Genomic DNA, 57,671 nt, shown 5'->3' with positions numbered 1-57,671 from the left:
AGGAGATCCGGATATGGTCATTCGAGCCGAAGCCGGAGCCTGGAACCACGGCAACCAATGCTTTTTCCAACAACGCAGCAGACCATTCGTCAGGGTTTGCATACTTGCCGGAATGGTTCAATGCCTCGCGGATGTTGATAAAAGCGTAAAACGCCCCCGCCGGCATTTGGCAATGGAATCCGGGGATCGCATTCACGCGACGCACCACATAATCGCGGCGCTCTTTGAATGCCCGCTTCATTTCCGCCACCGGTTCATGTGTGCCTTGGAGTGCGGCAATAGCTGCATATTGCGCGATGGATGTCGGGTTGGAGGTGCTATGATCAGACAGGCCTGACATCGCTTTGATCAGCTCTGCCGGTCCCGCCGCATAGCCAATCCGCCAGCCGGTCATCGAATACGTTTTTGACACCCCATTGATGATCACGGTTCGTTGATACAGCTCATCGCTCAAACTAGCTATGCTCACATGCTTTTCATCGCCGTAGATCAAATGCTCATAAATTTCGTCCGACACCACGAGGATATCATGTTTTACGCACACTTCCCCGATTGCGCGCAATTCCTCTGCGGTGTACAACATGCCGGTTGGATTGGACGGGCTGTTGAGCAACAACGCCTTGGTTCGATCAGAGACAGCCGCTTCCAATTGAGCAGGAGTGATTTTGAACTGATTTTCTTCTTTGCCTTCTACAACCACCGGCACCCCTCCGGCCAGCTTCACCTGTTCAAGGTAGCTCACCCAGTATGGAGCAGGAATGATCACTTCATCCCCTTCATCCAACAAAGCTTGGAACAAGTTGTACAAGGCATGCTTCGCACCGACCGTCACGATGATTTGATTCGGCTCATAGGTCAGACCATTATCTCGTTTAAATTTCTCGATAATCGCCTGTTTCAGCTCAACCACACCACTGGAAGGCGTGTATTTCGTCAACCCTTTGTGCATCGCTTCCTCGGCCGCTTGCAGGATATGTACGGGTGTGTTGAAGTCAGGCTCACCCGCACCCAAGCCGATCACATCATGGCCAGCTTGTTTCAATGCTTTGGCTTTGGCAGTGATGGCGAGTGTTGGGGATGGGGCCAATTGTTGGACGCGTTTGGATAATTTCAACGTGAGAACCTCCCTCTTCAAAACAAGATCCCATCCACATCATCTTATCATGGTTGAACAGGCTTAGACCAGTTCTTTTGTCTCGCGGGCGATCATCAGTTCTTCGTTGGTCGGAATCACCAACACTTCCACTTTGGAAGCCGGTGTGCTGATGCGGCGTTCCTCTTTTTTGCGGATCGCGTTTTCTTCTTTGTCGATCTCAATACCGAAGAAGCTCAGCCCTTCACATACCCGTTCGCGAATCAATGAGGCGTTTTCCCCTACACCTGCGGTGAAAAGCAACACATCCAATCCATCCATCGCAGCCACATAAGAGCCGATCACTTTTTTGATCTTATAGATGTACATATCAATCGCCAGCTTGGCTTGGCTGTTGCCATCAAACATCGCTTCCGTCACTTCGCGCATGTCCGAAGAGATGCCTGACACGCCCAACAGGCCGCTGTGCTTGTTCATCATCGAACTTACTTCACCGATGGTCAATTCTTCTTTAGCGATCACAAACGGTACAATGGCTGGGTCGATATCCCCCGAGCGCGTGCCCATCATCAAGCCTTCAAGCGGGGTCATGCCCATGCTGGTATCCACTGATTTCCCGCCCTGAACGGCAGTGATGCTCGCACCGTTACCGATGTGGCAAGAAATGATTTTAAGATCGGCCAGCGGCTTGCCAAGGAATTCCGCCGCCCGTTGCGACACGTATTTGTGCGAAGTGCCATGGAAACCGTACCGACGCACTTTGTATTTTTGATATAGAATCCGAGGCAAAGCATACATATAGGCATAATCAGGCATCGTCTGATGGAATGCCGTATCAAATACCGCCACATGGGTAGCGTGAGGCAGTTGCGCTTGAGCCGCGTCGATTCCCAATAAGTTGGGGGGATTGTGGAGTGGAGCCAGATCAATCGTCTGGCGGATCGCTTGCCGCACTTGGCTGTCGATTACGACGGAACTAGAAAAGAACTCCCCACCGTGCACGACGCGATGGCCCACGGCTGCCACTTCATCCGCACTTTGAATGACGCCTTCTTCTTTGTCCATCAACAAGTCCAACACTTTTTTCATGCCCACGCGATGGTCGAGGATCTCGCTGATTAGCACCTTTTCTTCCGCACCAGGAACTTCATGTTTGATCATCGCTGATTCAGTACCAATCTTCTCAACCAATCCCGTCGCCAATACGGACTCATCAGTCATATCAAACAATTGGTATTTAATCGAGGAACTTCCGCAGTTGATCACCAATATCTTCATGCCTGGCCCTCCTTCATGATCCGTTCGCCGTCTTCGCTGTATTGGAAGAATCCTTCACCTGTTTTCACGCCCAAATGGCCAGCGCGCACCATTTTTTTCAACAGCGGAGCCGGGCGATATTTGGTGTCGCCAAATTCACGGTATAGGCGTTCCAGCGCCGCCAGCACAGAATCCAATCCGAAGCGATCCACCATCTCCAACGGGCCGTACTGGAATTGGTACGCTTTCATCGCCCGGTCGATATCGTAGGCGCTAGCCACCCCTTCCATCAATGTGTACACTGCCTCATTGATCAACAGACAGATCAAGCGGGTCGTCACAAAACCGGGTGATTCATACACCTCGATCCCGGTCATTTCCATTTGCGCCAACAAGTCGACCACCGTTTGTACCGTCTCTTGCGAAGTTTTCAATCCCCGCACAACTTCCACCAACGGGGTCTTTGGCACGGGATGCACAAAATGCAGACCGATCACTTTATCTGGCCGTTCCGTCGCAGCAGCGATCTCGGTCAAACTAAGAGTCGACGTGTTGCTGGCCAGGATCACTTCTGGTCGACACAACCGGTCGCACAGAGCAAACAATTCCAATTTGGCGTCGAGGTCTTCCACCACCGATTCAATTACGAAATCAACCTGTTTGAGGGCCTCCGTATCTGCCGTTGCGTGAATCCGGGACAGCGTCATCTTTTTCTCGGCTGGCGTAATGCCCCATTTTGCCAATTTTTTATCCAAACTCATTTCAATATGATGATAAGCGTCTTTCGCCAGTTCATCATTTCTCTCAATCACCGTTGTTTCAATTCCCTTGGATGCCAAGAGCTCGGCGATGCCTTGTCCCATGGTTCCGCCGCCGATCACGGCGATGTGCTGAATATTTGCCACGAGTTCTTGCTCCTTTCGCTTAAATAACCTTGTCTATTGTAGCAGGTTCTCGCCGTCATATCGTTAACAATTTCCGAAAAACTATCTAAAAAAGTACTTTTTCCTGTTATATGTATATAATTACATCCCTTCTCTCTATCTCTCCCTCTAGGTTGCTCCATCCTTATCCAAAATATATGCCCCTGCGGAAAGGATTCATGGACAATGCAAAAAAGCCTTGATAACGATTTATCAAGACACCTCGTAAACAAAGGTATGCGCCGGCCGCCTGTGATCGCTCCGCTGGGGGTGTGTTTGATCAGCCCTGAATTTTTCAGGCACACTAAAATGTGATAGGATACTGCAATGGACATGATTATAGCAGAAACGGGGTAAGGAAGCAAAGATGAATCCATACAAACAAACAATCGACGGGATCGGCACCACTTACTGGGCCGGAGTTGTTCTCCTGTCCATCCTGTATGTCGTGCTGTCCATGTTATCCAATCTCAGTTCACTCCGAATCATCAAGGTGTTCACGTTATCGATGGATGCTGGCTCGCTATTCTATCCTTTGACTTTTGTACTGCGGGACATGCTCCATCAAAAAACAAATCTCACGCTGACCAACCGCGTGGTAGTGTATGCCGGATTAAGCAACTTTCTGATGTTCAGCATCATCTATGTCGTGTCGGTGTTGCCCGCTGATCCTGCTGTAGGTCCGCAAACGGCATTTGGCCAAGTATTGCTCCCCTCCATCCGGATCATCTTGGGGTCGGTCATCGCCGGGGTCACCGCCGAATTGTTGGATGGATTGATCTATCAAGCGGTGCAACGGCGGTTTGGAGAAAAACGGCGGTACTTGCGCGTCGTGCTGTCCAATGCCGTCTCTATTCCATTTGACACGGCCATCATGAGCACCATCGCATTTTATGGACTCATCGACAACGCAACACTCATCAGCGTTACATGGTCCAACATTTTGCTCAAATATGCCTTTTCGTTCATCCTATTGCCTCTCTTTTACCTGCGCATCGCGAAACGCCAGCTGGACGGATCGCACTAAAAAAGCGTCCGCTTAACTCATGCGGACGCTTTTTCACGTAACAACTGTCTAAATTCATCCCCGTTCAACACTTCTTTGCGCATCAGAATCGCGGTGCACTCCTCAAACAACGGCAGGTATGAAGCCAATTGCTGTTCCGTACGGGTTTGCAATTCATTCAAAATCTTGGTGGTCGTCTCGTGCAACTCACTTTTTGCAATCAATTCGGCATCGATAATGCCGCGCTCAGATAGGCCACTTTGCACCAAACCCCGAGCATACCGATTCGCCTGCTCATAATCGTTTTGCGCTCCGGTACTCTTCGAGCCGAGCACCAATTGTTCTGCGGCGGCACCCGCCAGACAAACCCGAATCCGGCCTTCCAGCTGTTCTTTGGTGTAAAGATAGCGATCCTGCCCCGGATGCTGCCGCACATAGCCGAGCGCCTGCCCGCGCGGAGACAGGGCAACAGAGGAGACAGAGCCCGGTTGCACCAGCTCTGCCATGATCGCATGGCCCAACTCGTGAATCGCCACCCGCAATTTTTCGTCGTGGGCGGCTTTTCGATCCGTCTTCTCCCCCATCATCACTTTATCGATAGCCGCCTGAAAATGCGCCGGCTCCAGCTGCTCACTTCCTTGGCGCAGCGCGTAAATGGCCGCTTCATTGGTCAAGCTTTCCAACTGCGCGCCGGAAAAACCAAAGGTGTCCTGTGCCACTTTGTCCAACGAGACATCCGGTGACAATGGTTTGTTTCGCGCATGTAGGGTAAGGATTTGCAAGCGAGCTTGTTTGTCCGGCAAATCCACCAGGATATGGCGGTCAAACCGGCCCGGGCGGAGCAAAGCGGGGTCAAGCATTTCCTTGCGGTTGGTCGCGGCCATGATCAGCATGCGCACATCCCCATCCACATAAATGCCGTCCATCTCTGTCAACAATTGGTTCAAAGTCTGGTCATATTCACGTTGTTGGCCGCCTTCCCGCTTACCGCCGATCACATCGATTTCGTCAATGAAAACAATGGCGCTTTTCTTGCGATTTTTTTTAGCCGCTTTACGGGCATCCTGAAACAAGCGGCGAATCCGCTGCGCCCCGACGCCAACATACTTCTCCACGAACTCACTGCCTGACGCGCTGACGAACACCGAATCCGTGTAATGCGCTGCTGCTTTGGCCATCAGCGTTTTCCCCGTTCCGGGCGGCCCAGCCAACAAAATCCCCTTGATCGGCCGGATGCCGTATGCCTCCATCCGCTCGTGATGCAACAAGAAATCAAGGGCTTCTTTCAATTCCGTTTTGGCGTGTTCCTGACCGCCGATTTCCTCAAAGCGGGTAGTGGGAATCGTGGAACTTCCCTTGTTGTTAGCCGCTTTCTTTGCACCAAACGAGCCCTGCGATATTCGTCCGCCCTGCAAGGACGTCACCAGCCAAACCATGGCCAACAACACCACAAGTGGAAACGGATTTACCCCTAGAAAAATGAGAAAAAGGGCTACTGCCAAGCCAACACCTGTCATCAGATACAGGAACATCCCGATTCACCTCCCCTTTCTTTACGATGGCAACGCTTCCGCCCGATCAGTTTGCAACGGCACCACTTGCCTCCAAGTTCGATCGGCCTGTTGCAACTCCACATAGACAAAGCGTTCATCGATCCGCACTTTATAAGTCAACCTATGCTGTCGCGCCACCTGCTTGACGGCGTCCGGAATTAAGGTGTAGCGCTTGGTCACCACTGCTTCGCGCAAGGCGAATTGTAAGTCGGACCATGCTTGTTCCAATTCCGGATAGCGCGGATTGTCCAACACCACGGTCAGCTTACGATGACCTGCTGTCTGTTCCAATTTGTCCAACAAACGAGGATAACGTTGAATAAAGTCATACGTAGGATTTATATACAAATGAAGCCGGACTTCCGTCGGCATCACGTTGATCTTTGCCGGATGCAGGCCTGACTGCTGGTCGAGAGTCTGGTGAATGGGTTTTGTCACAAACCACCATTGACTGGCGAGAAAACCACCCATCAAGACCACCAGCGTGACCAACAAGCTGCCTACCAGCACTTTGGCTTGTCTCATTGGCCCGCCCCCTATACTATTTGTATAATAATTCTTCCCTGAAAAGTATATCATAATCTGATATATCGAACCGAGCGCCAAAGGTTGGAAATAAAAAAACAGCGCTTCCCAGCACTGCTTACATCAATTGATATGTTAGCTGTTGCACTTGGCCTCGGTCGGGTTCACGAATAATCAAGGTGACCCGCGTCAAGCGTCGAGAGTCTTGGACAGCTAGTTTGTAGGTAACAGCCATATTTACTGGCAACCGCACTGACTCATTGCTAAATAAGGCCTGCTTCAATTTGTCCAACAGCTTCCCATTGTCAATATCCACCTCGATCACGTCAACACGCCGGCCATCCACCCATTCCACAGGTCCTTTCCGAAATTTCCCGGCCACGCTCAAGACGAAGGACAGATGGTCGCGGGGTGACACCAGACCTGCTTGTTTGACAGTCATTAATTCCGTCCCGCTGTCATGGTAAGCATAAATATGCTCGCTGTTGCGTCGCATCACCAATTTCTGTGATGCCGCATCCTTCAAGCTCCAGTTATCCGCCACTTGCTTCCCAGTAAAGCGACGTTTGCCAGACATGATCTCCAGTTGAAACGGATATTCTTTTTTTTTCAACCACCCTTGAATCACCTGTCTAGCCGTCTGCGCCAACTTCTCCTGCGCCAACGCCTCCTTTTCTTTAACTGTGGGCTGATCGGCGACGAAGTCCGTTTGACAACCCATCAGCATCAAGGCGCAAACCAGACATCCGGCCATTTTTCTCATTTTGCCCTCCCCCTTCTCTTCTAATACCTACGAAAAAAACTGTGCGTTTAGACTACGCACGTTGGCCAAACCCTTGGTGAACATGCATGAGAAAAGCGCTTTATCAGCTTAACGCTGACAAAGCGCTTTTCGTACCTGTTTCGCTTATACGTTGGAAGCAGAGCCAACATCTTGGTCGAAGGGGCAAAATGTGTTAGTCATATTGCCCTCCGCTACGGTGATACTAACATCAACAAGGGAGGTGATTCCTTTGCCGCATCCTTCCCTTTATCCCGAGTGGATGCCCGAGTTGTTACAAACCCACTTGTCCCAAGAAGAACTGGAGAAAATCTCATCTTTTCTCCACACAGAAACCTGGATATCCCCTTCAGCGCACCGACGCTTATGGAATGACCCCGTTCCTGATATCCCTCTTCGTTTTCATCTAGATATTGACATTAAAGAATAACCTGTTGTTAGTATGACATAGACATTCCTGCCTATACCTTCCGCCTCATTCTATTCACTGCCAATTGATGGCAGTGCTTTTTTTTATTGCAACAGTGCTTGGAAAGCGCGTGTTGCTTCATGACGGATTTTCTCTTCATCCAGTGTCAGCAGCTCGCGGTTGACCATCAGCGGCTGACCATTTACATACATGTCCACCACATCACCACGAGACGCGGAATATACGACGTGGGACACCACGTCATGTAACGGTTGCATATGGGCACCGGTCAAGTCCAAAGTGATGAAGTCGGCTTTTTTGCCTACTTCCAACGTGCCGATTTCGTGATCGAGGAATAAGCATTCCGCCCCATAGATGGTCCCCATTTTTAACGCCGTCAGCGCCGGTACCGCTTCTGGATCAAGTTGGGCACCCTTGTGGATCAACGCGGCAAGCTGGATTTCCTCGATGAGATCCAAATTGTTGTTGCTGGCAGCCCCGTCAGTAGCCAATCCTGGGCGCATGCCTTTTCGCAACATGCTCGTCACCGGGGCAATTCCGCTACCCAATTTGAGATTGCTACCCGGGTTGTGAGCCACCTTTACGTCATGTTGCGCCAATATATCAATTTCTTCCTCTGTCACATGCACCGCATGAGCAACCAGCGCAGGCAGATCAAAGAAGCCGAGCCGACGCAAATGCTCAACGGGCCGAACCCCATAATCCCGCACATTTTGCTCCACTTCTTTCACCGTTTCAGACATATGCGTATGAAGGGGCAACTTCAATTCCCCCGCTTTTTCCACAAACCGCTTGATATACTCCGGTGGGCACGTGTAGGGCGCATGAGGTGCCAACATGGTGGTGATCCGGCCATCGGCTTGACCATGCCATTCAGTGGCGAAACGAACCGCCTCTTCAAACTTTTTATTTTGCATTTCCTCACTGCACAATCCAATCACCCCGCGAGTCAAGCGGGCGCGCATGCCAGATTCTTCTACCACGCGGGCGACAGCGTCCATATGATCGTACATATCCATGAAACAGGTGGTTCCGGATCGGATCATTTCCACCGCCGCCAACGCTGTTCCAGCCTGCACTTGGACATGGGTAAATTTCGCTTCCAATGGCCACATGTGCTCTTCCAACCACGTTTGCAACGGCAAATCATCGGCATACCCACGCAACAAAGTCATGGCCGCATGACCGTGTGTGTTGACCAAGCCAGGCAGGATGGCCTTGCCGCTACAATCGATGATCTCATCAAACTGTTCTTGTACTTGCGGCTCCGGGACTTCCCCTACATATGTAATCTTGTCATCCTCCACGCCCAAAGCGCCCTGCTTCAGCACTTCGGCACCATCTTTCATGGTCGCGACGGTCGCGTTGATAAATAACCGCTTCACTGACATCCCCTCGCTTTGCATTGATTTGTCTTTCTTACTGTACACGAAGAGAAAAGAATTTCATAGCCTGTGCCGATCAATAAATTGCAGGATGTCATCCAACCGCACCTTTTTCCGCAAAGCCTCCGCAAACAGATCCCCTTTCTGTTCCAGCCGGTCAAAAATGTTGGCGCAAGTGAATTGCTTAGGGGATAACGCGGGAGTCAATTCCTCCCATGAAAGTGGCGTGGAGACGGTCGCTTCCGGCACTGCCCGGATTGAATATGGCGCGATTAAGGTTTTATTGCGCCAATGCTGGAGATAGTCAAAGTAGATTTTATCCCCACGCTTGTTGACCGAGCGCTCCACAGTGATCAAAGCGGGTTGCCGCTCGGCGAAATAATGGGCGATGAATTTTCCGACTCTGCGTGTCTCATCATATGTGTATCGCGGCTCTAACGGCAGGTAGATCTGCAATCCGCTGGCCCCTGATGTCTTTACAATTCCGTCCAATCCCAATTGCAGAAGCAACTCCCGGATCATCAGCGCCGCTTCCACCACGCGTGGAAAACCGGGGACGCTAGGGTCCAAATCAAACACCAGCTCCGTCGGTTTCATTGGGTCATGAACCGTATTGAACGACACATGTAATTCCACGCACGCCAAATTGGCCAACCAAACCAAGGTGGGTGCATTATTGAGCATAACATATTCGATATCCCCATCGCTGACCGTTTCTATCCAATCCGGCCGATGGGGAGGGGCGTTTTTCTGATAAAACGACTTCCCCTTCACCCCATCTGGAAAACGGATCGTGGTTAACGCCCTGTTCCGGCAATAAGGGAGTAAATACGGGGCCAGCCGGTAATACGCCAGAATGAATTCCCACTTGCTCAACTGAGGAAACAATCGTTTATCGAGATTGGATATCTTTAATTCCTTTCCATCCACATGAACCATCCGATGCTCCACCCTTCTCCCTCCTCTGTGCCGGACTGGGACGTGTCTGGCAAATCAAGCATCACCTACTAGATGACGGAAAACCGCGGCATGAAAGCGGATCGGCATCGACGACCCCCTGAATGCTCGGCTGTCGCAAAGAATGCCCATCCACCCATTCCAGATAATTGACTTTAACTGTGAGCAAAGGAGTGACCCAAATTGCGCCGCTGATTCGCTCCGGCCGATTGTAAAAAGGCATCTCAGTTTGAACCAACGGGGTGACGCGTTTGGTGATATCCCGCCAATCCGCCTGGGTCAATTTCCCCGTGCCGGCATGCCCGATGTAGTGAAGACGGTCCCAATTATCGTACAACCCCAGTAAAAGCGAGTTGACCACCTTTCCCCTGAACGTCACCCCTCCTACCACGGCGATCAGGTCATGCGTCACTTTTTGTTTGCGCCAGCGCCCATCTTTTCCACCAATGACATAAGCACTGGTCAAATCTTTCACGACAATGCCTTCCAACCCTTGCTGGCGCACAGCCTCATACAGGCCATCAACATCGGTGAAGTTGGGCACCAACCGCACATGGTCCACCGGCCGGATGATTTGGTTTAACTGCGCTTGTCGTTCAGCCAATGGACAATCGGTCATCCATTCGCCATTCAGATAAAGCAAATCAAAAACCATATACGTGATCGGCACCCGCTTCATCGCTTGTGGCACTTTGTTCATTTGGCGTAAGCCATCCCGTTTCATCACTTCGTAAAACGAGGGCTTCCCTTCCCGCCAGGCGATGACCTCCCCATCCAAAATGACAGACGAAGCCGTGCAATAGTCACTGACCTGCGCCAATTCAGGATAGTGATGGGTTCGCTCATTCTTTTTCCGATTGAACAATTTCACCTGACCATTTTCAACATACGTCAACACCCGCACCCCGTCCCATTTGACTTGAGCAATCCAGCGCTCTCCTGAAGGTGGCGCATCCGTCACGACGGGTTCAAAAGGGATGATTGGTTTCAATTCCACGGAACTCGTTCCTTTTTTCGCAAATATATCTCTTAGAATGAAGAAGAGACGATGCGGCTATACATAGAAGCATCCATCATCGCTTGACATGACAAAATCACCATAGTAGTATTTAACCATACTAGCGTTATTCAAAAACACTACTATTATCCACCAACATCACTGATGAAAGGAGGAATTCATCTGATTCAGCGTTTAAAAGAGCTTGGCCTGTCTGAACTCGAAGCGCGTTGTTACCTCACACTCCATGAGGAGCCTCATTTATCCGGGTACGAAGTGGCCAAACGCGTTTCCACCTCGCGCACCAATGTTTATGCTGCTTTACGTTCACTCACCGACAAAGGCATTTGCCGAATCATCGAGGGCGATCCGGTTCATTATGACGCTGTACCCATCGATCAGTTGATTCGCTATATGCGGGTCAAGTTTGAACAAACCGCAAAAGGACTGGTGAATGAACTGAAATCCCCTCCTCGTTCCAAACCCTCTTTTTATAATTGGCAAGGAAACAAACATTTAGACACCGCGATACGCAGAATGATCTCCAATGCTAAAAAGAATATCCTTGTCGACATTTGGGCAGAAGATGTGCATTGGGTGGAAGAAGCATTGCTTGACGCTGAAGAGCGGGGCATTACCGTTGTCCTGATTGTTCTGGGAGAATGCCAAACTTCCCTGAAAAATGTGTTCATCCATAAAGCTGATGATTTGGAACAGGCTTGGCCAAAAATGGGGACAAGGAAATTTTCCATCCTGATCGACGGGCAAGCCGCCTTGCTGGGTGGGTTTGGCGGAGATGTAAAGTTGACCGCATTGGAAACGGACCATCCGGCTATCACGGAATTGCTTAAAAACGCATTCTACCATGATGTCGTTATGATGCGCATTGAGGAAGATTTCGGCGATGAGCTGGCAAGCCGATATGGCGAAAATTACGAGAAGATTATTGACTATTACATTCGGGAAAAGGGATGGGATTTTTAGCGTCGTCGAAGTTGGGAGTTCGGTCATATATTTAAATCCAAATGGGATCAGGAGGCTTTCAACATGCACGATTTAACATAAATCCGAGAGCTGTTTGCCAAGGAAGATGAGGTACTTAAGTCAATTCCGTACGGATTGGCGGAACGGGGAATGCCACAAATATCCATCCCACCCGAAGTGGGCAGAACATTGTATCTTCTGGCTAAAATCAGCGGAGCCACCAGAATTTTGGAACTGGGAACCCTAGGCGGATACAGTACCATTTGTTTGGCACGGGCCTTGCCATCTACCGGGAAGTGCTTCACCATTGAATTAAACGCTGAACACGCCCGCTTTGCTAATAACCTGGACGAGCAAGTGACGGTTATCGTGGGCGATGCTTCAAAGCAGTTGGAAATTCTAGCTCAGTCGGGGGAACGCTTTGATTTCTTCTTTATCGACGCAGACAAGCCCAACTTCGACCATTATCTGGAGAAAGCGATTTCCTTGGCTGCGCCAAATGCGGTAATTGCCATGGATAACTTGCTTTATTTCGGCGACAGCGTCTTGGATGAAACCAATGATAACCCCATATTGGCCAAGCTTCGTCAAGTTAATCAAACCTTGGCACAAGATCCTCGCATTGAGTCCATGCTGTTGCCGATCGGCGACGAATTGGGGATTGCCAAAGTGAAAAGTGTCTGACGTAAGTTAAGAAATCACTCTTTTTGTGCGCCAATGAGCCTGCTCTCAAATGAGTAGGCTCTTTTTAGCATAATAATACTCTCGCCCCCACCTCTAAATCTTGGGATATTAAAAATATAATTAAATTTATTAACAAACTACAGATTAACCCCGCGCCAATCACACCTATAAATCCCAGCAATAAACTAGAAACAATAATAACAAGATAACAAAAAAATGATAAAAAATTATAAATCTAAGCATATAATTGAAGGCTTTAATTTCGTGTTATATAATTCAAAACGTATCAAATGAGATTCTTTTCTTACCATTCCAAACCATTTCACAGGGGGGTGGTCTTGTGACCAAAAAGCTTCGCATATTGCCTATCGTCATGCTCGTTGTCCTGTTATTTGCTAGTATGGGCACCGTTTATGCCGACGGAACCAGTCCTGCCAAGGAAACGTCATGGATTGACCATATCTTAGGTTGGTTTGGCTCAAAACCTGTATCACAACCAGAAAAAGTAGTATCCCTTGGTAGTAAGGTAAAGATCGTATCTGACCCACTACCAAAAAACACTCCCAAAGCAACCAATGAACCTACTGTCATCGAACAGGACACCACTGCCAAAGTGATTAACGAGAAAGGAAAAGTGGTAGGGCAAAAGCACATTGCTAAAACACCAAAAGCAGCTTTAAAATCCAAAAACCGGGTGGTCACCGCGGTTATCGCGGCGGATGAAGAATACCGAAGAGCTTACCCTGATTGGCAAAACAGAACGAAAGAGATTGTCGAAAAAGCGGACAATGCGTTTATCCGCGATCACCAAGTCGATTTTAAGATTTCAGGATATCTCGAGTGGAAATCAGATGGGTACAACGGGGAGCAAATTCTGCAAGATTTGGACCGAGACAAAAACAGAGGGGTTTATGATTTTGTCATCGGATTTACCAAAGACGCTTACTTTAATTATGGTGGAATCGCTTATATGCAGCCCACGGGGGGCCCAGGTGGAAGTGCCGTCAGTGTAACGGCAGACATGCATCCCAATGCTATTTGGCATGTTGTTCAACACGAACTGTCCCATAACTTCGGTGTGCCACATGACTTACACGGCCCACAATATGAAAGATGCATCATGAACTATTATTACACGACACAGGTGGACATTTGGGACCAAAAACATAACCAAATCATCGAGCGAAACAAATACTGGTACGGAAATAGACAAAATAACCAAAACAATCAAAATGATCAAAATAACAACAATAAACCAAATAAACCAGACGTACCAACCTCTAACCCTTCCTCCTTTGAAACACAAGTCGTTCAATTGGTAAACCAAGAACGGACACGGAGAGGATATAAACCTTTGCAGATGGATGCCAAATTGTCTCAAGTTGCCAGATTGAAATCAGAAGATATGAGAGACAACAACTATTTCTCTCACCAATCGCCCACTTATGGCTCTCCATTTGACATGATGAGAAAGTTTGGTATCCAATACACCTATGCGGGTGAAAACATCGCCGCTGGACAACAAACCCCGCAAGATGTGATGAATTCTTGGATGAACAGCCCCGGACACCGTAGCAACATCTTGAATCCCAATTACACGACCATCGGCGTTGGTTTTGCCAAAGGCGGTTCTTATGGAACTTACTGGACACAACAATTCATCAGAAGATAGACCAAACACATCTTGTTTAATCAGGCCCATTCTAAACAGAATGGGCCTGGTTTTATAGCTGAGAGCTGTTTCACCGGCTTAAACGCTTATCTTTCATCAAAATCAATCTGATGATTGCAGTGTTTTTTTCAAGATGCGGTGACACCAACAAATTAAAATGCTATTAACATATAAAAATCTATACACCTCTGATAAACTTGCAGTAGTATTTTCGTAATCTGCAGGGGAGGTAATGACAATAAAGGAAATAAGAATAAAAGACTGGTTATTAAAAGTAGATGTTGAACAAACGACAAGATTATACTCTCAGCTTGGTACTTTTGCTGAGGAGTGTGGTTGCATTTATTGTCGCAACTACACCGAGGTAGCAAAAAACTTTTCAAATCCATTACGCTCATTCTTTGAATTGCTTGGAATAGACCCAACGAAAAGTGCTGGGGACATCAGTGAATATGAGCAAGAAAACCAAATGCATCTTTACGGTGGTTGGTATCATCTAGTTGGTGAAATGTTAAAAGGACCGGACTGTATGTTACCTCCTGAAAATTGGAATCAAATCAACTTGATTAAAATAGATTCTTTTGAAATGGGGTTTACCAGAAATCTTCAATTGGTATCACCTATTTTCCCAAAATCCGTTATACAGCTAGAGTTTGTGGCTAAGATTCCGTGGATTCTACCTGATCTTCCTGAAGATTCGGAGTGAATTTATTCACTAACCAATTTCGACCCTTATGATGACAAACAGCCAGCACTTAGGCTGGCTGTTTTCATTGCGACTTACTCTTCCAACAGCGAAACGATGCGATCAGTCAACTCGCTCGGTTTAGTGTTGGGCGCGTACCGTTCAACCACCTCGCCCCGGCGATTGACGAGAAACTTGGTGAAATTCCATTTGACCGCTTTACTACCCATGAGGCCCGGCGCTTCTTTGCAAAGATACTTGAATAGTGGGTGTGCTTGTTCCCCGTTCACATCCACTTTGGAAAACACGGGAAATGTCACCCCGTAATTAAGGGAACAAAACTCGACAATTTCTTCATCCGTCCCTGGCTCTTGTTCCATGAACTGATTGCAGGGGAAGGCCAAAATCTCCAGACCCGCATCTTTGTATCGCTCGTACAGTTCTTGCAATTCTTTGTACTGTGGTGTAAAGCCACATTTGCTCGCAGTGTTGACGATCAATAATACTTTCCCTTTGTATGCGTCCAACTGTTTCACTTCGCCGTTGGCTAACTTCGCTTCAAATTGATATACCGTCACAAGTTTGCCTCCTTTAATATACCTATAGATAGATTTTCCCCTATTCATCATACCACCTTTGACGACATTTACCTACTCTCTTTGCTACTTTGTGCTTGGGATTTGATCAGGCGGTGCAATTGGGGAATAAGGATCAAGCACAAGATATAAAAGATGGTTGTGATCCAATATACATAACGCACCCCCAACACATCTGTGACATACCCCATCAGCAAGACCGAAACGGCATATAAAATGTTTAACATGGTATAATGGGCAGATGCAATTTCAGGATAGGTTTCGTTGGTTGTGTTGCGTTGCAAGATGGTTTGCTGGGCGACGCGCCGAATTTGAAACATAGGCCCTAACAGCGTGATAAGTGTAAGCGCTAACCATGGCAAAGTTGTAAATGAAAAACTAAAGGTGAACAAAACCATTCCCGTCAAGCCAATGGCCATGCTGGCGACGATATGCTTCGACACCCACTTTGATATGGAGAGAATCACAAAGCCGGCAACCATCGTTCCAGCAAAGTAACCGGTGTTGATGATCCCCCACCAGAATGCGCCTTTGTGAAGAACTTGGTTGACAAAGACCAAAATGACCGCACCCGTCCAGATCCCCGCCCCCAACACGATTAGCAAGTCAATCGCGGTAACAATTCTAACAGCAGGACTATTCCAAATATTTACCCACCCGCTTTTGATCTGATTCCAGCGTCCGCTCGAACGTTTGGGCTCAACTTTGGAGCGATCCTTGATGAACAACGTGGAGACAGTAGAGACTGCAAACAAAATCCAAGTTAATGACAACAACTCCGCCTCGCTCATCACCGATAAAATCCCACCACCTACCGACCACCCTGTCAAAAGGGCGATCTGATCCATCGTGCTGAGCAAACTGTTTGCTTCCACCAACTCCCCGTCCTCCACCAATCTGGGCACCAGCGCATTTCGCGTCGGCGTCGTCCAGCCATCCAAAAAAGAGATGACAAACGTTAGCACCAACAAAAGAGGAATCATGCCTTCAATCTTGCCGTGCAAAAAAACAAGGATGACTACCACCGCCAACAACACCGTCTGGGAGGCTTGAGACATGAACAAGATGCGCTGCAAATGAAACCGTCCAAACAATAGCGGCGCGACCGTGCCGCTCATCGAAACAGCGATCACCCTGAAAAGCGGGAATAAAGCGGCGACCAACGTCAAACCTGTCATTTGATAAATCAACGTTACCATCGCTAAAATAAAAAATGAGTCCCCCAAGTTGGCCATGGTCTGACCAACCCAAAGGCAATGAAAAGAGCGATTTCGTTTCATGATTTTTCACCACTTTCTGCATTCCGAATCAAGATACAAACATACACTTTCATTATGTAAAAGGTTTAAAATTACAAATGTTCACTCATATTTTAACATAAACATTCAACCTAATGAAATAAATACTTTGACATCATCCCATAAAAAAAGAAGAGTGATCAGTTCGATCACCCTTCTTTCCCATCATTATGGTTGCAGGAAAATCTCATACTTATAACGGTCAGTCCGATAAATACACCGCGTGTACTCCATCACTTGGTCTTGCCCCATGTACGTTGTGCGCTGAAACAAAATCGCCAACGAGTGGTTTGGTAGCCCCAGTAGCTGGCTCTCATATTCATCTGTTAGCACAGGTTCAATCGTCTGCCTAGCGTACATAGGTTGATACTGATAATGATCCCTCAACACCGTATACAATGATTGCCCTTCTAACATCTCTTGGCTCAATCCAGGCACTTTTTGTTCATCAAGCCACACCGTTTCCAACGCCAAAGGCTCTCCGTCAACGATTCTCAATCGCTTCACTTCCACGACCTGCTCATGGTCCGGAGGCATCCGCAAATTTCGTTTCAAATTGAGCGTCGCATCCATGACAGAGAAGTTAAGCATCCGCGTTTCTACCGACAAGCCCTGTTCTTCCATCTCTTCGGTAAAACCTTTCAGACGCGTGATCAAATGTTTCGGCTTCGGCTCGGCCACAAAGGTACCTTTTCCCTGCTCCCTGTACAACACCCCTTCGTTGACCAAGGCGATAATGGCTTTGCGGGCCGTCATGCGGCTGATTTGATGGATTTCGCACAATTCCCGTTCAGGGGGAATTGCGTCGCCCGGCTTCAGCTGATCATTATCTATCATTTCCTGAATGATTTCCTTCAGCTGGTAATACAAAGGCACCGGACTGTTTTTCAACACCTTGCGCATCCTCTGATTCTTCACCATTCTTCCTTCCTTCTTTATCATGGTCGGGCCAACCGCACCGGCACGCCCCCCATGCATGCAACTTCCCCCAAGAGCTGACGAACCAATGTGGCCAGCTGTTGCTTGGTTGCGGCGTAAGTGGCCAAGGTCGTCACATCATGCGGTATCAACTCACTATCATAAGGGTCACGCAACATGATTGCAATAAGGGGACGCATCTTCGCAAGTTCTTTCATCACTGCGATCTGCCCGGGGAAGCGGTAAGCATTGACCGTCCCTTGCAAGATGACGTCAGCTTCGGCCGCCTGGAGCCTCAATTCAGCCAACGCCTGTTCCGCTTCATCCGGCGCCAATTCTACACAGACGGTGTGTGGAAAAGCCTGTTTGACATAAGCGGCCAACTTCAATTCCTGCTGGCTAGATGTATCCGCTTCCGACAAATCGCTTAACCGGGGGGAGATTACCAACAGCTTCGTGTCAGGAGACAGGGGCAGGAGGTGGCGCGGGTCGCACACAAGTGTAATAGACTGCTCCGCGATCTGGCGAACCAGCTCCTCGCCGCTGATCGACGGCAGCTTTCTGCTCTGTTGGTAGGCGGCGATTTTTTGCTTGAACCGCAAAATACGTTTCAAGGAGGTATCAATGCGCTCTTCCGTCAATTCGCCTTGCTCAACCGCTTGCACCAACCGGTAAAAAGCTTCCTCGACCGAGTCGCGGCTGTCATGAATGAAAGCGATATCTCCACCTGCCAAAATAAAACGCAAAACAGCCTCACCCGCAGAATACAGATTGCGCACCGCACCCATGGCCAAGTCGTCGGAGATAACTAATCCGTCATAGCCCATCTCTCGGCGCAACAATCCACTGATCACTTCTTCAGACAGGCTGGCCGGCAAGGAGCTACAGGCAGAACAAACCACATGCGACACCATCACGGAATCGATCCCACCGTCAACCAACTTCTTAAACGGCACATATTCTGTTTGTCTCAACACCTCTTCAGTGGCGTGGTTGACCGCCAATCCAACGTGCGTATCAGCCGCCGTGTTGCCATGTCCCGGAAAATGCTTGGCGCAGACCGCCACTCCACCGCGGTTGGCACCGAGGCTAAAATGAAAGCAATGGCTGGCAACCTGTGCGGGATCATCCCCAAACGCCCGCACCCCTATGACTGGATTGGTTTTCTCCAGATTGAGGTCGGCAACTGGCGCCAACAAGTGATTTATTCCCATTTCCGCCAACTCCCAACCGACTTGTTGGGCCTGAAGTTCAGTCAGTTCTATCGAGCCAGTCGCGCCCAAAGCCATGCTCCCGGGAAATTCGGTGACACAATCGCCAAACACACTCAAAACGCCACCTTCTTGGTCGCATGCAAAGATCACAGGCAAATCCAATCCAGAGGCTGTATAAGCTTGCTGAATGTCACTCGTCAACTTCTTCACCTGAGCCGGATGTTCAATATTCGGCCCGTTGATGCGATAACCCGCGAGTGGAACCCTCTCAATGAAACGGCGGAAGGACTCGCTCAAGGCGGTCCCCTCCGCTTGCCCGACCAGCAACTGGCCGATTTTTTGTTCCAAACTCAGCGATGTCAATCGCTCTTCCATTTGGCTGAGCATGCAAACTCCCCCTTATCCTTTCACAGCGCCCGAGGTCAAACCTTTAATTACATATTTCTGGGCTACGCTGTACAGGACGATGACCGGAATCAATGTCAACGTCACCGCCGCTGCCAACAAACCGTAATCGGTCCCATATTGTGAGCTGACTGTCGTCAAGAGCACGTTGATGGGACGCACATCTTCCTGCGGGACGAAAATCAGAGCCGAAAACAAATCATTATACGACCACAGGAACACAAAAATGCTCGCCGTGATGAACGCTGGTCGTGACACAGGTAGCATGATGCGCCAAAAAATAGCAAAACGGCTGCATCCATCCATGATAGCCGCTTCTTCCAAATCCTTCGGGATCGTTGCCATATATGAAGACAAAACCAAAATAGTAAATGGCAAAAATCCTGCAGTATGCGGGATGATCAAGGCCCAATACGTATTGAGCAACTGCAAGTCTTTCAACATCCCAAACACCGGCACCACAGTGGCGAACGCTGGAATCAGCAAACTTGCCACCAACACGGTTTGCAGCAGTCCCCGCAAACGGAAGCGGAAGCGAGCCAAAACATAGGCCGCCAATCCACCGACCAACAGCGTCAAAAGCACCGTCCCCCCGGACATAATAAAACTGTTCAGATAACTTTGACCAATATCCACCTGTTCAAATGCATTTAAGTAATTGGTAAGGGTAGGATTCGTAGCGACGGAAAACGAGTCATTAATCACTTGGTGTGAGGGTTTCAAAGAGTTGTTAACTACCCAGAACAGCGGATAAATCGTGGTTAATGACCAAAGCCCCAAACAAATGAACGTTACCATCCTGGTGATTTTTCCCCGGAACAAAGCCAGCGTCATTTTTTCATATATGGTAAGTTGTTTCAACTTTCCCACCTCATTTCCTTCCGAAACTCAATAAGTGATCTCCTCTTTCTTGAGCAGGCGATTGGCGATAACGGAGAACAAAAGACCCAAAATCACAATCCAGACAGCAATCGTCGCTCCATAACCGAAAGCTTGGCCCGTAAACGTTTTTTGGTACATATAGGTACCCAACACCTCAGAAGAGTTCGCCGGACCGCCGGAACTGATGACATACACCAGTTCAAACACTTTTAACGCTCCCGTGATTGCGAGCAGGATGGATGTTTTTACATCACCCCAGATCAGGGGGAGAGTGATGTAAATCGTTTTTTGGAGTCCGGTGATCCCCTCCAACTGCGCAGCCTCATAAAAGTCATCAGGAATCTTGGAGATCGCCGTCAGTATAATGACAAAATAAAACCCGACATACTGCCAGATGACGGGCACAGCTACCGCCAACAAAGAAGTTTCTTCAGTCATCCAGACCACCTTTTCAAATCCGAAGCGAACAAGCAATTGATTCAACATACCATTGTCATAGTTATAGAAAAGGGTGAACATCAATCCGATCGCTGTTGCCGAGATGGCGACAGGAAAAAAGAAGACCGACCGAAAAAAATTCTTGCCAAATCGAATCGAGTCTACCAAAAGGGCCAGCACAATCCCTAACCCCACCTGGAAAATCACCGCGTACAACATCATTTCCAATGTATTGAGCGTGGCGATCTTCACGACTTCATCCTGTGCTAAGCGGATATAGTTTTCAATGCCCACAAAACGGTTGATAAACATGCCATCTGAATAATAAAAACTCTTAATGATGCTGTGAATGAACGGATAGTACAAAAACACGCCCGTCAACAAGACAGCGGGAAGTAGGAAAAAAAAGATGACGCCACGATCACCCTTGTGCATGGGACAACTCCTTTCTTTGGCAAAAGCGGCAGCCTTGCGTCATGCAAAACAGCCGCTTTCGCTCCGTGGATATTACTTTGGCATTTTTTCTTGCTCGATTTTCTGAGCGGCCTGCAACACTTCCTGAGCCGTTTTCTTTCCTTGCACGATGTGGGGAATGCCTTTTCTTATTTCGTTAAACGCTTCAGCTGAGATTTGCGCGTCGATGGGCAGTGAGAGGGAATTGGCTTCCTGCACCATCTGGTGGCCTTGTTGGTAAACAGTCGGCAAACCCTCCACCTTGGTGTCTACCGCCGGCACACCCCCATTAGCCTCAGCGAATTTCTTCACCATCTCTTTGGAAGTGAGATACTTGATCAATTCCAACGCCAATCCTTTTTTGTCTTTGTCTTCATAGGACTTCTTGCTCAGATAAAAGCCGGACGTGTATCCCGCCACCAAGTCTTGCGGATTCGCTTTGCCCCCCAGCATTACTGGGAACGGGATCACCTCAACATCTTCCTTATCCGTCAATCCCCCCAAAATCCATGACCCATTAACGATCATGGCCGCTTGCTTGTTCTTGAACAGCTCTTGCGCTTGCGCATCTTTGATAGTCAGCGCATCTTTGGGGAAACCACCCATGTCATACACTTCTTTAATTTTTTCCAACCCTTGTGCCCAAGAGGGATGGATACCGTTGTCAAATTTGCTGTTGTGACCCGCCGGACCACCTGCGGAGAGAATGAAATGTTCAATCAAGTAATAAGACTCTTCCAATGAACCAGCGATTGGAATAATTCCGTTTTTAGAGAATGTTTCGACGGCTTTGGTAAATTTCTCCCAATCCGTCGGCAACTCCAGTCCGTATCGCTTAAATAAACTTTTATTGACAAATAACCCTTCATAAAAACCAGTAATCGGAACAGCGTAGATTTTGCCGTCTTTCGCTTTCACTTGTTGTTTAACATTGTCGGACAAGGCATCGCTCCACGCCTTATCTTTGGCGAAAATCTCCTCGTACGGCACCACCGCGCCGGATTGGATGATTGGTTCGGCTTCCGCTCCGGTGAAGAAGAACGTCACATCAGGTTCATTGCCTGAAGCGAAATCGGTTTTCACTTTCGTTCGAAAATCATCTCCTGTGGCCGTCATCGATTCATCGACAATTTCGACATCTGGATACGCTTTCATAAAATCTTTTAATGCTTGCTCATATGCTTTCTTAGCCGGATCTGTGCCGCCGAACATCGTCACGACCCGCAGTTTAATCTTGCCGTTGTCAGCACTTTGCGAACAACCAGTCAACGCAGCCACCAAAATCAGGACAACAGCCAACAAGCTTGGCCACCATTTGCGCATGCCATTCACCAACCTCATGATGATTTGTAATATTGACTATACCAATTTTATTTAATTCACAAAAATATGTCAATAAAAAATATATTTATTCTTATTGCTCCAAGTACGTATCAACTTGATTTACTATAGACAAGCTCCCGTGCCAATCTTAAAACGTATGGGGAAGCGGCATTGCGCTACAACCGCTGCCACTCCCCCATCCGGTGGACATCATGATTCATTTTAGCGTGGGTATTTTGGAAGCGTATTTCTCCACGAGCGCTTTGTTGTAATCATCGGCTCCCGGAATATTGCCACTGCGGAATACAGGCACTTCCACACCTGCATCGGCCATCAGTCCGACCGCCTCCACCAGCACCGATTGCAAAATGAGAGAGCCCAAAATGGTCGAACTCGGGCCGAACCTGGCCGGTACCCGCTCATGCGAAAGCAGAGCGTCCCCTTTGTCAACATGATTGTTCAACACCAAATCAACCACTTCTGACAAATGTCTGCCCGAATGGTGCCGCGACGGAACCCCACCGGCATAAGCGAGCGATGTCAAACCGATCACCTTCGCCCCTTTTTCCTTAGCCAACAGCGCCACTTCGATCGGCACCGGATTGATGCCGGAGGTAGAGATCACAATCACCACATCCCCTGGCTGAATCGCTTGCTCCTCCATGAACGTCTCAGCCAGCCCATGTTGCCGCTCCAATTCCGAAGAGCGCGCCGCCCCCTCGTGCAACATCAACTTTTCAACCAAAATCGGATGAATGGGAGCCAAGCCCCCCGCACGATAAAACACATCTTCCGCCAACAAGTGGGAATGCCCACATCCAAACAGATGGACCACCCCACCCTGTGCAACAGCTTCTGCGATCCAACGGCCCGCTTTTTGCATATGGGCCAATTCTTCCCGCTTGATCTCTCCCAGCTTTCGCTCGATCGACTCCATGAACGCTAAAATCATCAGGATGTCCCCTCTCTACTGATCCCAAGCGTCCGCATCCGCAATCACGGTGACATGGGAATGTTGTTTCAAGATGGATGCTGGCAAATCCTCCGATACAGGTTCATTTAATAAACGATGTAAAATGGGCGCCTTATGTTTGCCGGACACCAACAAAACAATGCGTTTGCTTCGCATGATCGTCGCCAAACCCATGGTGATCGCGTGTGAAGGCATGGTCTCCCCTTCATCGAAATACCGGCGATTCGCCTTTCTCGTCGACTCTGTCAACGTCACTACATGTGTAACCGATTGAAAAGGGGTGCCAGGTTCATTAAACCCGATATGCCCATTCATACCAATCCCCAGAATCTGCATATCAATACCTCCGGCTGCCAGAATGGCCTCTTCATATTGGCGACATTCCTGTTCTAAATCAGCCGCTATGCCAGAGGGAATATGTGTCTGTGCCAATGGGAGATCGATCCGGTCAAACAACTGCTTCCGCATATAATAGGCAAAACTGCTGGGATGTTCCGGCGGTAAGCCTACATACTCATCCAAGTTAAATGTACGCACGCCGGCATACGATGTTCCCCGCTCTTGGTGGTCGGCGACCATTTTCTGATAAATCCCGGTCGGTGTCGCCCCCGTCGCCAAACCCAACACTGCATTCGGCTTCTGCTGGACTTGGGAGATGAGCATCACCGCCGCTTTTTCGCATAGGTCGTCATAATCTGTTGCTCTGATGATCTCCATTACTACTACTCCTTTGCTTGATAAGCGATTGCCCCGCGGCAAATCGTCATGAATACATCCATTTTTTCATCAAGGATCACAAGATCAGCGTCTTTTCCCACCGCAATGCTTCCTTTGCGATCATATAAATTCAATTCTTTCGCAGCGTTAGTCGCCGTCATTTGAATCAATTGTTCCATGGTGCAGTCAACATATTGATGCATGTTCTTCAGTGCATCTTTCATTTTCAAAATACTACCGGCCAGGGTCCCATCAGCCAACCGGGCATCACGATCCGATACCGTGACCTCTTGCCCGCCGAGATCATATGTCCCGCTCTTGAGGCATTTGGCCCGCATGGAATCGGTGATAAGGATGATCCGTTCTGGAGTGATGGCCTTATACGCTACATTTACACTGTTTGGTTCGATGTGAATACCGTCAACAATCATTTCCACCATCAATTCGTCGCGCACCATCGCCGCACCAGCGACACCCGGTTCACGATGGTGAAACCCTCTCATGCCGTTAAACAGATGGGTAACGTGGCTTAAGCCTGCGTCGATAGCCTCGCTAATCTGGTGGTAACAGGCGTCTGAATGGCCCACGGATGCAATGACCCCTGTTTCCTTGAGATAACGGGTTAATTCCAGCCCGCCTGGTTCTTCCGGAGCCAAAGTGACCAATCGAATGTGCCCTCGAGCCATGGACTGCCATTTGGCGAATTGTTCCCGGTCGGGATGGACAATATACTCTGGGGGTTGCGCGCCAGCGCGCTTCTTGTTAATGAACGGCCCTTCCAAGTGAATCCCTGCGCATTCCGCTTTCCCCGGCACCTGATGCCGTTCAATGAAGTCAGCCGCATTGATCAGCGCGGCCTCGATATTCTCGTGCGTTTGTGTAATCGTCGTCGCCAGAAAACAGGTCGTGCCCTCTTTCGGCAAGTGCGAGGCCATTGTGTCAAGTGCTTCCACTGTCGCATCCATGGTATCCGCACCAGCGGCTCCGTGGATGTGGACATCAATCATGCCAGGAAGAACTTGGTGTTCCGTCGACAATTGGATCACTTGCGCGTCTGTGAAATCTGGCATGTGATCCATCGGTCCGAAATTTTTGATTTTGCCATTGACTAGTTCAATATATCCAGGTGTGATTTTTCCATTCTCCGTAAAAATCGTTACATTGCATATGATAAGTGGGGAAACCGGATTCATATGATTATCTCCTTTTTCCTTTCGTTACAATTTAAGTGTATCACCATCATGTATAGTTGTCTATACCACTCGTCCCCTTTCGCCAGATCACCTGTCCGCGACACCGAGAACAAATAGTTATGACTAGGACGTGTCTGATGAATTGGACAGCGGCTCCAACCATTTTCTCATTCGCTTCACTTGTGCATCGGCGCTCCTCGAGAAAAGGTTTTTCCGCCGCTTCTTCCTCACCAACTTGACTTGCCAGACACACCCTAGGCCCACCCGTATCAAATTTCCCACCATACTATCCCCTTCCTGTAAATTCCCTATGCAAAAACGGCCGAGGTGTTCCCGGCCGCTTAAGATCATTTGCTCTTCTATTGTTCCTGCTTATCATCGCATTCTGATTGTTGTCGCGCGATCTCCTTGCTTAGCAATGGTTCGGGAGCTTGCCATGTCGGAGGCTTGATCACTTTCCCATCTGACTCCCGGTAGCGTGGCTTGCCATCCTCCCACAATTTAGACATGTTGGCTTCGTGCACGATGCGGAAGAGTTCTTCCGGCCGCACACCCATTTCGACGAGTGTCCCCAGCGCCAGATACATGACATCAATCATGGCATCCGCTTGCTCAGTTAGCGTTTTTGCCTCCAGAAACTCTCGGATCTCCTCCATCATCCAATCAGCCCGCTTGTGCACGCGATCCTGTTCCAATTTACACGGCTTTTCTTGTACAGGGACATTAAACGCTTCATGAAACGCCTTCACATCTTTCCATGCTTTATCCATAAAGATGGCCTCCATTCATTTGCATAGTCCTAACCCACATTGAATAATTTCGTTACCAGGAGGTGAGGATCTTATGTGGTTGCTCTTATTTCAAATCGCTCTAGTATTTATCACCATTCATTCCATCTTGAACGCCTACCAGCTGTTCCGAGTGCAGAATTGGTTCGATTTCGTTTATCGCCTCTCCTTGTGTGCTGCCGCGCTTACCTTGTTGTTCAATCCGATCCCCATATGAAAGCACCTCCCCGGCGGGGAGGTGCTTTCATGTTCACAGGTCGCCGAAATCAAGTGAACTTGCCTTGGAATAGTTGGTCACTTTCTGTTCGAAGAAGTCCGTTTTAGTCGCATTCAAGTTGGAGAAGCTTTCCACCCATTTCATAGGATGAGAAGTGATTTCAGGATACAGGATCTCAAAGCCCAACCGGCTTAACCGCTCATTCGCCAAGTACTTAATGTACCGTTCCAACACGTCATTGGTAAGCCCCTGAATTTCATTGTTGGTGATGTATTGGCCCCAAGCGATCTCATGCTCCACCGCCGTCCGCGTCATCTCACGCAACTCTTCAACAAACTCCGGAGTGATCAAGTCCGGATTTTCGCTACGCAACTCTTTGATCATGTTTTGGAACAAAACGACATGGGTGAGTTCGTCCCGTTGGATATACTTGATGATCGTCGCCGTAGCGGTCATCTTTCCTTGCCGCGCTAACGCATAGAAAAAGGAAAATCCGCTGTAGAAGTACAAAGACTCCAACAAGAAGTTAGCCATACATGTGCGAACAAAGTTTTTGTCGTTTGTGTCGTCGACGAACTGCTGGTACAAATCGGCGATAAACCGATTCCGGCGCAAGAGGTGTTCGTCGTTGCGCCACTCGTCATAAATGTTTTCGCGCGTCTCCGGCGAACAAACGCTATCCAAGATATAGCTGTAAGATTGGGCGTGAATCTCCTCTTGAAACGCTTGAATGTTCAACAGGGAGCTTACTTCTGGGGCCGTCACATACTCATTGATGTTGGGCAAATTCTCCCCTTGAATCGAATCCAGGAAGTTCAAAAAGGAAATCGTCTTGTCAAATGCGCGTCTTTCCGCCGGCGACAATTCCATGAATTGTTTCGCGTCACTCGCCAGCGGGATCTCTTCGGGAATCCAGAAATTGTTCAGCATCGCCCGATACAGCTTGTGTGCCCAGTCGTATTTGATCCGGTTCCACTCGCGCAGATTGGTGGTGTTGCCGTTGATCATGCGTTGGGTTCCCCGTTGCCCATGTTCGTTGAATATCTTTTTGCGTTCTAATTTCATGCCCTATCACCTTTCTACTGCTTCTGTTATGAAGAACAGCTCACGCAATCTTCCACTTCCAATGATTGGTTACGTACATAATAGATGGTTTTTAAGCCGTTGTTCCACGCATCCATGTACAGATCCAAGAATTCACGCGCGGTGGTGTTCGGCGTGATATACAGGTTGAAGGATTGCGATTGGTCGATATGACGCTGCCGTCTTCCAGCCGCCCGAATGCTCCAATGCTGGTCGATCGCATGCGCTTCTTTGTAATACCATGTCGTTTCAGGGCTCAGGTTGGGAGCCGTTTGCGGAATGACCGCACCGCGTTTTTCTTCAACGAAATACTTGGCGTACACTGGATCAATGCCCGCAGTTGAGCCTGCGATCAGCGATGTGGACCCGGTCGGAGCTACGGCGAAAACCCACGCATTGCGCATGCCGTGCTTGGCCACTTCTGCCTGTAGTTTCTGCCAACGCTCATCGGTATAACCGCGCTGTTTAAAATACTCTCCGGTCTGCCACTCGCTTCCTTCGAACAACGGATAATGCCCTTTCTCTTTAGCGATTTCCATTGAGCTGCGAATCGCATGGTACGCCAACTCTTCAAACAGCTCATCCGCCTCGTTCACATGCTCTTCCGATTCCCACATGATTTTCCGTTGCGCCAAGTATTGATGGTAGCCGCTGGTGCCCAATCCCACTGCCCGGTACTTCTTATTGGTCAATTCCGCTTGCTTTACGGGATAGATGTTGAGATCGATCACATTGTCCAACATCCGCATCTGCACGGATACGATACGAGCAATGTCATCTTTGCTTTTCACCCGGCCCAAGTTGATCGAAGACAGGTTGCACACGACGAAGTCACCTGGCTTTTGTTTCGTGACGATCACGCCGTCTTCCAGTTCTTCAGAGATAAATTCAGTCGGCGACATGTTTTGGCAGATTTCGGTGCAGAGGTTGGAAGAATAAATAACTCCTTTGTGCTTGTTGGGATTGGCTCGGTTCACCGTATCACGGAAGAAGATAAACGGCGTTCCGGTCTCAAATGCGCTCACCATAATCCGCTTCATGATCTCGATGGCCGGAATCTCGGTCTTGTGCAGGTTCGGGTTGGCTACGCATTCTTCATAGCGGCGAGTGAATTCCTCTCCCCAATAATCCTCGATGGAATAGCCCATCACTTCGCGCACTTCATGAGGATCAAACAAGTACCAGTTCTCCCGCGCTTTCACCCGCTCCATAAACACATCGGGAATGCATACGCCAGGGAAAATGTCATGGGCTTTGAGGCGATCATCCCCGTTGTTGGTCTTCAAATTGAGGAAGTCGAGGATGTCAGCATGCCACACATCCAAGTAAATGGCGAATGCCCCTCGGCGAACACCGAGCTGATCCACTGCCACGGCCGTGTTATTGTAGTTGCGGATCCATGGGATCACACCGCCGGAAGCCCCTTTGTGACCGCGGATTTTTGATCCTTTGGAACGCACTTTACCCAAGTAAATCCCCACTCCACCGCCGTGTTTGGACACTTGCGCCGTCGCGGAGTTGGTGTTGTAAATCGACCACAGGGAATCATCCACGGTGTCGATAAAGCATGAAGACAGCTGGTGTAGTGGTTTACCTGCATTGCTGAGCGTCGGGGTGGCCACTGTCATCTCCAGCTTGGACAGCACATCATAAAACTGCTTGGCCCAACCGACACGGTCGACTTCGTTTTGCGCCAGATGCATAGCGATCACCATGAAGCGCTCTTGAGGCAGTTCCATCACTTTTCCATCATAGTCACGCACGATATACCGGTCCGCCAGCACTTTTAATCCGATATAATTGAATAGATAGTCCCGCTCAGGCTTAATGTACTTCTCCAGCTCATCCAGCTCTGCTTTCGTGTAACGCTCCAGCAAATATTTTCCGTACAAGCCCTTTTCCGTCAAGGTATGTACCAGAGCATGCAGATTGCCGTATTTATCCTGCGCTTTATACCCCCGGTTTTGGGCCGCTTCCTCATACAAGCCATGGGCGAGCAGATGGGCAGCGACAAATTGCCAGTCAGGCTCTTCGACGCTTGTTTTTTCAACAGCGGCTTGGATGACGATTTGCAACACCTCTTTGTCGCTCATGTTGTCTCGCAACTGCATCGCCGCATCTTCAATCAATTGTTCTTTGTTTAAATGAGTGAAACGCGCACACGCATCATCGATTAAGCCACGGTAGCGCGTCAGCTTATCAACAGAAATATCGATCATGGATCATCACGTCCGTTCTACTATATATAGTCGCTTTAGTAGTATAGCTAATACAAGATATTGTGCCAAATCGAAAAAAAGGAGGAAAAAAGAAATACGAGGAACCATTAAGACATTACCATCTGTTTTTGTCTTTTTTCTCTTTTAAACTCCTCTCTCTCAGGTTTGACTAACACTTGAAATATATTAATAAAACCATATCAGCACGTTTCATTATCAAAAGATAGTAAGACTCAACAAAGCAACATAATAACATACTTTGGCGTAGTTTAATCTCCAAAAAATTTTTTGACTTTTAGGAGGCGATTCACTTGCTTCACAGTCAACGCTCCTTCATGTTAGCCACCATTATGGTATTGTGCTTGACCGCATGTGCACCATTGGAGCTCTCCTCTCCATCCGCGTCCAATCGAGCGTCAACCATCTCTTTGCGGGCAACCGCGCCGCAACCCATGCTCAAACGGCAACTCACCCCTTTTGAACAAACCCTCATGCGCAAACCCGGCGACCTGCATGGCTCGCAGTTTACAGAAAATAAACTCCAGGCGCGGTTGGCCACCATGAAGCGAACCCAATCGGCAGACGCCACTTTCCGCCAATTGCTACAATGGCTCCATGAAGACTATCGGCGCTTGGTCATGGAAACCGCCAATTTTTCTACGGACATCAACCCCACAACACAACAACCAGCAAACACCATCATCCTTGAGAAGCCAACACACTTCGCCATCCTGCTTGATGCCAGTGGAAGCATGGCTGAAAAAGTAAATGCTAGCACAAAAATGCAAAGCGCCAAAAAAGCGATTTCTACGTTTGTCAGCAATTTGCCCCCAGCGGCCACCATTTCCCTTCGGGTGTACGGCCACAAGGGCACAAGCCAAGCTACGGACAAAGCGCTCTCATGCCGAAGCACGGAAGCCATCGTTCCCGCATCCACATACAACGCTACCCGATTTTCCCAAGCACTCGACGCCATAAAACCTAGCGGCTGGACGCCCATCGCCGCTAGCCTGGCCGCGGTAGAAAAAGATGTTCCACCTCAAGCTGAAGAAGTCCATCTATACCTGATCAGCGACGGGGAGGAAACGTGCGGCGGAAATCCGGTTCAACTCATGTCTCAACTTCGCCAAAGCACGATGCGCCCTCACGTCCATGTGATCGGATTTCGCATCGACGATGCAGGGCAAAAAGCTTTAAAACAGATGGCCGAAGCCGGTATGGGCACCTTCACTTATGTAGACAGCGGTGAAGAGTTGGATCGTTTTTTGCGTGCTGAACACCAGCGGCTCATGCGTGAATGGTTGCATTGGGGCCAGAAAAACGGAAGCGAGGCGCTCCGGATGCGCCAGCAAAAAATGAGCGAGTTGGATCGTTTGTTGATGCGTTGGAAATCTACCGCGGACCGAGAAATGAACCGGATGAAATTGGCATTGCGCTATTTAGAACAAACCGGCTATCCCCCCACACAGCGGGAAAAATTGAAACAGTTCATCCAGGAGCGAAGCGACCAATTCGACGCCTATCTCACGGAAACCCGGCGCTCTTTGCAAGCCGCTATCCAAAAGAGCGGTTGGGAGGCATGGAGCGACATTTGGGATGAAGGCGCGCACCAAATGAGAAAGGCAATGGAAAACTGACGTCACGACGCTGAATGTTTATGTTCTATTCTAAAATTCCCATTTGCTTTAAATGTAATTTATTGTATAATTAGAATATATATCCAAGTTTTTTTGCTCGTTCGTCTCCATTCGTATGCATCTCCAATTTGGGGTGGGATAATGAAATCCGTGTTATTGCTCTTGATCGCAATCATCAGCGAAGTTATCGCAACCTGTGCGCTCAAAGAGTCTGCCGGCTTCACCCGATTGCTCCCCAGCTTGATCGTGATCATCGGCTACGGAATCGCTTTTTATCTATTCACCATCAGTTTAGAACAAATTCCCTTGGGGATCGCCTATGCCGTCTGGTCCGGATTGGGAACGGTCGGTACCATTCTTGTTGCCAATTTACTGTGGGACGAAAAATTGCAACTGGCCCAGATGGCCGGCATCGTACTGATCATTGTCGGCAGTGTGATGGTGAATCTCTTTAACCAACCTTCCGCTTGAAATCAAATGAGCAGGCCAATACTTATGGTTGGCCTGCTCATTTGATTGATTATTCACGGTAAGGTATTTCGCCGTTTTGAGACGATATAGAAGCCTCTATCCCCCATCCAGTGTCGCTGGCTGACAAGAGCATACATTTGGTTTGCTCAGCAAACTTGTCTATTGTATAGATGAGAAAAAACAGGGCGATGTATCCGGCCATCGCCCTGTTCATAACCGCCTACGACAGATTATAAGGACTTGCTCCAGTCATGCACAGCATCACCTTCAAGGAAACGTTCACAATCCAACGCCGCCATACACCCCGAGCCGGCAGCAGTGATCGCTTGCCGGTACACGTGATCCTGCACGTCACCGCAGGCAAACACGCCTGGCACGTTGGTTTTGGTTGTTCCCGGCTCCACTTTGAGGTAACCCGCCTCGTCCATCTCCAATTGGCCTTCCAAGAAATCGGTGTTGGGTTTGTGTCCGATAGCCACAAAAATGCCGTCAGTGTGTATGATCTCCTCTTCACCGGTTTCGTTGTTTTTCACTTTCAATCCAGTCACGCCTTGCTCGCCGCGGATAACTTCCACTGGCGTGCGGTTCAGGCTCCATTTGATCTTTTCGTTTTTACGGGCCCGATCTTGCATGATTTTAGACGCGCGAAGCTCGTTGCGGCGATGCACCAACGTCACTTCTGTGGCAAAACGGGTGAGGAAATTAGCTTCTTCCATCGCGGAATCGCCGCCGCCGACCACGATGATTTTCTTGCCTCTGAAGAAGAACCCATCACATGTGGCGCACGTGCTTACCCCTTGCCCGATGTTTTCCTTCTCACCCGGAATGCCGAGCAATTTTGCCGATGCCCCGGTGGAAATGATCAAGGCTTCCGTCTCAATGCGTTCTTCCCCCATGTACAACGTGAACGGGCGTTTCGACAAATCGACTTTTTGCACCCATCCCCGCTTAAACCGGGCACCGAAACGTTCGGCTTGTTTGCGCATGTTATCCATCAGCTCCGGCCCCATGATGCCGTCAGGAAAGCCCGGGAAATTCTCCACTTCGGTTGTCGTGGTCAATTGCCCACCCGGTTCTGGCCCCTCGATCACCAACGGCTCCATGTTGGCGCGTGCCAAATAAATGGCCGCCGTCAAACCAGCTGGCCCCGTGCCTAGAACAATCACTTTATTCATATTTTCCGCCTCCTACTGCCTGGTTGATGCGATATGTATCTCGTAAATGAATCAACCAACATTTATTTTAACCCAGCCCCGGCATCCAGCAAGATGTTTTTCATCCAAGGCTAAGCCATATAACATCCGAGATTCATATCCCTGCGGGCATGCCTTATATTTCCCTACATCCGCAAGTACCAAACTGCTTTTTTTAGAATCATTCTAATCTACTTTTTTCGCTTCAGCAAATGCTTTCAAAAAGTTGGCTGGCGAATGGGCTCCGGACAAAGCCAGCTTCTCGCCAATGATAACAAAAGGAACCCCTTGAATCCCGATTTGCCGCGCCAGTGCCAAATCCGCTTCAATCTCCGCTCGTTTCGCATCCTCCGTCAATGCCGTCCGCACCTCATCCAAATCCAATCCCACACGGGCAGCCAGCTCCAGCAAGACCTCCAACGACCCCACATCTTTGCCTTCCTCAAACTCAGCCACATGCAAGGCATCCAGCATCCCATCCACTAACGCTGTCGGGGTACACTTAAGCAAAGTGTGTGCCAACCATGTATTGGGCATCCGCTCGACTTTCGTAAAATCAAAGTGGAGACCGACGTCTGCTCCAGCCCGGGTCACTTGCGCAAATACTTGCATCATCCGCTCCCGGCCGCCCATTTTCTCCGCCATATGCTCTTGGAATGGGCGTCCTACTTTAGGCATATTCGGTTCCAGCAAATAGGATCGGTAACGGATAGTCACTTCTTCATCATGCTCTCGCTTCCACTCAGCCAATGCCGTGAATAGGTTTTTCTTGCCGATCCGGCACCACGGACAGACAATGTCATGAAAAATGTCGATAATCATTCCTATGCTCCTTACTTTTTTAAAGTTGATATTTTTCTATTATACTCATCCTGAGGGCTGACTGACTATCCTTAATTTGCGATCACATGGATAAAACCCCTATCATTTCTTCCACAATATGCTATGATGGCAATTGATCCGCGTTTTTTTCACCATACTTACATTTTTACACACACATCTTAATTGCAGGAGGGGGCGCATGGTGGCCACAAGAAAAAGTCAACGTTTAGATAAAGTGTTAGTGCACATGGGCGTTGGCACGCGCAAAGAAATTAGAAAACTAACCAAAGCAGGCCGAATCAAAGTGAACGGCTCCGCGGTGAATGACCCGAGTGTGCACGTCATGCCCGAAACGGACGATATCACCGTCGACGGCATTACAATCGATTACCGCGAGCATATCTATTTGATGATGAACAAACCGCAAGGCGTCATATCAGCAACCGAAGACCGTAATGAAGAAGTCGTCACTGACCTGTTGGAACAAGAACACCGCGTATTTGAACCGTTTCCCGTCGGACGGTTAGACAAGGATACCGAAGGGCTGCTGTTGCTCACTAGCGACGGAAAATTGTCGCACCAGTTGCTTTCTCCCAAAAAACACGTGCCCAAAACCTATTACGCTGAGGTGGATGGCGTGGTTACGGAAGAAGATGCGCTCGCCTTTAAAAACGGAGTGACCTTGGATGACGGCTACGTAACTATGCCTAGCGAACTTACCATTCTCTCGTCCGGCCCTCGATCCGAAGTCGAGTTAACCATCTACGAAGGCAAATACCATCAGGTCAAACGCATGTTTGAAGCCGTCGGCAAAAAAGTGGTGTTTCTCAAGCGGATCGCTATGGGGCCGCTTACATTGGACCCCGACTTGGAACCAGGCGAATACAGGGAATTGACACCGGAAGAACTCGCCTTGCTCAAAGGGGAAAACAACGGCAACTAGTATCCCCCCTCATCTTAGAACCATTCGCAGGGGGGGCCCCTGCAAACCTAGCTTGAACGGATTTTTATTCTAAGTTAAAATCATGATGCAATTCTTCCCCAATGGTAAAAATAACAATGCACCAAAAAATCAAATCAAGGGGGCAGTCTATGAACAAGCAAACACAGAATGAGTCATTGGCAAGAGGATTAAGCGACCGGCATATCCAGCTGATCGCGATTGGGGGCGCAATCGGCGTCGGATTATTTTTAGGTTCAGCTTCCGCCATCCAAGCAGCGGGGCCCGCACTGGTGCTCTCTTACGCCATTGGCGGGATTATCATCTTTTTTATCATGCGTGCATTAGGAGAGCTGATCCTCTACAAACCTGTCTCCGGTTCCTTCAGTACATACGCGGCTGAAATGATCGGGCCATGGGCGGGATTCATCACCGGCTGGACGTATTGGTTTATGTGGGTCGTCACAGGGATGGCCGAAATCACGGCTGTGGGCATCTATGTGAACACATGGTTCCCGGACATACCACAGTGGATTCCCGCACTCATCGCCCTCGTTGCGGTGTATTTGGTCAACCTCATCGCCGTCAAGGCATTTGGTGAGGTGGAGTTCTGGTTTGCCCTGATCAAAGTAGCCACCATCTTGGTATTGATCGTAGTCGGTCTCGTCATGATCACAACCGGCTGGGGCAACAACGGAGAAGCTGTCGGATTCTCCAACCTGTGGGAGCATGGCGGCTTCATGCCCAAAGGAATTACGGGCGTATTGTTTGCTTTGCAGATGGTCATGTTCGCTTTCTTGGGCGTTGAGATGGTGGGGATTGCCGCCGGGGAAGCCCAAAATCCGGAGAAAACAATCCCTTCGGCAGTGAATAAAATCATCTGGCGCATTCTCATTTTTTACATCGGAGCGTTGATTGTAATCCTCTCGCTCTATCCATGGAACCAACTGGACGGCAAAACGAGTCCATTTGTATTGACCTTTGCCAAGATCGGCATTCCCGCCGCGGCCAGCATCATTAATTTCGTCATCCTGACTGCCGCCTTGTCTTCCTGTAACAGCGGCATCTTCAGCACCGGTCGCATGCTGTACACACTGGCGGGACAAAATCATGCACCACAAGCACTTCACTATGTGAGCAGACGCCAAGTTCCATCCCGAGGAATCACGGTGTCCGCCATTGTCTTGTTGTTTGGCGTGGTGCTTAATTATTTCATTCCTGAGAAAGCGTTTACTTACATCACCAGCGTAGCAACTTTTGGTGCATTGTGGGTCTGGGGCATTATCTTGTACGCCCATATCAAGTTCAGAAAAAAACACCAGCCCACTTCGTTTAAAATGCCGGGCACACCTTGGACCAACTGGATTGGCATCATCTTTTTGATCGGCGTGGGGGCGCTGCTGTATTTGGAAGAAAGCACCCGCATCGCCCTGTATGTGGCGCCCATTTGGTTCGGCATTCTCGCCTTGAGTTACCAATTGGTGCGCAGATACAATAAAAACAACGCATAATGTCATATCCGTCTCCCCTATTCTTGGGGAGACCTTTTCTTATCTCACACAAACACATCATCGTTCAAAGGGAGGCACTCACTAAGTGTATGCCGGCACCCTGCAAATGGATATCATTCCGAAACAGAAAGAAGCCAACCTGAACTTTATTGATTCAACCCTTGCACAAACAGCCCAACGCGTCGATCTTTTAGTATTGCCTAAATTTTTCACCACCGACATTTTCTTCACCACCAAGGAAGAGTTCGTAGCGTTGGCCGAACCGATTCCTCACAGTCCCACCTGCCACCGATTGGCGCCCCGGCTTGCACGTAATTTCCTTTGATGCAACCCGTTTTCTTCACAAAGCAAATGAAGATTGTAGCAACCTGATGGATGAGATGCGAAAATACAAATCCTTCTATGAAACACTCTAAGCATGGAGATGGGAAGGAGGCTTCTCGCAACCCTTCCCATCTTACTTGACACGATGGCAAGAACACGATATCATTTGTATGTACAAACAAAGGAATGAGTGCTATTTACAATGATCGAAGAACAAATGAGCCGTTGTCTTTTCGTTGCCGTTAACCGCTTTTCACGAACGATCACCAAAATGGCCGAAGAAGAGTTTGCCTCTATCCATTTGTCTCCCACTTACGCTTTCCTGCTGATGATCATAGCGGAAAAGCCGGGCCTTTCACTCAAGGAGTGTTGCGAAAAATTACATATCGCCCCCTCGACAGGCACCCGGTTTATTGACAAATTGATCGCCAAAGGATTGGTGGAGAGAAAAGCAGTGGGCAAACTTGCTTTGATGTACCCCACCGAGAAGGGATTCGCTTTGGTCGAACCCATCCGCGAATGCTGGAAGAACTTGTACACACGCTATTCAACCTTGCTCGGGGTAGATGAAGGTTGCCAATTGGCGGAACGGCTAATGATCGCCAATGCTAAACTGGAACAAGAACACAACTAAACTTTTGATCCATCATTTGTTTTGTACACACATTTTACGAGCTCACCATGCAGGAGGTCGACACACATGAAAACACTGGTGATTGTGGCCCACCCTAATCTGGATCAATCCCGCATCAACAAACGTTGGGTGGCCAAATTACGCGAATATCCTGAACAAGTGACTGTTCATGACTTATATGCAACTTATCCCGACGGAAACATCGACGTGGCGAAAGAACAAGCTCTGGTAATGGAACATGACAGAATCGTCTTCCAGTTCCCCTTTTATTGGTACAGCACCCCGGCGCTGTTGAAACAATGGCAGGATGACGTGTTGACTTATGGCTGGGCCTACGGCAAAGAAGGAACCAAACTCCATGGCAAAGAGTTTGTGGCAGCCGTATCCATCGGCGGTCCCCAGGACAACTACAAAGCGATGGGCTATTCAGTCGACCTGCTCACGCTCCCTCTCAAAGCCATGAACCATTTCACCGGTATGACTTATCTCGAACCCTTCCACTTCTATGGAGCCAACACCGCCACCGACGAACAAATCGAAGCCGGCGCCGAACAATACGTTGCCCATATTCTCAATCCTGCACTGACAATCGCGAAGGGCTAAGAGGGGGAATTTCCCCCTCTGTTTTATATAGAATCAGACAAACCATGGATAAAGCAGGGTGGTTTATTTGATTAGAGCGGCATGCATCACCATATTCGCTTCGATGATGCTTTTCTTGGTGTCTTGTCAGAATGACCAACCAGCGAAAGAACCGCTAACCAACGAAAAGGTTAAACAGGTTCTCCACACCATCCCCGATCATTTCAAAAAAAAGATGCGCCTGCCCACACACATTCCGTTTAAACCGACAAACATGGAGGCCCATTATTCATCATTGCACAAACATAGCTATCAACAAGATTATGTGCAAAACACAGACCATGTGGTTTATTTCATCATCATGGAGGGAACTTCCACTTTCAACAACCTGGAAAAAATAAAGCTAACCAGTGAAATCGACGCATTTTATGAAAAAAAAGGAATCTTATACTGGAATGATAAGAAAAACGATGTTCATTACCTCCTGTCAACGGTAGACCACTCCAAACAAAAACAATACAAACTTACCAAAGAACAGCTAGTAAAAATCGCGGCCAGTGCCGTTTCCCTCGAGTGAATCGGCTGGAAACGAACAGGGGAACCCTCTTGAAGAAAAACAAGCCTTTGATTTGGGTGCGTATGCGTCAAATCAAAGGCTTGACCCATTTTTAAGCGGACACGTACATTCAAGACTTTATCATCTGTCTGTGTGTATGCCCATGATCCTTTCGATTCGCTCCACATCCACATGCTGGCGCAACCACTCTGCCAAATCAGCATACACTTGTTGGCGGTCAACGGCGGGATCTGAGGCGAGCGTCAACCCCTTCGCCTCTCCAATAAACTGCAACCACTTTTGCACAAACCGTTCATTGTCAAACAACCCGTGCAGATACGTCCCCATGACCCGCCCATTGGCAGATATCGCTCCATCTTCTCTTCCATCGACCCAACGCAACAACGGCATGACACCCTTTCCCCTGGTGGTGCGCCCCAGATGTATCTCATAACCGGACACTTCCACTTGATCAGCCCACTCCGCTAGCAGGTACCCTGTTTGTTGCCTTGTTTCTTTAACAGGCACAAAATCGGTCTCTACCGCAAGCAAACCTAACCCTGACTCTACCCCGCCAGCACCCTCGACCTGCTCTTCATCCCGCAGCACACTACCCAACATCTGATATCCACCGCAAATGCCAACGACAAACGCCCCGCGTTCATAAGCTTGTTGGATCGCTTCCATCCAGCCATTCGCTTTAAGCCACTGCAAATCATGGATGGTGTTTTTGGTGCCTGGGAGGATGATCACATCCGGCGCACCCAACTGCTCCACAGACTGCACATAACGGACAGCGCATGCCGACTGGCGGGACAACGGCACAAAATCAGTGAAGTTGGAAATATAGGGTAGGCGCACAATTGCCACGTCCAGCTTGTCCCCCGCTTGTTGATCGCCGCGCATGTTTTGCAAAGCGAGAGAATCTTCTGGATCTACTTCCATTCGGATGGTTGGCAGGACACCCAGAACCGGGGCGCCAGTCCTCTCTTCCAGCCAAGCCAGGCCGGATTCCAGCAATTCTTTGCTTCCACGAAACTTATTGACGATCCATCCCTTAACCCGTTTTCGCTCCTCTTCAGTCAAGAGTTCATATGTTCCTACGCAAGACGCAAACATCCCACCCCGCTCGATATCCGCCACCAACAAGACGGGAGCATCCACCAACTCGGCAACTCGCATATTGGCAATATCACGATCTTTCAAATTAATTTCAGCCGGGCTACCCGCCCCTTCAATCACCAATACTTCCACTTGTTCCGCCAAACGCGCAAGCGACGCCCGCACTGGTTCCAACATCTCCTCCAACGTCCGAGCGCGGTACGCCATCGCAGGCATATCTGCCCATCGCTTCCCATGCACGATCACTTCCGACACCATCTCCCCTTTCGGTTTGAGGAGAATCGGATTCATGTCGTATGTCGCTTCAATCCCTGCCGCCTCCGCCTGCGCTCCTTGCGCTCGGCCGATCTCATGACCCGAGCGTGTCACATAAGAGTTTAAAGACATATTTTGCGATTTAAAAGGCGCCACTCGATAGCCCCGTTCATAAAAATGCCGGCATAAGGCCGTACAAATCACGCTTTTTCCCACATCAGATGCAGTGCCTTGGATCATGATCGTCTTCAATATATCCTCCCCTTTGGATATCAAGTGGAATCATCAGCAAGACCTTCGTACATCTCGCTTATCTTAGCCCAGAAGACCATCATGTGCAAGCGCTGGCTAGCCTTGTGTTTGGACTCGAGAAACGGTGTTGTCGCGGTAAGCAATTCAATAATAAAGGATTTTATTTATAAATGTAGAAATATTTGATTATTCAATTTACAAGGAGGAAAGCATCATGTGGACCACTTGGAAAAGCATCTTCGCCAGCACCCTCGCATTGGGAACCATGCTCGCACCGGGTGTCAGTTTCGCACAATCGCCTGTCGACACACCCGCTGGAGCCTATCTTCCCCCGCAAGCCGAGCATGCAATCACAGAGGGAAAAGTGCCTAAGCCATTCAACAAACACAAGAAAAACCAGCGTGTCACACGCGGCCCGATTCATCCGAATTATAAAATGCATGTCACCTATGATAGCCAAAACCATATCATTAACGGAAAACTATCTGTCACCTTCACCAACAACACCGGGGTTCGCTTGAACGAGGTATACTTCAACCTCTGGGGCAACGCCGCCAATTTCCGTACAAACGGGGGTGGCATGGATGTAAAAAACGTGAAAGTGAATGGGAAAACAGCCAACCATCACCTTCAAGAAACCGCCTTGCACATTGACGCCACCTTGCCCAAAAACCGCAAGTCCACTGTTTCCATGGATTTCACCGTCCATGTGCCAAAGGGGCAGGACCGGTTCGGTTGGGATGGTGACACCGTTTCCTTGGGCAATTGGTTCCCCATTTTGGCCGTCTATGATGATGAAGGCTGGAACGTCGACCCTTATTTTCCATACGGTGAAAGCTTTTACTCCCTGACCGGCAACTTCGACGTCACCGTCACCACCGACAAAAAGCAAGTCATCGCCGCAACCGGAACCGAAATCGGGAAGCCCAAGCTCAAAGGAAACCTCGCCACCCATCGTTATATCGCCAAACAGGTGCGTGACTTCGCCATGGAGATGAACCCCAACTACAAAATCATCTCCACCACCGTCAACAAAGTGAAAGTGAATGTCTACTACGCGGAAGAGCACGCCAAGTTCTCCCAAGACCTCCTGCAAAGCGGCGTGGACAGCATGAAGCTCTTCAGTGAAAAATTCGGCGCTTATCCTTGGCCAGAACTGGATGTAGTCAGCATGAAAGGCTGGTTTGGTGGCATGGAATATCCGCAGCTGGTCATGATCTCCCTCCGTGACAACGCCACCCCGGCCTGGGTACGTAGCGTCAATGCCCACGAAATCGGACACCAATGGTTCTACGGCATCATTGGCAACAACGAATATGACGAGGCTTGGTTAGATGAATCCTTCGCCACTTTCGCCGCCGCTCTATATGACAACGAACTCGACCAACTCACCGCCGAACCGATTCCCGGATTCCATCTCTCCCATCCGATCTCCTATTTCACCGCCTACGGCCAAGAAGGCATCAACGCCTACTACGACACGGTCTACGATTACGGCGCCCGCACCTTGAACGACTTGCGCAAGCTGTTGGGAGACAAGCAATTTTATGCCTCGATGCAAGCCTACTACAAACAAAAGAAATTCGACATCACCACCACCAAAGACTTCATCCGCATCATGGAACAAACCAGCGGGCGAGATTTGGACAAGTTCTTTGCAGAGCATTATGTGTTTGTATCTGATCAGGAATAAAAAAATAAAACCGGCTGGAGAAAGACTTCTCCGGCCGGTTTTTGTTTATAGATTCCCTGGCGGTTTGCATTCTGGGTTTTATTGATATAGTTCAAAATCATGAAAAATGGCAACTGGTATAGAACCCCGTTTCAATTCTCTAACTGAGATGTATTTCATTGATACGACAACCAAAGAGATCGCAGAGATATGGAATGTCAGGTTTCAATTCTCTAACTGAGATGTATTTCATTGATACGCGTTCGCGAAAACCTGTAAAAAATCAATGTCTAGCTGTCCCTTTTCCGAACACTCCTCCAAAAATTAAGTTTTTATCACCAGAAAACCGTTTTATCATACATGCATCAAATGGCAAACCCCTTGATTCATAAGGGATTGGGCATTTCCGACGGCCCCCTGGCTTTTTTCCGAAGCAATGGGTGTTCGCATTATTAAGCCAACAACCTACACCCTCTACTCATTATATCTAAATGATTCAGAAAATAAAACCATCAAACCCATCACACTATGACGCATGCCCAAAGGTTAAGGTCAGACTATTTCACGTTGGGGATGCTTTGAATTGAATTTTCTCCTAAGGACACCTCTATAATTTTGAGGTGTCCTTTTCATTTTCTGGGTACAATGTTTCAATCTCAGTCATCCCATTTACTTATCAAACCACATACCCAGTTTAATGCATGAATGCGTTCATACGTAATCAGCATATCATACTCAAGCGTTTCATCGTGATTGAAAGCTTCCACCTGTTGATTATAAATTTCAAAATGCTTGTCAAGCATATGTACGATCTCTTCAATCGGACGGCATTCCGCTTTAGCGATAAATGGTTCAAGTGGCTCACCCAGCCCTGGCAACACCTCACGAATGAAACTACCATCGCACCGTTCAATTGGTAAATCAAGCTCTTCAACTAAATTCAAGCTCCATAATAATGCAAGCAAGCCTTCAATTCGCCAAGTAAGTAGGTTCGATTGCATCGCTCGTTGATTCCAACTTTTCTCTGCCGGGCTGAGATCAGAGATCGGTACAGAAAATACATTTTGCTCTTGCGGGCTCAGCGAATCCCATAATCCTTCTTCCCTTGCCCACTCTACCACTTTCTCCGGCTCACGATAAAATATTACCCCTAATAGTAAATGAAGAGCCAAAGCACGCTTCGCTATATCTTCTGCTGAACGTAAATGGACTTCATTTGTTTCGGGGTACACTGGGAAGTTATACACCATAAGAACACGTCCGGTATCCGAATCCAATGAGATTTGTTTACTTGTCTCGGAATGAGTCATGTACATACACTTTCCTTTCTATTTGGATTTTATCAAATCTACTTACAAGCATTTTGTTTTGATGAATTGAGCGGAGGAACATCATCAGGATACTGTTCATGCTGATTCATATACAAGGATTCTTCGTACTGTTGAGCCGTGCCAACAAAGAACTGTTGCATAGTCGGATATTCTCCTTTTTCATCCTCACGTCCGACAGAATGAAACCCTTGTACATAGATCACACCTTTTTTCGGAACCCAATCAATGGTTTCATATTCCATATGTGCCTTTGTCCGTTTTCCTTTTTCGTCTACAAAGTAAAATTCAACCCCTCCTTCCCCACCCAAAGATGTACACGTCCGCAATTGACCATCATGTGAAATCGGTACCAACCACTTTCCATCCTCTTTAACAAGCGCTTTTTTTCCTGGAATATCCCCGACAGCATAAACCCATCCAGTAAAGCCTTTAGGAATGAGAAACACAAGATCAAAATGATTTTCTTTTGTACACCCTACAGACAAAATAGTTAGGATCGAGCTCATGATGAATACAAATACATATTTCATGTTGATTCACTCCTGTGACAGACTTGCACCATGGATTAAAAAAAGCCAACCACTTCTATGTAGTTGGCCAAAAAAGCTCCGGGGTACTATATGATTATTCGTTGCAATATCGTTATTTAAGGCACAGTTTCAGAGCGCTATTTGGTTTTATTATCAAGTTTCCGCGTATAGTTCAAAATCTTATCAACTGATTTTGCTCTACGCTTCTTTACATCATGATAAGTAAACCGCATAACCTTCCACCCTTTTTTTCGCATAAAAGCATCACGTCGACGGTCATGATCTTCTCGTCCCTTATGATACTTTCTCCCATCTAATTCGATCACCAATTTATATTTCGGCAAGGCAAAGTCTGCCCAGTAGGGACCTATCGGATATTGCGAAATAATCTGTCCTTTGTAGGTTGACCGGATGTCATAATACATCCACCGTTCCAAGATGCTATCCGTCATGAACATGTTTTTATCCAGCACCGGAAAGTGCCCCCACGCGATCTGCTCAAAGATAAACTGTATCGCCAGAAACGGGGAAAGTATCCAGCGTACCATTTGTTTTACAGATCGTTTGGTCACAATGTATTTCCGTCTGACTCTGCGATAAGTTTTCTTAACTGACATCCACCATGAGTTTACACGATTAAAAAAGCTTAACTGTTTATACATAATAAAAACCCCTCCCCTTTTCATAATACTATGAAAATAAGGAGAGATTATATTTTAACACAAAAACATTCAGCTTGCTAAACATCCCAGCAACATGTTCATCCATGTAAATCACTGTGGCACTAATTGTTTGGACTATGCCTCATTAAGGCATCGCTCTCTATTCGTCCAATATGCCATTTCAACAGTATACTCATCAGGCCCCTCAAACTAAATCGCAAAAGAAAACACTATCTTCTTATCTGATGAAGATAGTGTTTATTATTTTATATCTATTTCGCACTTGGACACGCAACATCCACATCCTAAGATATCGGACATGATTGGTTCTACAGCATCTAACTCATTTAATCTCAAAATACCACCGAGATTAAGGTTTATAGGGGTTTTCTGGTCTTAAAGGGCCAATTTCCATATATTTTAGCACGATCTTTTCTTCTTGCTTCTCTGCCTGGTTTAACTCTTTACTATCTTTAACCACTTTGACAGGCGGTTCTTTATCGTCTTTATATATAGGGATCAACTCAAATTCAGGTTTAAAGGTTTTCTTTTTGATGTTAACTGGGGCAGTGATATAGTAGTCTTTGTATGTATCAAGAACGACCTTTTTCTCTTTATGATCATCAATAATATAAAAGCGTTCTTGATTTCTTGCTTCAATTAAACCGTTTGACATAGAAGATACACAGGCGAATACGAGGACAATGATGATAAATAAAGCGATACTAACAGGACTCTCCTGAAGCTCTTCGGCTTTTTTATCATACCTTCCCAACTTATTTGCACGACGGATCAATATAGTAGCAAGACAAAGAAGGAAGATAAATAAAAACAACGTACCTTTTCCAGTTATATCAAAGTTAGTTATTACCGCAAAAAAAGGAAATGCAATCCAAAAGACATACTTCATCAAGCGATCTTTAGTGAAAAACCATAAAAACAATATGATCAGATAAAACAATACAATTAACAAATTCAAACCTGGTTTTAATAGCGTAAACAACGAAAAATCCATATAATACAGCGGAATAACCAAATAATTCTTGAAACCTACTTGATAACAAAAAGTAATCACATACCAAGAGATAATAAACCCACCAATTAATAACTCCACCCCGATCAACTGCTGCCACCATGTCCAACCTAGAAACCCGTTTCCATTCTCTTGCTGATTCATTTGCTGGCTCCCGAATCTCCCTGCATTCCTTGCAGCTTGTGCCATTTGTCGTTGCCTCATTCTTCTTTTTCTCGCCGCTGGATAAAACATACCCTTCTCCCTTTCATTTTTATATCAGAATACTATGAAATTAATAATAAGAAAGCAACCCTCCCCCTCTCCCTCAACCCTCTTTTCTGGTCAGCTGGTATCTAGGGTGTGTCTGGCAAATCAAGTTGGTGGGGAAGAAGCGACGGAAAAACCTTTTCTTGAGGAGCGCCTCGCCACGCGTGAAGCGAATGAGAAAATGGTTTTGCAGTCGCTGGCCTATTCATCAGACACACCCTAGTCAGGATACCTTGCTTCTTCATGAGAGCTTCAAATAGGACGGACAACCACCTCTCTCCTACTGTTTCCGCTACCTAGTTGTGCAATATTGACATCAAAAAAATTGAATGTTATAAAAATAGATGCTTAGCACTCGTCACCATCAAGTGCTAACAAAGCTTTCTCACCTGCTAATTTTCTAGATTCAAAGGAGAGAATGAGCATGGAAAAGAAGCAGTTTCAAGCCGAATCAAAAAGACTGCTGGAAATGATGATCAGTTCGATTTATTCACAGAAAGAAATCTTCTTAAGGGAGTTAATCTCCAATGCCAGCGATGCCATCGATAAGATTTATTACAAAGCGTTAACCGACCCTAAGTTGGTCTTTAATAAAGAGGATTATTATATCAAAGTGATTGCCGATAAAGAGAACCGTACACTAACCATTCGCGACACCGGGATTGGCATGACCGAGGACGAGTTGGAAAACAACCTTGGCACCATCGCGAAGAGTGGTTCTTTGGCATTTAAGAAAGAACACGAATCCCAAGATGGGCACGAATTAATCGGCCAGTTTGGCGTGGATTCTATTCTGCCTTTATGGTGGCAGACAAAGTGACCGTGATTAGCCGGGCTCTTGGCAGCGATCATGCCTTTAAGTGGGAATCTACGGGGACAGATGGATACACGATTACGCCCTGTGAAAAAGCTGAGGTCGGCACGGATATTATTCTCAAGATAAAGGAAAACACCGAAGAAGAGAACTATGATGCATTCTTAGAAACGTACCGATTACAAGAAATCATCAAAAAGTACTCGGATTTCATCCGTTACCCCATCAAAATGGACGTGACTGTCAAAAAGCTCAAGGAAGGCAGCGAAAACGAATTAGTAGATGTTCAGGAAGAACAGACCATCAATAGCATGGTGCCGATTTGGCGTAAGAATAAAAACGAGCTGACTCCTAAGGATTATGAGCAGTTTTATAAGGAGAAGCATTACGGTTTTGATAAACCCATCAAATATGTGCATCTCAACGTCGAGGGTACGGTAACATATCAGGCGATCCTGTTTATCCCTGAAACCATCCCCTTTAACTATTATACAAAGGAATACGAAAAAGGGCTGGAACTGTATTCCAACGGTGTATTAATCATGAATAAATGCGCTGACCTGCTTCCTGACCACTTTAGCTTCGTCAAAGGGATGGTCGATTCCGACAGCTTATCGCTGAATATCTCTCGCGAGATGCTACAGCATGACCAGCAATTAAAGCTGATCGCCAAAAATATTGCGCGTAAAATCAAGAGTCAATTGCAAAGCATGCTAAAGGATGAAAGGGAAAAGTATGAGCAGTTTTATAAATCCTTTGGCAGACAATTGAAATACGGCGTTTATAGCGACTTTGGTGCCAACAAAGAAACGCTGCAGGATTTGTTGCTGTTCTACTCCTCTAAAGAAAAGAAACTCGTCACGCTGGACGAATATGTATCGAGAATGCCAGAAGATCAGAAATACATTTATTATGCCACCGGCGATTCCATCGAACGAATTGAAAAGCTTCCGCAAACCGAGCTCGTCGCTGACAAAGGCTACGAAATCCTATACTTTACCGATGATATCGACGAGTTTGCTATAAAAATGATGATGAGTTACAAGGACAAGCCATTCAAGAATGTATCAAGTGGCGATCTGGGAATCGAAGCCGAAGAACAAGAGACCGATCAAGAAAAGCAGGAAAACCAAGAGCTATTTGCATACATGAAAAACCAATTATCGGGTAAAGTGACGAATGTAAAAGCTTCTAAGCGCCTTAAAAACCACCCCGTCTGTCTGTCTTCAGAAGGTGAAATTACCATCGAGATGGAGAAAATATTAAACGCCCAGCCTAACAACCCGAATATAAAAGCAAATAAGGTCTTGGAGATTAACATCCACCACGAGGTTTTCCAAACGCTAAAGGATGCGTTTGAAAAAGATAAGGATAAGCTAAACCTGTATACAAACCTGCTTTACAATCAAGCGCTCCTAATCGAAGGATTGCCGATTGAAGACCCTGTCCAATTTACGAACGACATGTGCAAAATCATGGTTTAATAAGCTAAACATCGTAGCACAAAGCTCCCCATCTGATAACGGGGAGCTTCATTATGCTATCACAGATTTCTGCCCATTCTTACTTTCCACATTGCTTAAATCTCCATCCGTAAAGCCATCCACCCCCACGCATGGTTTCCAGTCCGTTCCGTCTTTCTTCCAACAGTCAGCCGGAATGCATTCACGCCGTCACCTTTTTTCTCCCCAAACGATTCGCTCCGATCACTCCGGCGATGATCAGTGCCGAACCGATGAGATGGTGCACCGTGATTTCTTCTCCCAGAAATATGGCTCCAGCGATAATGGAGACGACGGTCCCTAGATTGGCGAAAACACTCATTCTTGAAGCTTCTATTTTTGACAAGGCGTAGTTTGCAGTCAGCGCTGTGACAAGTGAGGACAATACACCCAAGTAGAGAATGGAAACAACAAAGGAACCACTGGTAAGCGGGGCTAAAAGGAGGTCAAGCGTGCCGTCGGCCACATGAGTGGTGATTGAAACCGCCGAAAAAGAGACGAATCCGATTCCCAGCATCACATAACTGATTTCTGTCGGGCTGTAAACCCGCAAAAGCGACCGGACTAATACGCTGTAACCGGCAAAAGCCAAGCTCGACATGAGCAATAAGAAAATCCCGGTGAAATTCGAGAAATCGAAGTCTGCTCCCTTCATAACGAAGATCAACACAACGCCAGATACCGACAAGAAGATCGATACCTTCTGAAAGAGTGTTGTCACTTCCTTCAAAAAAACGGAGGCCAGTACCATGGTCACGATCGGTGTAAAGGCGTACAAAATACCTCCTTCGGCTGACGAAGCGTGTTGCAATCCAAACGCTTGAAAGAGAAAGAATCCAACTGGGTACATGGTTGCCAGCAACAACAATGCTAAAAGCTTGCCGCGGAACTTAAATTTCACCCAGCCGAAAGCAACGGGAATTGACATCACCACAAACGAAACTGCAAACCGGTGCATCAATGTGTCAACCGGGTTGGCGTGTTCAAGCGCCACTTTGGTGAACAAAAACGAAAAACCGATGATTACCGCATTCAACACGGCACATAAGTAAGCGAGTTTCAATCCGCTTTCGTTTTTCATCGTAGCTTCTCCCTTCTGTAGGTTGGCAAAATCATTTTGGAAATGAATCATCCGTTATATAAAAAGTATGGTAAATGGCCATTCCAAACAATGTCATTTTGGCAAAACTGTATCGATACAGTTGATTCGGTCAAGATATAATAATCAGTGAAAAGCAAGATCTGCCAACTCCGGAGGGAGCATCGTGAAAAAATATTTATCTATTCTTTCCGATATAGAACAAAAAATCATGGAAGGAGAATACCGTCCGGGCCAAAAGCTACCTTCCGTACGCAAGGCGGCAAAGTCGTACGGATGCAGCATCAGTACAGTCACCCGGGCATACGCAGAACTAGAAAAACGGCACGCGATTTACTCCATCGCGCAAAGTGGTTATTATGTAGTCGGACAGTCAGATTCTTCAAGCGACACCGCGAGCGACCTGATCGATTTCGCTTCCGCGTCACCTGATTTCACTGTGTTTCCGTATCTCGATTTCCAGCATTGTTTAAATAAAGCGATCGATATTTACAAATACCACCTGTTTACATACGGCAATTCAAAAGGACTGGAAAAGCTACGCCATACGCTTGTCTCCCATTTGGCAGACAGCCAAGTGTTCGCTCATGTGGAAAATATCTCCGTCACTTCGGGCATCCAGCAGGCGTTGGAAATTTTGGCGAAGATGCCGTTTCCTAACGGGAATTCGGTCATCTTGGTCGAACAGCCAAGTTACAATCTGTATCTGCATTTCCTAGAGGCAGAGGGCATACCCGTTTGCGGAATACGACGCACTGCGTCAGGAATAGATCTGCGGGAATTAGAGGAGAAATTTAAAAGCGGCAGCATCAAATTTTTCTACACCATGTCGAGATTTCACAATCCACTAGGCACCTCATTTACCACGGAGGAAAGAAAAACCATCGCCAGTTTGGCCGACAAATGCAACGTATTCGTTGTAGAAGACGATTACATGGCTGACTTGGGCCAAGAACGGAGCTTCAACCCAATCTACGCGTACAGCCAAACGTCACGCGTCATTTATTTGAAAAGCTTTTCAAAAATCATTTTCCCAGGTTTACGATTGGGAGCAGCCGTAATCCCGGAACAATTGTTAGACATGTTTTACACTTACAAAAATTACACCGATACCTCGCTTTTGTCCCAGGCAGCGCTAGAAGTATACATCAAAAGCGGCATGTACGAGCGACATAAGCACAAAATTTCCAAGCAATATGCAACGCGAATACAGTTGCTGAATGAAGCGGTACGGCGGCACAATGATGCGGGATTGATTGAAGTATCGGACGTCAGATACGGGGTCTATGTACAATTTAAACTACCGATCACTGTTAATCTCGAACGTCTGACACAACGGCTTGCGGCACGGAAGATCAAAGTGGTATCCAGCAAAGGATTTTATTTGTCGGGATACTTGGAGCGAGAGAAGTTTTTGCGGATCAGCATTTCTCGGGTACAACCGGAGAAAATCGATGAGGGGGTCAAAGCGATCATTGAGGCAGTAAAGCAGGAAAACTGGTAAAACCTCTGCACCACTCAGCACGCTTAAATAGATTAAAGAGCAAGGAGTCATTGCCCCTTGCTCTTGTGATTTTCACTTCATGTATTTACTTCGATCTGCCCTTAATGCATGTAACATCTTTTCTTTTTCCATGATTAATGAAAACAATGGAGAGTCCGATCCAATGCCTGTATAAAGAGCAATGGTTTCAGCCAGCCCTTTTTCTTTGATGTCTTTCTGAATTTGGACGGCTTCCTCATCGTATTCGTAATTAAAATGGAATGCCGCAGCAATACCAATGCACAAATGCTCAGGAGTTACACCCAAGTTTAACAATTGAACAGCAGGGCCGACTAAACGGTCGTTGGGTCCCAGCTTTCTTATTGGTGACCGGCCGATTCTCGTCACCACATCAGAAAGATAGGGATTAGAAAAGCGGTACATAATCTTTTCAATATATCTTTCTTGTTCTTCTGAGCTAAAGTGATATTTGGTTGTTAGCAGGCGGCTGGTTTCCATAAGCGCTTGTTTGGTTGTGTTTTGGATAAATTCATCTCGCAGGGCCGCAGCAATCGCCTTATATCCAAAATAATATCCAAGATAAGCAGCCGTTGCGTGACCGGTGTTTACCGTGTATAGTTTGCGCTCGATATATGGCTCCAGGTTTGGGACATAGTCGACTCCCTCAATCGGAGGGACTTCTCCTACCATGTTGGCCCGTTCAACCACCCATTCATAGAAAGGCTCAACAGCAACACGAAGTTTGTCTTCATGCTTTTGCAATGGGACGATTCGGTCTACCGCCGCATTCGGAAAACCAACGAGTTCATCCACTTTTCTTTGATCTGCTTCGCTTAAATGCTGATAGACGTATTCTTTTAGCATAGAACTTCCGCCAATCGCATTTTCACAAGCAATAATATTGAGCGGTTGTACATTTTTATTAACTCGTTCTGCCAATCCTTTTGCGATGGTTGGGGCAATTAATTTTAACACATTGGGACCAACCGCCGTTGTCACCAGATTTGCGTCCATCATTTCTGCCGCTACGGCGTTTGCATCTTGCCCGTTGATGGCTCTAACTCCGCTCACATGAATTTGTTCATTCCCGTCATCAGCAATTTCCACTGTATATTCTTGTCTCCGGTTGATTTCATCCACCAACTCCGAAACCACATCAACAAAGCAAACTTCATATCCGGCACGGCTCAATAAGGCGCCGATAAATCCTCTGCCGATATTTCCTGCCCCGAAATGTAATGCCTTCACCTTACATTCCTCCTTCCAAAAGGGCAATCAATTCTTCGGCAGATTTGGCTTGAATTAATTTCTTCACGTTTTCTTCGTCAGCGCAGATGATAGCGAGATTGGAAAGTATCTCCAGATGCTCATCACCCACCGCAGCGATGCCGATCACCAGATAAGCTGTATTGCCATTGCCAAAATCGACTCCGTCGGGAATTTGCACAATCGAAATGCCAGTGGAGCGAATCCATTGTTTGGCATCGTTTGTCCCATGAGGAATGGCTACTCCGTTTCCAATATAGGTTGTCAGATCTTCTTCCCGCTCAATCATTTTGCCGATATATTCTTCAGAAACATGATTTTCTTTAACCAACAATTTTCCAGCTAACTCAATCGCTTCTCGTTTCGTCTCCACATTTTGGTTTAAGATGATTTTATCTTTAGATAAGATCCCCATTAAACTCACTCCTTGATGTTCATTTTTTCTGAGCAAAATCGATACAAGTGTTGCACAAAATATTGCCTGATTTGGGACTGATCATGGGATTCAAGAACCCGGTTGGTTTCCGGTTCGATTAACAATGCACTGATTTCACTTAAAACAGCTATCGCCTCATTCGGGATCGACACCGGACTCAACAATAGAAGAATCTTATCGATCTCAACCGTTCCTTCATCCATCGATTTGATTAGAATCGGCTCACTCAGGACATGCATGGTAAAAGAGGGTTGGGTCACCTGATCGTTTCGACAGTGAAACAGCCCCAGCTTGGCGTCAGGGACCCCAAGACCTCCTTGCTTCTCTCTTTCAAGCAGCTGGTGAACAACCGGTTCACTTTGAATAATGACACCTTTGCTCTCCAGTATTTCGCATGCTTGAGAAAGAATTTCTCTTTTGCTCAGGCTTCGATTCTCTATTTGTAATAAGCAAAAGTTCTTCATCAAATCAATGGCATGGCCAAGTAAAGAGTGCAATGATTCAAGTTGGTGCAAGCTGTTTGGCTGGGATGTTTGCTGGGCTTTCCCGCTCGTGACAGGCTCATACTTCCTTAAAAACGAATAGATCTTTTCAATCTCTTTGTCTGTCAGCATAGGGCTCACCCTGATATATTCCTCAGGCTTTTTGGATGGAATGGGTATCGTGGATACGATAAAGTCGTATTCACTCTCATCGATGTTGTTCAGCTCAAACACCGACACATTCCGTCGCACCTGAATCTCGGGAATGGAGCTTGCCAGACGGCTGGCCAACATTTTCGAAGAACCTATCCCACTTGAACATACGATCAGTACACGAAAACGCTTTTTGGGCCGCGATGCTCTTTCCAAAGAGGAGCCGATATGCATAACCAAATATCCGATTTCTTCATCTGGCACCTGCAATCGAGGGAAAAACTCTTTCGCTGCTTGCTTAACAATTTGGAATAAATCAGGGTAATCCTTTTTGATGATATCAAGCATCGGATTACGAATCTTCATATTTCTCTTCATTCTGTGAATTGCCGGTTCTAGGTGGGTGATGAGATCGTGTAGCAATGAACGATCCTCACTTAGATTTACTCCCACCTTTTCTTCACAAAAATGAATTAGATTCTTGGCAATCGCAATTAATTCGGCGTTGGCATCTTCCGGCGATCCGATTTGCGAAAGCCTTAATTTGGCCCCTCTTAAATGCATGGTGACAAAGCCGATTTCATCCACTGGAATGGGAAGGCCAAAAGAAGATTCTAGTTGCGCCACGATCTGTTTAGCAACTTGATATTCAGGTGTGCCTTCAAGTTCTTTCAAATAATCGGGGTCGATTTTGATTTTCTCTCCTTTGGTTATCCGTTCAATCACCAAAGAAAGATGGATGACAAGTCCAATAAAAGCGCTGTCGGCCAAGGGATACGAAAGAAGTTCGCTGATGTTGCGCAATGTGTTTTCAATAGCGATCAGCTTTTCTTTGGGAATCAAGTTGAGCAATCTTTCTGATGCAGTATCCGTTGTTGTAACGGGCTTATTTTGAATGTTTTCTTTCAATAGCTCCATGAGCTGCGACTCGTTTAGATTCTCAAAGATTAACGCGCTGATCGCTTTTCTTTTTGATGCTTCAGCACCAGTAATTTCAATCCCATATCCCCGCCTTCTGACCAATTCAAGGTTGAACTGCTTAATCCAATCATTGAGATGATCGAGATCATGGCTAATTGTGGCGGGCGTCACTTTTAAATCATAAGCCAGCGATATGATTTTCACCGGTTCTTTGGCTTCTAATAGGGTGCATAAAATAACGGTTTTTCTTTCCGCCGGCGTGTATTCAATGGGAGTGATCTCAGACAAAGCTTGCTTCAGCTCATTCAACTTCTCTTTATTCCCTTGAATGATCAGCCCTGTTCCGGCCTTTTTCTTCAGTTTTAATCCATGACTTGTTATCAGCTTATCAAGCTCATCCAGTTCCCGGTGAACCGTACGGGAACTGACTTGCACTTCTTCCGCGATTTTCCCGATCGTCACACCATCAAGCTCTCTTAGCAAGATTTCAAGAATATGGCGCTGTCTAGAGGAAATATTCATAATCCCTTACCCCGATTTGCACAAAGAGATAAATTACTGGCATGGTGCAAGTGTTTTATCCTTTATTTTGCTCACTAAGCCGTTTGGTCAATTCATCATACTTCGGGTTATTTAAGAAATTGTCGACCGAGATGTGCTCAGCATGCGGAGCTTTGGCTTTGGCGCGATCGGTTAACGTCACTTGGGTAACGACAATATCTGCATCTTCCGGAATATCATTAATGGCGGTATTCGTCACTTCCACAGTGACATTGGCGTCCTTGAATTTTTTTCGCAGAATAGAAGCTCCCATCGCACTCGAGCCCATTCCCGCATCACAAGCAAACACAACTTTTTTAACTGAAGCACTTTCTTTCTGTTGCACAGCATTCTGTTCCACAACTTCACTTTTCTTGCCTTTCAGTTCTTGCATCTTTTCAGCGGCTTTAGCAAAGCCCTCTTCATCGGCGCCCGACTTGGATTTCAGGAACACAGCGGCGACAAGGAAGGAAACAACCGTGCTCACAGCAATACCAACCAATACCGCAAGGAGACCACCTTTAGGAGCCAGCGCGATCAAGGCAAAGATACTTCCGGGAGATGGTACAGCAACCAGGCCTGCATCCAACAGTTGGAAAATGAACACACCACTCATACCACCGGCGATTACCGACAGGATTAAGCGAGGGTTCATCAGGATATACGGAAAATAAATCTCGTGAATACCACCCAAGAAGTGAATGATGGCAGCTCCTGGAGCTGATTGTTTCACAGAGCCTTTACCGAATAACCAGTAGGCCAGCAAAATCCCCAAACCAGGTCCTGGATTCGGTTCAAGCAAGAAAAAGATGGACTTGCCAATTTCTGATGCATCTTTTAGCCCCAAAGGACTCAGTACGCCATGGTTAATCGCGTTATTGAGGAACAATACTTTTGCCGGTTCGATAAATATACTGGCCAAAGGCAGCAACCCTGCATGGACAATCCATTCAACACCAGACCCTAGCAATTGAGTTGAAGTAGCCACCACAGGCCCGATGGCAACATAGCCCAAAATGGTTAACATCGCACCGATAATTCCCGCCACAAAGTTATTGACCAGCATTTCAAAACCTGCGGGAATTTTTCCTTTAAACAACCCATCAACCAGCTTGATCACGACGCCACCCAGCGGGCCCATGATCATCGCGCCCAAAAACATCGGAATATCCGTACCAATGATGATCCCCATCGTAGCAAGGGCCCCCATCACACCGCCTCGAACGTCGTAAATCATCTTTCCGCCTGTATAACCGATGAGCAGAGGCAACAAGTATTTGATGGTCGGCCCAACCAGCTCAGCCAATTTTTCATTGGGAATCCATCCCGTTGGAATGAATAATGCAGTAATCAGTCCCCATGCAATAAATGCCCCAATGTTTGGCATTACCATTCCGCTTAAAAACCTACCAAATTTTTGTATACGGACACGAATGTTTGTGTTGTTTTCAGCCTGTTTCACAGATTCACCCATAACCTAGCTCCTTTCTAACTTTAAATGATAAAATAATTATTCCCTCGTCCATATAGTAAAGCGGTTCCATGCCTACTTCAACAAAATGAAAACATAACTTCGTCATCCCCAATGTTGACAAAAATAAAATGACGCTCATTTTTAATCCATTTCTCCCAAGGGCGAATGATTCAATCAAGAGTTAGGAAGTACGATGAAATCGTTCACTGTCCACTTGTATCAACAGGCATATGTTGTCCAATCGTGCCAATTACATTTCCAAAAGCAACACCCTCGGCTCTTGAATTACCGAGGGTGCTAATTTGCGTTATGTAATTATTTAGACCTATTGTTTTGAAAAGGGATGTCGGATAGATTCCAAGGAACGAAGTTGTTGAAAACTGATCACCATATAGGTGCAGAACTTTGCATCTTCCAAAAACAAAATCTCTTTCCCAATATCACTATGGATTCAACTAAAACTTTGCCAAGTACACATTATCGGCTGATGACATCAACTTTCAATACCACTATGGTTACAACTAAACCCCGTATGTGAACATCAGTCATTTCAAGCATTTTCATTATAACAAAAACCAAAATAATCTGTGAACCGTTAATGATGCAAAAACCCCGGGAGGTTCACAGACTTTTTAGTACTGGGTTTGTGCTCTCCATTTGCAAACCGTGAGAAGTTGTTGGCGCATTCGACAGTGAAGAGGATCATACCATTTATCCCGGTTATAACATTTGTCGGCTACATAGCTGGGACATTACCATATTCTTTTTTTCGCTTGGGCGAGATAACCTCAGCCTGCGGTAAGTTGATTTTAGAATCACACAGACACTTAAACAACCTCCTCTGATTCATTCAGAGGAGGCCAAATAACCAGCACCATTGAGAGAGATTCATCTAATCCTCGATAATAATCAAGTTATTATTCATTAATAGTACTAGCTAGGAATACACTGTTCGTAACTCCTGCCGCACCGTCTGAGCCAACTTTGCCTAGACATGGATGAGCCAGTGTTGTACTTGGCCCTCGATCCGGAGAATTAATATGATGTTAAATGAACGTCACTTGCCTATATTAAAGCTATCCTTAATTTCTCTTAATAATTTACCAACCTCTACTTCTTGTTCTAGATATATATCTGTCTAAAAGCACCTATTACGTGGCAAAAGTCATCATAATCCCCTACTTCGTTTGAAATAGATAACCATTGCTCAAATGGACTCCAAAATCATTAAGTTATGTGTTTATATTTAAACTCTCCTTAATTTCACTTAACAGTTTGCAAACCTCTTCCTCTTGCTCCGGAAATTTTTTGATATATTCTTTACTGTGATCAATAAGACAATTATAAAAATCCTTAAAACTCAAATAGCCCATTGTATCTTCTTCCGCCGCAGGATAATCTTTAATTAAAGATACTTCATCTTCTTTACAACGATATTCCTCCCATTCATCAAAATCATCATGAAATAGAATCCTGACACATTCTATTCCAAAACCTGTTTTATCTTTAAATCTATTTAATGCATTAATGAAATAACTTTCTCCAATAAACCAAAAATAAAATTTCATAAAATCCTTTTTTTCTTTCTCATCATCAAAGATTTTATAGATCTGCTCCTTGTTATTGTACATACATTAAATCCTCCCTATTACCTCGATAATAATCAAGTTATTAATTAAACGTAGGAAAAAAGTTTGTGATTTCCCCTTGATCATTGATAAAACCTCTAAATTTCATTCCATTTTGGCTAAAGCCTGTAACTACTCTCCCTTTAATTCTTTTCATTTTAAGGCCTTCTTCCATCGCCTCTTTTCCCCATTGAATCATTTGAGCATCAGTATAAACGTTAGGGTCATACACAGTTTTAGGCGTTGGTATTACTTTATATTGACCAGAGGGGATTAGTTTTCCATCTGGACCATAAGTTAAGGATGGAATCCTATAATATACTTCATACAAACCGGGAAAAGTAGGATGTTGCTGTTTACTAATTATTAAATTGCTCGGATCCATACCTGTTGTTTCCAATGTTTTATAGAAGTCATGCATATTATG

The 57,671-nt window shown here is 47.0% G+C and carries 52 protein-coding genes and 2 pseudogenes (1 of these 54 running past the window's edge); 18 read left to right on the top strand and 36 right to left on the bottom strand.

The genetic code is table 11. The features are described from left to right. The 3 genes and pseudogenes from CLV36_RS13020 to CLV36_RS13010 form a co-directional block, all read right to left on the bottom strand. Positions 1–1,114 carry the 5' portion of a pyridoxal phosphate-dependent aminotransferase gene (locus tag CLV36_RS13020; protein ID WP_106342934.1) on the bottom strand. 71 nt of this gene lie to the left of the window's left edge, so the window shows 1,114 of its 1,185 coding nt (coding positions 1–1,114); its start codon is at positions 1,112–1,114; its stop codon lies beyond the left edge, outside the window. 63 nt (positions 1,115–1,177) lie between these two features. After that, positions 1,178–2,371, bottom strand: a complete 1,194-nt coding sequence (locus tag CLV36_RS13015) for an acetate/propionate family kinase (protein ID WP_106342933.1) — start codon at positions 2,369–2,371, stop codon at positions 1,178–1,180. Beyond that, positions 2,368–3,261 (bottom strand): annotated as a pseudogene (locus tag CLV36_RS13010) (3-hydroxyacyl-CoA dehydrogenase family protein); the annotation flags it as partial. The gene CLV36_RS13015 and the pseudogene CLV36_RS13010, both read right to left, overlap by 4 nt. Before the next feature lie 379 nt (positions 3,262–3,640). Between CLV36_RS13010 and CLV36_RS13005 the strand changes: the two are divergent. Further along, complete coding sequence (locus tag CLV36_RS13005; protein ID WP_106342932.1) at positions 3,641–4,300, top strand: queuosine precursor transporter; 660 nt, start codon at positions 3,641–3,643, stop codon at positions 4,298–4,300. A 17-nt stretch (positions 4,301–4,317) separates the two neighbouring features. Here CLV36_RS13005 and CLV36_RS13000 read toward each other — a convergent pair whose 3' ends face one another. From CLV36_RS13000 to CLV36_RS12975, 6 genes are all read right to left on the bottom strand, one after another. Then, entirely contained in the window at positions 4,318–5,811 is a 1,494-nt protein-coding gene (locus tag CLV36_RS13000) for an AAA family ATPase (RefSeq protein WP_106342931.1), read from the bottom strand. Between the two features lie 21 nt (positions 5,812–5,832). Further along, a complete protein-coding gene (locus CLV36_RS12995) occupies positions 5,833–6,357 on the bottom strand; it encodes a hypothetical protein (RefSeq protein WP_106342930.1) in 525 nt (174 codons plus the stop codon). Positions 6,358–6,475: 118 nt separating this feature from the next. After that, positions 6,476–7,120, bottom strand: coding sequence for a hypothetical protein (locus CLV36_RS12990; protein WP_106342929.1), 645 nt, complete (start codon positions 7,118–7,120; stop codon positions 6,476–6,478). A 531-nt stretch (positions 7,121–7,651) separates the two neighbouring features. Continuing rightward, on the bottom strand, positions 7,652–8,959 hold the full coding sequence (locus tag CLV36_RS12985) for an amidohydrolase family protein (RefSeq protein ID WP_106342962.1): 1,308 nt from the start codon (positions 8,957–8,959) through the stop codon (positions 7,652–7,654). 54 nt (positions 8,960–9,013) lie between these two features. Beyond that, on the bottom strand, positions 9,014–9,904 hold the full coding sequence (gene ligD, locus CLV36_RS12980; protein ID WP_245888363.1) for a non-homologous end-joining DNA ligase: 891 nt from the start codon (positions 9,902–9,904) through the stop codon (positions 9,014–9,016). A gap of 49 nt (positions 9,905–9,953) precedes the next feature. Beyond that, entirely contained in the window at positions 9,954–10,907 is a 954-nt protein-coding gene (locus CLV36_RS12975) for an ATP-dependent DNA ligase (RefSeq protein WP_106342928.1), read from the bottom strand. 183 nt (positions 10,908–11,090) lie between these two features. Here CLV36_RS12975 and CLV36_RS12970 point away from each other — a divergent pair, with 183 nt between their 5' ends. The 4 genes from CLV36_RS12970 to CLV36_RS12955 all read left to right on the top strand — a co-directional run bounded on the left by CLV36_RS12970 (position 11,091) and on the right by CLV36_RS12955 (position 14,953). Further along, positions 11,091–11,891 carry a TrmB family transcriptional regulator gene (locus CLV36_RS12970; protein ID WP_106342960.1) on the top strand — a complete coding sequence of 267 codons (801 nt, stop codon included), beginning with the start codon at positions 11,091–11,093 and terminating at the stop codon, positions 11,889–11,891. 81 nt (positions 11,892–11,972) lie between these two features. Further along, a complete protein-coding gene (locus tag CLV36_RS12965; RefSeq protein ID WP_219904913.1) occupies positions 11,973–12,575 on the top strand; it encodes an O-methyltransferase in 603 nt (200 codons plus the stop codon). 373 nt (positions 12,576–12,948) lie between these two features. Beyond that, on the top strand, positions 12,949–14,247 hold the full coding sequence (locus tag CLV36_RS17920; protein ID WP_342748025.1) for a CAP domain-containing protein: 1,299 nt from the start codon (positions 12,949–12,951) through the stop codon (positions 14,245–14,247). Between the two features lie 232 nt (positions 14,248–14,479). Next, positions 14,480–14,953: a hypothetical protein gene (locus tag CLV36_RS12955; RefSeq protein ID WP_106342926.1), complete on the top strand. Its 474-nt coding sequence runs from the start codon at positions 14,480–14,482 to the stop codon at positions 14,951–14,953. A 74-nt stretch (positions 14,954–15,027) separates the two neighbouring features. Here CLV36_RS12955 and CLV36_RS12950 read toward each other — a convergent pair whose 3' ends face one another. The 11 genes from CLV36_RS12950 to CLV36_RS12900 form a co-directional block, all read right to left on the bottom strand. Next, positions 15,028–15,510 carry a glutathione peroxidase gene (locus CLV36_RS12950; RefSeq protein WP_022739052.1) on the bottom strand — a complete coding sequence of 161 codons (483 nt, stop codon included), beginning with the start codon at positions 15,508–15,510 and terminating at the stop codon, positions 15,028–15,030. 68 nt (positions 15,511–15,578) lie between these two features. After that, positions 15,579–16,808: an MFS transporter gene (locus CLV36_RS12945; protein ID WP_106342925.1), complete on the bottom strand. Its 1,230-nt coding sequence runs from the start codon at positions 16,806–16,808 to the stop codon at positions 15,579–15,581. Between the two features lie 186 nt (positions 16,809–16,994). Next, positions 16,995–17,747 carry a GntR family transcriptional regulator gene (locus CLV36_RS12940; RefSeq protein ID WP_219904912.1) on the bottom strand — a complete coding sequence of 251 codons (753 nt, stop codon included), beginning with the start codon at positions 17,745–17,747 and terminating at the stop codon, positions 16,995–16,997. 17 nt (positions 17,748–17,764) lie between these two features. Then, positions 17,765–19,345, bottom strand: coding sequence for a glycoside hydrolase family 3 protein (locus CLV36_RS12935; RefSeq protein WP_106342924.1), 1,581 nt, complete (start codon positions 19,343–19,345; stop codon positions 17,765–17,767). Positions 19,346–19,357: 12 nt separating this feature from the next. Continuing rightward, a complete protein-coding gene (locus CLV36_RS12930; protein ID WP_223248078.1) occupies positions 19,358–20,233 on the bottom strand; it encodes a carbohydrate ABC transporter permease in 876 nt (291 codons plus the stop codon). An 18-nt stretch (positions 20,234–20,251) separates the two neighbouring features. Next, on the bottom strand, positions 20,252–21,118 hold the full coding sequence (locus tag CLV36_RS12925; RefSeq protein ID WP_102992401.1) for a carbohydrate ABC transporter permease: 867 nt from the start codon (positions 21,116–21,118) through the stop codon (positions 20,252–20,254). A gap of 72 nt (positions 21,119–21,190) precedes the next feature. Continuing rightward, on the bottom strand, positions 21,191–22,459 hold the full coding sequence (locus CLV36_RS12920) for an ABC transporter substrate-binding protein (RefSeq protein ID WP_106342923.1): 1,269 nt from the start codon (positions 22,457–22,459) through the stop codon (positions 21,191–21,193). Between the two features lie 217 nt (positions 22,460–22,676). Further along, complete coding sequence (locus tag CLV36_RS12915) at positions 22,677–23,411, bottom strand: SIS domain-containing protein (RefSeq protein WP_106342922.1); 735 nt, start codon at positions 23,409–23,411, stop codon at positions 22,677–22,679. A 15-nt stretch (positions 23,412–23,426) separates the two neighbouring features. Further along, complete coding sequence (gene nagB / locus CLV36_RS12910) at positions 23,427–24,149, bottom strand: glucosamine-6-phosphate deaminase (protein ID WP_022739042.1); 723 nt, start codon at positions 24,147–24,149, stop codon at positions 23,427–23,429. Positions 24,150–24,154: 5 nt separating this feature from the next. Then, a complete protein-coding gene (nagA, locus tag CLV36_RS12905) occupies positions 24,155–25,342 on the bottom strand; it encodes an N-acetylglucosamine-6-phosphate deacetylase (RefSeq protein WP_106342921.1) in 1,188 nt (395 codons plus the stop codon). A 359-nt stretch (positions 25,343–25,701) separates the two neighbouring features. Beyond that, positions 25,702–26,112 carry a pyrophosphohydrolase domain-containing protein gene (locus CLV36_RS12900; protein ID WP_083465111.1) on the bottom strand — a complete coding sequence of 137 codons (411 nt, stop codon included), beginning with the start codon at positions 26,110–26,112 and terminating at the stop codon, positions 25,702–25,704. A gap of 73 nt (positions 26,113–26,185) precedes the next feature. Here CLV36_RS12900 and CLV36_RS17370 point away from each other — a divergent pair, with 73 nt between their 5' ends. Then, positions 26,186–26,347 carry a hypothetical protein gene (locus CLV36_RS17370; protein WP_181353030.1) on the top strand — a complete coding sequence of 54 codons (162 nt, stop codon included), beginning with the start codon at positions 26,186–26,188 and terminating at the stop codon, positions 26,345–26,347. A gap of 33 nt (positions 26,348–26,380) precedes the next feature. On the opposite strand, the gene CLV36_RS12895 is transcribed toward CLV36_RS17370, so the two are convergent. Both CLV36_RS12895 and CLV36_RS12890 read right to left on the bottom strand, forming a co-directional pair. Then, positions 26,381–27,412 carry a ribonucleotide-diphosphate reductase subunit beta gene (locus tag CLV36_RS12895; protein WP_102992395.1) on the bottom strand — a complete coding sequence of 344 codons (1,032 nt, stop codon included), beginning with the start codon at positions 27,410–27,412 and terminating at the stop codon, positions 26,381–26,383. A gap of 26 nt (positions 27,413–27,438) precedes the next feature. Beyond that, on the bottom strand, positions 27,439–29,649 hold the full coding sequence (locus tag CLV36_RS12890) for a ribonucleoside-diphosphate reductase subunit alpha (RefSeq protein WP_106342920.1): 2,211 nt from the start codon (positions 29,647–29,649) through the stop codon (positions 27,439–27,441). A 311-nt stretch (positions 29,650–29,960) separates the two neighbouring features. Here CLV36_RS12890 and CLV36_RS12885 point away from each other — a divergent pair, with 311 nt between their 5' ends. Next, entirely contained in the window at positions 29,961–31,286 is a 1,326-nt protein-coding gene (locus CLV36_RS12885) for a VWA domain-containing protein (protein WP_146130640.1), read from the top strand. A gap of 141 nt (positions 31,287–31,427) precedes the next feature. After that, positions 31,428–31,757, top strand: a complete 330-nt coding sequence (locus CLV36_RS12880; RefSeq protein WP_106342918.1) for a DMT family transporter — start codon at positions 31,428–31,430, stop codon at positions 31,755–31,757. Between the two features lie 230 nt (positions 31,758–31,987). On the opposite strand, the gene trxB is transcribed toward CLV36_RS12880, so the two are convergent. Beyond that, positions 31,988–32,932, bottom strand: a complete 945-nt coding sequence (gene trxB / locus CLV36_RS12875; RefSeq protein ID WP_022739031.1) for a thioredoxin-disulfide reductase — start codon at positions 32,930–32,932, stop codon at positions 31,988–31,990. A 204-nt stretch (positions 32,933–33,136) separates the two neighbouring features. Then, positions 33,137–33,772, bottom strand: a complete 636-nt coding sequence (locus tag CLV36_RS12870) for a DsbA family oxidoreductase (RefSeq protein ID WP_106342917.1) — start codon at positions 33,770–33,772, stop codon at positions 33,137–33,139. Positions 33,773–33,971: 199 nt separating this feature from the next. Between CLV36_RS12870 and CLV36_RS12865 the strand changes: the two genes are divergently transcribed. The 6 genes from CLV36_RS12865 (at position 33,972) to CLV36_RS12840 (ending at position 38,340) form a co-directional block, all read left to right on the top strand. Beyond that, the gene (locus tag CLV36_RS12865; RefSeq protein WP_106342916.1) at positions 33,972–34,715 is read left to right on the top strand and encodes a pseudouridine synthase; all 744 of its coding nucleotides are present in this window, start codon (positions 33,972–33,974) and stop codon (positions 34,713–34,715) included. A gap of 149 nt (positions 34,716–34,864) precedes the next feature. Continuing rightward, positions 34,865–36,223 carry an amino acid permease gene (locus tag CLV36_RS12860; RefSeq protein ID WP_106342915.1) on the top strand — a complete coding sequence of 453 codons (1,359 nt, stop codon included), beginning with the start codon at positions 34,865–34,867 and terminating at the stop codon, positions 36,221–36,223. A gap of 85 nt (positions 36,224–36,308) precedes the next feature. After that, entirely contained in the window at positions 36,309–36,548 is a 240-nt protein-coding gene (locus CLV36_RS12855) for a hypothetical protein (protein ID WP_106342914.1), read from the top strand. A 201-nt stretch (positions 36,549–36,749) separates the two neighbouring features. Continuing rightward, positions 36,750–37,181: a MarR family winged helix-turn-helix transcriptional regulator gene (locus CLV36_RS12850; protein ID WP_102993822.1), complete on the top strand. Its 432-nt coding sequence runs from the start codon at positions 36,750–36,752 to the stop codon at positions 37,179–37,181. A 66-nt stretch (positions 37,182–37,247) separates the two neighbouring features. After that, positions 37,248–37,784 (top strand): NAD(P)H-dependent oxidoreductase, encoded by a 537-nt coding sequence (locus tag CLV36_RS12845; RefSeq protein WP_106342913.1) that lies wholly within the window; start codon positions 37,248–37,250, stop codon positions 37,782–37,784. Positions 37,785–37,851: 67 nt separating this feature from the next. After that, a complete protein-coding gene (locus tag CLV36_RS12840) occupies positions 37,852–38,340 on the top strand; it encodes a hypothetical protein (protein WP_146130639.1) in 489 nt (162 codons plus the stop codon). Positions 38,341–38,460: 120 nt separating this feature from the next. On the opposite strand, the gene CLV36_RS12835 is transcribed toward CLV36_RS12840, so the two are convergent. Further along, entirely contained in the window at positions 38,461–39,936 is a 1,476-nt protein-coding gene (locus CLV36_RS12835) for a cobyric acid synthase (protein ID WP_083465116.1), read from the bottom strand. A gap of 226 nt (positions 39,937–40,162) precedes the next feature. On the opposite strand from CLV36_RS12835, the gene CLV36_RS12830 reads away from it, so the two are divergent. Next, positions 40,163–41,641, top strand: a complete 1,479-nt coding sequence (locus CLV36_RS12830; protein ID WP_106342911.1) for a M1 family metallopeptidase — start codon at positions 40,163–40,165, stop codon at positions 41,639–41,641. Positions 41,642–42,276: 635 nt separating this feature from the next. Here the strand turns inward: CLV36_RS12830 and CLV36_RS12825 are convergent. The 4 genes from CLV36_RS12825 to CLV36_RS12810 form a co-directional block, all read right to left on the bottom strand. Beyond that, entirely contained in the window at positions 42,277–42,930 is a 654-nt protein-coding gene (locus CLV36_RS12825; protein ID WP_181353028.1) for a DUF4272 domain-containing protein, read from the bottom strand. A gap of 38 nt (positions 42,931–42,968) precedes the next feature. Beyond that, positions 42,969–43,481: a DUF6843 domain-containing protein gene (locus CLV36_RS12820; protein WP_106342909.1), complete on the bottom strand. Its 513-nt coding sequence runs from the start codon at positions 43,479–43,481 to the stop codon at positions 42,969–42,971. Positions 43,482–43,618: 137 nt separating this feature from the next. Further along, complete coding sequence (locus CLV36_RS12815) at positions 43,619–44,143, bottom strand: endonuclease domain-containing protein (protein ID WP_054096348.1); 525 nt, start codon at positions 44,141–44,143, stop codon at positions 43,619–43,621. A 370-nt stretch (positions 44,144–44,513) separates the two neighbouring features. Further along, positions 44,514–45,410, bottom strand: a complete 897-nt coding sequence (locus tag CLV36_RS12810; RefSeq protein ID WP_106342908.1) for a hypothetical protein — start codon at positions 45,408–45,410, stop codon at positions 44,514–44,516. Between the two features lie 106 nt (positions 45,411–45,516). Here CLV36_RS12810 and CLV36_RS17915 point away from each other — a divergent pair, with 106 nt between their 5' ends. Then, entirely contained in the window at positions 45,517–45,648 is a 132-nt protein-coding gene (locus tag CLV36_RS17915; protein ID WP_281257258.1) for a hypothetical protein, read from the top strand. 201 nt (positions 45,649–45,849) lie between these two features. Continuing rightward, a pseudogene (gene htpG, locus CLV36_RS12800) lies at positions 45,850–47,723 on the top strand (molecular chaperone HtpG). Between the two features lie 181 nt (positions 47,724–47,904). Here the strand turns inward: htpG and CLV36_RS12795 are convergent. Then, positions 47,905–48,822 carry a DMT family transporter gene (locus CLV36_RS12795; protein WP_022739010.1) on the bottom strand — a complete coding sequence of 306 codons (918 nt, stop codon included), beginning with the start codon at positions 48,820–48,822 and terminating at the stop codon, positions 47,905–47,907. Between the two features lie 184 nt (positions 48,823–49,006). Between CLV36_RS12795 and CLV36_RS12790 the strand changes: the two genes are divergently transcribed. Further along, entirely contained in the window at positions 49,007–50,344 is a 1,338-nt protein-coding gene (locus CLV36_RS12790; protein ID WP_054096350.1) for an aminotransferase-like domain-containing protein, read from the top strand. A gap of 72 nt (positions 50,345–50,416) precedes the next feature. Here the strand turns inward: CLV36_RS12790 and CLV36_RS12785 are convergent, their stop codons facing one another. From CLV36_RS12785 to CLV36_RS12760, 6 genes are all read right to left on the bottom strand, one after another. Then, positions 50,417–51,592, bottom strand: a complete 1,176-nt coding sequence (locus tag CLV36_RS12785) for a mannitol-1-phosphate 5-dehydrogenase (protein WP_106342906.1) — start codon at positions 51,590–51,592, stop codon at positions 50,417–50,419. Position 51,593: 1 nt separating this feature from the next. Further along, positions 51,594–52,025: a PTS mannitol transporter subunit IIA gene (locus CLV36_RS12780; RefSeq protein WP_106342905.1), complete on the bottom strand. Its 432-nt coding sequence runs from the start codon at positions 52,023–52,025 to the stop codon at positions 51,594–51,596. Between the two features lie 5 nt (positions 52,026–52,030). Beyond that, entirely contained in the window at positions 52,031–54,124 is a 2,094-nt protein-coding gene (locus tag CLV36_RS12775; protein WP_106342904.1) for a BglG family transcription antiterminator, read from the bottom strand. A gap of 55 nt (positions 54,125–54,179) precedes the next feature. Next, positions 54,180–55,616, bottom strand: a complete 1,437-nt coding sequence (locus CLV36_RS12770; protein WP_106342903.1) for a PTS mannitol transporter subunit IIBC — start codon at positions 55,614–55,616, stop codon at positions 54,180–54,182. Positions 55,617–56,848: 1,232 nt separating this feature from the next. Further along, on the bottom strand, positions 56,849–57,247 hold the full coding sequence (cdiI, locus tag CLV36_RS12765) for a ribonuclease toxin immunity protein CdiI (RefSeq protein WP_022739214.1): 399 nt from the start codon (positions 57,245–57,247) through the stop codon (positions 56,849–56,851). Positions 57,248–57,287: 40 nt separating this feature from the next. Then, positions 57,288–57,671: CdiA family toxin C-terminal domain-containing protein (locus CLV36_RS12760; protein ID WP_181353026.1), on the bottom strand; the 384-nt coding region annotated here is incomplete at its 5' end.

The sequence above is a fragment of the Laceyella sediminis genome (assembly GCF_003003125.1).
Taxonomy (GTDB): domain Bacteria; phylum Bacillota; class Bacilli; order Thermoactinomycetales; family Thermoactinomycetaceae; genus Laceyella; species Laceyella tengchongensis.
The sequence above is the reverse complement of the archived record's forward strand: the minus strand, read 5'-3'. Positions and strand labels throughout refer to the sequence as shown.

Coding starts and splice junctions, on each gene's coding strand:
- CLV36_RS13015 (WP_106342933.1), bottom strand. CDS start 2,371: ATGAAGATATTGGTGATCAACTGCGGAAGTTCCTCGATTAAATACCAA.
- CLV36_RS13005 (WP_106342932.1), top strand. CDS start 3,641: ATGAATCCATACAAACAAACAATCGACGGGATCGGCACCACTTACTGG.
- CLV36_RS13000 (WP_106342931.1), bottom strand. CDS start 5,811: ATGTTCCTGTATCTGATGACAGGTGTTGGCTTGGCAGTAGCCCTTTTT.
- CLV36_RS12995 (WP_106342930.1), bottom strand. CDS start 6,357: ATGAGACAAGCCAAAGTGCTGGTAGGCAGCTTGTTGGTCACGCTGGTG.
- CLV36_RS12990 (WP_106342929.1), bottom strand. CDS start 7,120: ATGAGAAAAATGGCCGGATGTCTGGTTTGCGCCTTGATGCTGATGGGT.
- CLV36_RS12985 (WP_106342962.1), bottom strand. CDS start 8,959: ATGTCAGTGAAGCGGTTATTTATCAACGCGACCGTCGCGACCATGAAA.
- CLV36_RS17920 (WP_342748025.1), top strand. CDS start 12,949: ATGCTCGTTGTCCTGTTATTTGCTAGTATGGGCACCGTTTATGCCGAC.
- CLV36_RS12955 (WP_106342926.1), top strand. CDS start 14,480: ATGACAATAAAGGAAATAAGAATAAAAGACTGGTTATTAAAAGTAGAT.
- CLV36_RS12945 (WP_106342925.1), bottom strand. CDS start 16,808: ATGAAACGAAATCGCTCTTTTCATTGCCTTTGGGTTGGTCAGACCATG.
- CLV36_RS12940 (WP_219904912.1), bottom strand. CDS start 17,747: ATGGTGAAGAATCAGAGGATGCGCAAGGTGTTGAAAAACAGTCCGGTG.
- CLV36_RS12935 (WP_106342924.1), bottom strand. CDS start 19,345: ATGCTCAGCCAAATGGAAGAGCGATTGACATCGCTGAGTTTGGAACAA.
- CLV36_RS12925 (WP_102992401.1), bottom strand. CDS start 21,118: ATGCACAAGGGTGATCGTGGCGTCATCTTTTTTTTCCTACTTCCCGCT.
- CLV36_RS12920 (WP_106342923.1), bottom strand. CDS start 22,459: ATGCGCAAATGGTGGCCAAGCTTGTTGGCTGTTGTCCTGATTTTGGTG.
- CLV36_RS12915 (WP_106342922.1), bottom strand. CDS start 23,411: ATGATTTTAGCGTTCATGGAGTCGATCGAGCGAAAGCTGGGAGAGATC.
- nagB (WP_022739042.1), bottom strand. CDS start 24,149: ATGGAGATCATCAGAGCAACAGATTATGACGACCTATGCGAAAAAGCG.
- nagA (WP_106342921.1), bottom strand. CDS start 25,342: ATGAATCCGGTTTCCCCACTTATCATATGCAATGTAACGATTTTTACG.
- CLV36_RS12900 (WP_083465111.1), bottom strand. CDS start 26,112: ATGGATAAAGCATGGAAAGATGTGAAGGCGTTTCATGAAGCGTTTAAT.
- CLV36_RS17370 (WP_181353030.1), top strand. CDS start 26,186: ATGTGGTTGCTCTTATTTCAAATCGCTCTAGTATTTATCACCATTCAT.
- CLV36_RS12895 (WP_102992395.1), bottom strand. CDS start 27,412: ATGAAATTAGAACGCAAAAAGATATTCAACGAACATGGGCAACGGGGA.
- CLV36_RS12890 (WP_106342920.1), bottom strand. CDS start 29,649: ATGATCGATATTTCTGTTGATAAGCTGACGCGCTACCGTGGCTTAATC.
- CLV36_RS12880 (WP_106342918.1), top strand. CDS start 31,428: ATGAAATCCGTGTTATTGCTCTTGATCGCAATCATCAGCGAAGTTATC.
- trxB (WP_022739031.1), bottom strand. CDS start 32,932: ATGAATAAAGTGATTGTTCTAGGCACGGGGCCAGCTGGTTTGACGGCG.
- CLV36_RS12870 (WP_106342917.1), bottom strand. CDS start 33,772: ATGATTATCGACATTTTTCATGACATTGTCTGTCCGTGGTGCCGGATC.
- CLV36_RS12865 (WP_106342916.1), top strand. CDS start 33,972: ATGGTGGCCACAAGAAAAAGTCAACGTTTAGATAAAGTGTTAGTGCAC.
- CLV36_RS12860 (WP_106342915.1), top strand. CDS start 34,865: ATGAACAAGCAAACACAGAATGAGTCATTGGCAAGAGGATTAAGCGAC.
- CLV36_RS12850 (WP_102993822.1), top strand. CDS start 36,750: ATGATCGAAGAACAAATGAGCCGTTGTCTTTTCGTTGCCGTTAACCGC.
- CLV36_RS12845 (WP_106342913.1), top strand. CDS start 37,248: ATGAAAACACTGGTGATTGTGGCCCACCCTAATCTGGATCAATCCCGC.
- CLV36_RS12835 (WP_083465116.1), bottom strand. CDS start 39,936: ATGATCCAAGGCACTGCATCTGATGTGGGAAAAAGCGTGATTTGTACG.
- CLV36_RS12830 (WP_106342911.1), top strand. CDS start 40,163: ATGTGGACCACTTGGAAAAGCATCTTCGCCAGCACCCTCGCATTGGGA.
- CLV36_RS12825 (WP_181353028.1), bottom strand. CDS start 42,930: ATGACTCATTCCGAGACAAGTAAACAAATCTCATTGGATTCGGATACC.
- CLV36_RS12820 (WP_106342909.1), bottom strand. CDS start 43,481: ATGAAATATGTATTTGTATTCATCATGAGCTCGATCCTAACTATTTTG.
- CLV36_RS12815 (WP_054096348.1), bottom strand. CDS start 44,143: ATGTATAAACAGTTAAGCTTTTTTAATCGTGTAAACTCATGGTGGATG.
- CLV36_RS12810 (WP_106342908.1), bottom strand. CDS start 45,410: ATGTTTTATCCAGCGGCGAGAAAAAGAAGAATGAGGCAACGACAAATG.
- CLV36_RS12795 (WP_022739010.1), bottom strand. CDS start 48,822: ATGAAAAACGAAAGCGGATTGAAACTCGCTTACTTATGTGCCGTGTTG.
- CLV36_RS12780 (WP_106342905.1), bottom strand. CDS start 52,025: ATGGGGATCTTATCTAAAGATAAAATCATCTTAAACCAAAATGTGGAG.
- CLV36_RS12775 (WP_106342904.1), bottom strand. CDS start 54,124: ATGAATATTTCCTCTAGACAGCGCCATATTCTTGAAATCTTGCTAAGA.
- CLV36_RS12770 (WP_106342903.1), bottom strand. CDS start 55,616: ATGGGTGAATCTGTGAAACAGGCTGAAAACAACACAAACATTCGTGTC.
- cdiI (WP_022739214.1), bottom strand. CDS start 57,247: ATGTACAATAACAAGGAGCAGATCTATAAAATCTTTGATGATGAGAAA.